Source organism: Oryzihumus sp. (assembly GCF_054325275.1).
Genome location: NZ_JBTCWL010000031.1, coordinates 1 through 41,155, shown reverse-complemented (window position 1 = coordinate 41,155; position 41,155 = coordinate 1). Strand labels below are relative to the sequence as shown.

Below are 41,155 nucleotides of genomic sequence, written 5' to 3'. Positions count from 1 at the left end.
CCCGGTGGCGGGGCGCGCGCCCGCCCACCGGTCACCGAGCGGCCCACCACTGCGGGAGAGCCCCACCGTGTTCACGTACCTCACCCGGCGCGTCGTCAGCGCGATCTCGGTCGTCATCGCGACCGTCATCGCCTCCTTCGCGCTGTTCTTCATCGCGCCGAGCGATCCCGCATCGGCCATCTGTGGCGACACCCGTTGCTCGCAGCAGCGCTACGAGGACATCAGGAAGAGCCTGAACCTCGACCGTCCGGTCACCGAGCAGTTCACGGACTACGCCGGGGGCATCGTCTTCGGCCGTGACTACACCGACGGCGGCGTGACCCAGCACTGCGAGGCCCCGTGCCTGGGCTACTCGTTCAAGACCGGCCAGCCCGTGCTGCAGCAGATTGAGGCCAGGCTGCCGGTCACCCTCACCGTGGTGCTCGGCGCCTCGGTCATCTTCTTCTGCGTCGGTGTGACGGTGGGGTCCATGGCCGCCCGCCGTCGGGGCACCGCCGGTGACCGCGCCCTGGTCGGCGCGACCCTGGTGATGAGCTCGATCCCGTACTACCTCGTGGCCCTGCTCGTCTTCCTCTACCTCGTCATCCTCTTCCCGGTCCTGCCCCGACCCGGGTACTTCCCGATCGGGGAGGACGGCCCGGTGAAGTGGTTCCTGGGCTTCCTCGCCCCGTGGCTGGTGCTCGGCATCTACAACTCGACCTCGTACACGCGGTACTCGCGTGGCTCCATGGTCGAGGCCCTGTCGGAGGACTACGTCCGCACCGCCCGCAGCAAGGGCATCAGCGAGCGCCGGGTGACCTACGTGCACGGGCTGCGTTCGTCGATCACGCCCGTCGTCACCATCTACGGCCTCGACATCGCCGCGCTGATCGTCGGCTCCCTGTTCACCGAACGCATTTTCGACCTTCCCGGCATCGGGAACCTCGTGCTCCAGAGCTTCGCCAACTCCGACCTGCCGATGATCATGGGCACGGTGATCGTCGGGGCCGTGGTCCTGGTGGTCATGAACCTCCTGGTCGACATCGTCTACTCGTTCCTCGACCCCCGCGTGAGGTTGTCATGAGCCAGACCTCGGCCACCGAGGCCATCTCCTCCGGCCGTCCGCAGACGGTCACCCGCGCCCGCCGGGTCACCAACCCCTCCGGCCAGGAGCCGTTCCTCGTCGTCGACGACCTGCGGGTCGAGTTCCCGACGGCCGACGGCCCGGTCCAGGCGGTCCAGGGCCTGAGCTACCAGCTGCCCATGGGGCGCACCCTCGCCATCGTCGGCGAGTCCGGCTCCGGCAAGTCCGTGTCGAGCATGGCCGTGATGGGCCTGCACGACATGCGGCGCACCCGGATGAGCGGCTCGATCAAGCTCGGCGGCCAGGAGATCGTCGGCATGTCCAGCCAGGGCATGCGCAAGGTCCGTGGCGACCAGGCGTCGATGATCTTCCAGGACCCGCAGTCCTCGCTGCACCCGTACTTCAAGATCGGCTGGCAGATCTCCGAGGCCTACCGCGCCCACCACAAGGTGTCCAAGAAGGTGGCGCGCAACCGGGCCCTGGAGATGCTGGACCGGGTGGGCATCCCCAACCCCCAGCGCCGGATCGACCAGTACCCCTACGAGTTCTCCGGCGGCATGCGCCAGCGCGCGATGATCGCCATGGCTCTGGTCAACGACCCCAAGCTGCTCATCGCCGACGAGCCGACAACCGCCCTCGACGTCACCGTGCAGGCCCAGATCCTGGACCTGCTCAACGACCTCCAGAAGGAGTTCGGCTCGGCGATCATGCTCATCACGCACGACCTCGGGGTCGTCGCGGAGGTCGCCGACGACGTGCTGGTCATGTATGCCGGCCGCGCCGTCGAGTACGGCACCGCCCAGGAGGTGCTGGCCAGCCCGACCCACCCCTACACGTGGGGCCTGCTCGAGTCGATCCCCTCGGTCTCGACCGAGCACGACATGCTGCGCCCGATCCGGGGCAACCCGCCGAGCCTGGTCAACCTGCCCTCCGGCTGCTCCTTCCACCCTCGCTGCCCGTACGTCGACCGGGTGCCCGGCGACCTGTGCCGCACCGAGCTGCCCGAGCTGGTCCGCCGCGACCAGCTGGGCACCGACGCATCCCGCTGCCACCTCGCCGACCCCCGCGCCATCTTCACGGCCGAGGTCGAGCCGGGCCTGGCCTGAGAAGGAGTACCCCGTGAGCAGCACCCCCGCGTCCGGCACGCCCCTGCTGAGCGTCCGCGACCTGAAGATGCACTTCCCGATCAAGAACACCGACGGCCTGTTCGCCAAGCGGCAGATCGTGCAGGCCGTCGACGGTGTCTCCTTCGACCTCGGCAAGGGCCAGACCCTCGGCCTGGTGGGGGAGTCCGGCTGTGGCAAGTCCACCCTCGGCCGGGCGATCACGCGGCTGTACAAGCCGACCGGCGGCCAGGTGCTGTTCGAGGGCACCGACCTCGCCGGCCTGCCCGAGAAGCGGATGCGCCCGTTCCGCCGCGAGCTGCAGATGGTCTTCCAGGACCCCTACAGCTCGCTGAACCCGCGCCAGACCGTCGGTTCGATCATCAGCACCCCGCTGCAGGTCCACGGGCTGGCCAAGGGCAAGGAGATCCAGCGGGTCCAGGAGCTGCTCGAGCGGGTGGGCCTCAACCCCGAGCACCACAACCGTTACCCCAACGAGTTCTCCGGCGGGCAGCGCCAGCGCATCGGCATCGCCCGGGCGCTGGCGGTCGAGCCGCAGGTGATCGTGGCCGACGAGCCGGTCTCGGCCCTCGACGTCTCGATCCAGGCGCAGGTCATGAACCTCATGGAGGAGCTGCGCCGCGACCTCGGCATCGCGTTCGTCTTCATCGCCCACGACCTCGGCGTCGTGCGCCACTTCTGCGACCGGGTCGCCGTGATGTACCTCGGCAAGATGGTCGAGGTCGGCGACCGCGAGCAGGTCTACACCGCGCCGCAGCACCCCTACACGCAGGCGCTGCTGTCGGCCGTGCCCGACCTCGGCGCGGTGCGCGGCGTGCCGCCGCGGGAGCGGATCCGCCTCGCCGGTGACGTGCCCAGCCCGATCAACCCGCCGAGCGGCTGCCGCTTCCGCACCCGCTGCTGGAAGGCCCAGGACATCTGCGCCAGCCAGGAGCCGCCGCTGGAGGCCAAGGCCGACGCGGGCACCGGGCACTCCATCGCCTGCCACTTCCCGGAGGTCAAGGAGAGCCTCGTCGCGGAGGCGAGCGCCTGAGCTCGGGACCGGGCGGTAGGGTTCCCGACAGACAGTGCGGCCGGCCCGTGGACGGCGCCTCGTCGCAACCGTTCCCAGGCGTGAGGTGAGAGTGTGAGCGTGTCCCTCGGCGACGTCGCCGGAATGATCGCGGCCCTGGCGTTCGCCTACGCGGTGATCCGTCTCGGCTCGGTCATCGGCAAGGCCGGCAAGGTGCTCGACGAGGCCAGACTCGGCGTCCGTGGCGTCTCCGAGCAGACCGTGCCGCTGCTGTCGCAGGTGACCGACACGGTGGCCTCGACCAACGAGCAGATCGTGCGGGTGGACACCATCACCGCCAACGTCGCGGCGATGTCCACCAACGTCAACGCGCTCACCTCGCTGTTCGCCGCCACGCTCGGATCGCCGGTGGTCAAGGTCGCCGCGTTCAGCTACGGCGTGCGCTCGGCGATGAAGGGCAACGCCCAGGGCAAGGCGGCCGGCCGGCGCCGCCGGAAGGGGTGATCGGGGTGCGACGACTGTTCTGGGTCGCCCTCGGCGCGACCGTCGGGGTCCTGGCCGTCCGCAAGGTCACCAAGGTCGCCGAGGCCTACACCCCGGCCGGGGTGGCCAGCGGCCTGGCGGGGATCGGCGAGGGCCTCAAGGAGATGGCCGAGGCCGTTCGCGAGGGCATGGCCGAGCGCGAGGAGGAGCTGCGCTTCGCCCTGGGCATCGACACCGCCACCCTGCCCGACGGCCGGGCGATGGACGCCGAGGCGGCCCGCCGCCTGCTCGACGACCCGACCGGGCCGCGCGCCCGCTAGATCCGGGCGCGTCCCGAGCCCCGCACCCTCGCACCTGCACGGCATACCCTGCGAGGATGGGCGACTGGCCGGGACGTCAGCCCCTTGACACGGTCGCGGCGTGCTGTCGCGGCCGTGAACACCAGTGACAACGCAGTGAGGACTTGAGCATGGAAACCGCCGAGATCAGGCGCCGTTGGCTGGACTTCTTCGAGAAGGCGGGCCATGCCGTGGTCCCCAGCGCCCCGCTGCTCTACGACGACCCCAACCTGCTGTTCGTCAACGCCGGCATGGTGCCGTTCAAGCCCTACTTCCTCGGCCAGGAGAGCGCGCCCTGGAAGCGGGCCACCAGCGTGCAGAAGTGCGTGCGCACCCTCGACATCGACGAGGTCGGCAAGACCAGCCGCCACGGCACGTTCTTCCAGATGAACGGCAACTTCTCCTTCGGCGACTACTTCAAGAAGGACGCCATCGCCTTCGCCTGGGAGCTGCTGACCACCAGCCAGGCCGACGGCGGCTACGGCCTGCACCCCGACCGGCTCTGGGCCACCGTCTACCACGACGACGACGAGGCCGCGCAGATGTGGCTGGACCAGACCGACATCCCTGCCGAGCGCATCGTGCGCCGCGGGATGAAGGACAACTACTGGTCCATGGGCGTGCCCGGCCCGTGCGGCCCGTGCAGCGAGATCTTCGTCGACCGCGGCCCGGAGTACGGCCGCGAGGGCGGCCCGGCGGTCGACGAGGACCGTTACATGGAGATCTGGAACCTCGTCTTCATGCAGAACGTGCGCGGCGAGGGCGGCGGCAAGGAGGACTTCCCGATCGTCGGGGAGCTGCCGGCCAAGAGCATCGACACCGGCATGGGCCTGGAGCGCATCGCCTCGGTGCTGCAGGGCGTGGACAACCTCTACGAGATCGACGAGGTCTACCCGGTGCTGGCCCGGGCCGCGGAGATGAGCGGCAAGAAGTACGGCGCGCAGTCCCAGCACGACGCCGCCCACTCCCACCCCGACGACGTGCGCCTGCGGGTCGTGGCCGACCACGTGCGCAGCGCGCTCATGCTCATCGGCGACGGCGTCACGCCCGGCAACGAGGGTCGCGGCTACGTGCTGCGCCGGATGCTGCGCCGCGCGGTCCGCTCGATGCGCCTGCTCGGCGTCGACGAGCCGTCCCTGCCTCAGCTGCTGCCGGTCAGCATGGAGCGGATGAAGCAGTCCTACCCCGAGCTCGAGCGCGACTTCGGCCGGATCAGCCAGGTCGCGTACGCCGAGGAGGAGGCCTTCCGCCGCACGCTCGTCGCGGGGACCACGATCCTGGACACCGCGGTCAGCAAGGCCAAGTCGACCGGCTCGACCCACCTGTCGGGTGACCAGGCGTTCGCGCTGCACGACACCTACGGGTTCCCGATCGACCTGACCCTGGAGATGGCCGCCGAGCACGGCCTCGAGGTCGACGAGACCGGGTTCCGCCGGCTCATGGCCGAGCAGCGGGACCGCGCCAAGGCCGACGCCCGGGCGAAGAAGAGCGCCCACGGCGACACCACGGCCTACCGCGAGGTGGCCGACCTGCTCGGGCGCGAGGTGGAGTTCACCGGCTACGACGAGATCGTCTCCGAGGCCAGGGTCGCCGGCGTCCTGCTCGACGGCGCGACCGTCCCCTCGGCGCGCGCGGGCGAGGAGATCGAGCTGGTGCTCGACCGCACCCCGTTCTACGCCGAGGGCGGTGGCCAGCTCGCCGACGGTGGCCGGATCGAGCTCGCGAACGGCGCGGTCATCGAGGTCCGCGACGTGCAGAAGCCGATCGGCGGGCTCATCGTCCACCGCGCCACCGTGGTCTCGGGCGAGGTCAACGCCGGCGAGGCTGCGCACGCGCTCGTCGACATCGACCGGCGCCGGGCCATCTCCCGTGCGCACACCGCGACGCACATGGTGCACAAGGCGATCCGCGAGGCGCTCGGCGACACCGCGACCCAGGCCGGCTCCGAGAACGCCCCGGGGCGCTTCCGGTTCGACTTCAACGCGCAGTCCGCGGTCCCGGCCTCGGTGCTCACCGACGTCGAGGCCCGCGTCAACGCGCTGCTGGCCGAGGACCTGCCGGTCCACGCCGAGATCATGACCCAGCAGCAGGCGGTCGACTCCGGTGCCATGGCCCTGTTCGGGGAGAAGTACGGCGACCGGGTGCGGGTCATCTCCGTCGGCGACTGGGCCCGCGAGCTCTGCGGTGGAACCCACGCCCAGCGCTCCGGCCAGCTCGGCCTGGTCAAGCTGCTCGGCGAGGCCTCCATCGGCTCCGGCGTCCGGCGCGTCGAGGCCCTCGTCGGCACCGACGCCTACGACTTCCTCGCCCGCGAGCACGCCGTGGTCGGCCAGCTGACCGAGGCGCTGAAGGTGCGCTCGGAGGAGCTGCCCGAGCGGATCAACAGCATCCTCACCCGGCTCAAGGACGCCGAGCGCGAGATCGGCACCATGCGCCAGCAGCAGGTGCTGGCCGCGGCGGCCTCGCTGGCCGCCGGCGCGCGCGACGTCTACGGCGTCTCCTTCGTGGGCCACGACGCCGGTGCCGGGGTCGGTGCCGACGACCTGCGCACCCTCGCGCTCGACCTGCGCAGCCGCCTCGGCAACGAGCGGCCGGCCGTGGTCGCCGTCGCGGGCGTGGCCAAGGACCGGCCGGTCGTCATCGTCGCGACCAACGAGGCGGCCCGGCAGTGGGGCGTCAAGGCCGGCGAGCTGGTCAAGGTCGCCGCGACCACCTTGGGTGGTGGTGGGGGTGGCAAGGACGACGTCGCCCAGGGTGGGGGCACCGACGCGGGGAAGGTGGGCGAGGCGCTGGCCCGCGTCGAGCACACTGTCGGCGAGCGCGTCACCGCGAGCCGGTAAGCGTGCGCGAGGGCATCCGCCTCGGCGTCGACGTCGGGAGCGTGCGTGTCGGGCTGGCGGTGAGCGACCCCACGGGGCTGCTCGCCACCCCCGAGCGCACGCTCGCGCGTGACGTCGAGGGCGGCCGGGACCGCGAGGAGGTCGCGGCCGAGGTCACCGCGCGCGCGGCCCTCGAGGTCGTGGTCGGCCTGCCGCGGTCGCTGTCCGGCCAGGAGGGCCCGGCCGCAGAGACGGCCCGCGCCTGGGCCCGTGAGCTCGCCGCGCTGGTGCGCCCGGTCCCGGTGCGCCTGGTCGACGAACGGCTGACCACGGTGGACGCCCACCGCCGGCTGCGCGACAGTGGTGTCGCCGGCCGCCAGCAGCGCGCCGTGGTCGACCAGGCGGCGGCGGTGCTCATCCTGCAGGCAGCGCTCGACGCCGAGCGCTCGTCCGGTCGGCCGCCCGGGGAGCTGGTCACGCTCCGCAAGCCCCGGGCCAAGGCAAAGGGTCAGACGCGATGAAGGAAGACCACCTGGTCGACTCGATCTTCGGCGACGCCGGGGGCGAGGCCCCGAGCCCACCGATGAGGCGCACCGCACCACCCACCGGGCCGACCCGGGCCCAGCACCGCCAGGCCATCGCCCGGCAGCAGCGCGAGCAGCGCAGGCGGGCCCGGCGGCGGCGCAGCCGGCGCTTCCTCGTCCTCACCCTTTCCGTGGTCCTCGTCGGCGGTGCGGCCTTCGGCGCCACGCAGTACCTGCGCCCGCTGGTCGCGAGCCTGACCGCGAGCAAGGACTGGAGCGGGTCGGGCACCGGCGCGGTGACCATCGAGGTCCACGACGGCGACTCCGGCCGGGCCATCGGTGCCACCCTGGAGAAGGCGGGCGTGGTCAAGACCGCCTCGGCCTTCTCCGACCTCGCCGAGGGCAACCCCCAGGCGGCCTCGATCCAGCCCGGCAGCTACCGGCTCCGGCTGCACATGAGCGCGTCGGCGGCACTCGCCCTGCTGCTGGACCCCAGGAACCGCACGGTGCCCCGGGTGACGTTGCGCGAGGGCCTGTGGAAGAGCGAGGTCTTCGCGACCCTGAGCAAGGCCACCGGGGTCAAGGTCGCCGACTACGAGGCGGCCGCGAAGCAGCCGGAGCTGCTGGGCCTGCCGGCGGCGGCCAGGGGCAACGTCGAGGGCTACCTGTTCCCGGCGACCTACGAGTTCCCGCTCAAGGCCACCGCCGCCGAGCAGCTGCGGATCATGGTGAGCAAGTCGGTGGCCGAGCTGCAGCAGCTCGGGGTCAGCCCGGCGTCGATGGAGCGCACCGTCATCATCGCGAGCATCGTCGAGGCTGAGGGCATGCGTGACGCCGACCGGCCGAAGATCGCCCGGGTCATCGAGAACCGCCTGGCGCGCAAGATGAAGCTGCAGATGGACTCCACGGTCAGCTACGGCGTGCAGCACCGGGCGATCACGACCACCAACGCCGAGCGGGCCGCCAACAACGGCTACAACACCTACCGCGTGGCGGGGCTGCCGGTCGGCCCGATCAGCAACCCCGGCGCGGCCTCGATCCAGGCGGCCGCCCACCCGGCGGCAGGTCCCTGGCTCTACTTCGTCGCAGTCAACCCCCAGACCGGGGAGACGCGCTTCGCGACGGACGCGTCCAGCCACGCGGCCAACGTCAAGCTCTTCCAGCAGTGGTGCAGCGCGCACCCGGGCAAGTGCTGAGCCGGTCCGGACACCTCGCGGCCGTCCTCGGGTCGCCGGTGGTGCACTCGCTCTCGCCCGCCCTGCACAACGCGGCCTACCGTGCGCTGCGGCTGGAGTCCTGGCGCTACTGCGCCCACGAGGTCCGCGAGTCCGCGCTGGTGGACTTCGTCAGCGGCCTCGGGCCGGAATGGGCGGGGCTGTCGCTGACGATGCCGCTCAAGGAGGTGGCCTTCCGGGTCGCCGACGAGGTGTCGCCGCTGGCCCGGGAGGTTGGGGCGGTCAACACCCTGGTGCGCCTGCCCGGTGACGGCTGGGCAGCCCACAACACCGACGTCCACGGCGTCGAGCAGGCCCTGGCCGGGGCGGGGCTCACCACGATCGGGGAGGCCGTGGTCCTGGGCTCCGGGGCCACCGCCCGCTCGGTGCTGGCCGCGCTGGCCCGGCTGGGCGCCCGCCGGGTGACCTTCGCCGTGCGGGACCTGGCCAGGCCCGAGACCCTGGCCCACGCGGAGCAGGCCGGGGTCGAGGCACTGGTCCGCCCTCTGTCCGAGGTCGCCCGCCTGGCCGCGGCGACGCCGCTGGTGGTGAGCACCCTGCCCGGCGGAGCGGGGGAGCGGGTCGCCGACGACCTCGCCGCCGCGGTCCCCCCGGGCAGCTGGCCCGGAACCGCTGCGGGGGGCGGCCCGGTCCTGTTGGATGTGGTCTACGCGGGCTGGCCCACGCCGCTCGCGCGGACGTTCTCGGACAGGGGGTCGGTCGTCGTGTCTGGCTTCGAGATGCTGCTGCACCAGGCGGGCGCGCAGGTCGAGCTGATGACCGGCCTGGAGCCGCCGCTGGAGGTCATGCGCGCGGCCGGCCTGGCCGAGCTGGCCCGGCGATGACCGTCGCCGGCACGGCACCCTGGTGGCTCGTCGCCGTCGTGGCCGTGGCGGGCGCCGCCGTCGGTGAGGTCGCCGCCCGCCGGCTCGCGACCGGCGGCTACCGCCGCGAGGACGAGCAGCACCTGCCCGTGCCGCCGCACCGCTGGTGGGTGCCGGTTCTGCTGGCGCTGGTGTGGGGGAGCCTGGCCTGGCGATTCGGTGCCGTCGGGCACCTGACCGTGCTGCCGGCATACCTGTATCTCGGGGTGCTCGGGGTGCTGCTGGCCGCGATCGACGCCGACGTGCACCGGCTGCCCGACGCGCTGGTGCTGCCCTCCTACCCCGTGGCGCTGGTGCTCCTCGCCGCGGCGTCGTGGGGGACCGGTGACTGGTGGGTGCTGGTGCGCGCCGCGATGGCCGGGGCGGCGCTGTGGCTGGCCTACCTCGTCCTCGCCCTCATCTCACCCGGCGGCCTCGGCTTCGGCGACGTCAAGCTCGCCGGGGTCCTCGGGCTGTTCCTCGGCTGGCTCGGCTGGGGGCCGGTGGTCCTGGCGACCCTGGCCGCGTTCCTGCTCGGCGGCCTCGCCGGCGTGGTGCTGCTGGTCGCGCGCCGGGTGACCCGCCACTCCCACATCGCCTTCGGCCCGGCCATGCTCGCCGGCGCATGGCTCGTCGTGTGCGCGCCGGTCCAGCTCCTGACCGGGTCGCCGACGGGCTGAGCCTGCATGGGAGGATCACCGGCATGCTGCGTTGGTTGACTGCCGGTGAGTCCCACGGCCCTGCCCTCGTCGCGGTCCTGGAGGGGCTGCCGGCAGGGGTGGAGGTGACCACGGGGGACGTCGCGGCAGCCCTGGCCCGACGCCGCCTCGGCTACGGCCGCGGCGCCCGGATGAAGTTCGAGCAGGACGCGGTGGAGTTCCTCGGCGGCCTGCGCCACGGCATCACCCTCGGCTCGCCCATCGCGATCCGGGTCGGCAACTCCGAGTGGCCCAAGTGGCAGACCGTGATGAGCCCGGACCCGGTCGACGCCGAGGCCTATGCCGCGTCGGACGACGTGGGCGCTCCGCAGGAGGTCGGTCGCAACAAGCCGCTGACCCGCCCGCGCCCCGGCCACGCTGACCTGGTCGGCATGCAGAAGTACGGCTTCGACGACGCCCGGCCGGTGCTGGAGCGCGCGTCCGCCCGGGAGACCGCGGCCCGGGTCGCCCTCGGCGCCGTGGCCGCGCGGTTCCTCCAGCAGGCCTACGGCATCCTCCTGGTCGCGCACACGGTGGCCATCGGTGCTGCCGCGGTCGCCGACGACGCAGCGGTGCCGACCCCCGACGACGTGGCCGCGCTCGACGCCAGCCCGGTGCGCAGCCTCGACCTGCCCGGCACGACCGCGATGGTCGCCGAGATCGAGGCCGCCAAGAAGGACGGCGACACCCTCGGCGGCGTCGTGGAGGTCCTCGCCTACGGGCTGCCCCCGGGCCTGGGTTCGCACGTGCACTGGGACCGGCGGCTCGACGCCCAGCTCGCCGGCGCGCTCATGGGCATCCAGGCGATCAAGGGAGTCGAGGTGGGTGACGGGTTCCGCACCGCGGCCCGCCGCGGCTCGGCCGCCCACGACGAGATGGAGCGCGACGACACCGGCGCCATCCGCCGGCGCACCGGCCGGGCCGGCGGCACCGAGGGCGGCATGTCCACCGGCGAGGTCCTGCGCGTGCGCGCGGCGATGAAGCCGATCAGCACCGTCCCGCGCGCCCTCGACACCGTCGACGTGGCCAGCGACGAGCCGGCGAGCGCAATCCACCAGCGCTCCGACGTGTGCGCCGTGCCCGCGGCCGGGGTGGTCGCCGAGGCCATGGTCGCGCTCGTGCTCGCCCAGGCCTGCGTCGAGAAGTTCGGCGGCGACAGCGTCGCCGAGACCGCCCGCAACCACGCCGGCTACCTGGCCTCGATCCCCGAGGGGATGCGCTCGTGGTGACCTCCGGTATGCCGTCCGCCTCCGCTGCGGACGGGGCCGCCACGCGCCCGGTCGCCGTGCTCATCGGCCCGCCCGGGTCCGGCAAGACCGTCGTCGGCCGCGCGCTCGCGGAACTGCTCGGCGTCGCCCTGCGCGACACCGACGAGGCGGTCGAGCAGGCGCAGCAGCGCAGCATCTCCGACATCTTCGTCGAGGACGGCGAGGCACGGTTCCGCGAGCTCGAGCGCCAGGAGGTGGCGGCCTCCCTCGCCAGCCACAGCGGCGTGCTGTCCCTGGGCGGGGGAGCGGTCATGGACCCGGCCCCCGCGGAGGCGCTGGCCGGGCACACGGTGGTGTTCCTCCAGGTCGGCATCGCCGATGCCGCCAAGCGGGTCGGCTTCGACCGCAGCAGGCCGCTGTTGATGATGAACCCGCGCGCGCAGTGGGTGCGGCTCATGGACGCCCGCCGCCCGACCTACGAACGGCTGGCCACCCTGCGCGTCGACACCGCCGGTCGCACGCCGCAGGACATCGCCGCCGAGATCGCCGAAGCCCTGGGGGAGCAGCCGTGACCGAGCCGACCCGGATCAGCGTGGGCGGGGACTACGACGTCGTCATCGGCACCGGCCTGCTGGCTGAGCTGCCCGGCCTGCTCGGTGAGGGCGTGGAGCGGGTGCTGGTCATCCACCCCCGCGCGCTGCGCGCCACCGGTGAAGCCGTGCGCGACGACCTTGCCGCAGAAGGGTTCTCGGCGTTCGTGGCCGAGGTGCCCGACGCCGAGGAGGCCAAGTCCGCCGAGGTGGCGGCGTTCCTCTGGGGCGTGCTGGGGCAGGCCGGCTTCACCCGGTCCGACGCGGTCGTGGCCGTCGGTGGCGGCACGGTCACCGACCTGGCCGGCTTCATCGCGGCCACCTGGCTGCGCGGGGTCAAGGTCGTGCACGTGCCGACGACACTGCTCGGGATGGTCGACGCCGCGGTCGGTGGCAAGACCGGCATCAACACCGCCGAGGGCAAGAACCTCGTCGGGGCGTTCCACCCGCCGGCGGGGGTGCTGTGCGACCTGGCCACCCTGGCCACGCTGCCGAAGCACGACTTCGTGGCCGGCATGGCCGAGGTGGTCAAGTGCGGCTTCATCGCCGACCCCCGCATCCTCGAGCTGGTCGAGGCCGACCCGCAGGCGGCGACCCACGCCGAGGGTGCGCCGGTGCGTGAGCTCATCGAACGGGCGGTGTCGGTCAAGGCCGACGTCGTCGCGCAGGACCTGCGCGAGTCCTCACTGCGGGAGATCCTCAACTACGGGCACACCTTCGGCCACGCCATCGAGCAGGTGGAGCGCTACTCCTGGCGCCACGGCGCGGCGGTCAGCGTGGGCATGGTCTACGTCGCCGAGCTGGCCCGGCTGGCGGGCCGTCTCGACGACGCCGTGGTCGACCGGCACCGCGCGGTGCTGCGCAGCCTCGGGCTGCCGACGGCCTACCGCGGTGACCGCTGGCCGCGCCTGCTCGAGGCGATGAAGCGGGACAAGAAGAGCCGAGGCTCGATGCTGCGGTTCGTCATCCTGGACGACGTGGGCCGGCCGACCCGGCTGGAGGGGCCCGACCCCGCGCTGCTGCAGGCGGCCTACGCCGAGGTCAGCGAGGACACCGCACCCCGGGGCATCTCCCTCGGCTGACCGCGAGTCCCGGGCTCGGTCCATGCAGACCCAAAGTCAGCGTGGCGCCGGCGCGGCAGCGCAGACCGGACCGGCCACGTGGGTGGTCTGCGGCAGGACCAGGGGCTGCACCAGCGTGGTGACCGGACCGGCGGCCGACGCGGGCTCGAGCACGTGGAGCACCAGGGTCCGGGTCTGGCCGGGGCTGATCTCCAGCTCGGAGGTGAACACCGGGCGCCCGGCCTGGGCATCCACGGTGAGCAGCGCCTGCCGGCCGTCGAGCGTGGCGCCGTCGAACCCGGCGCCTCGGGTGGCGTAGTAGCTGACCAGCAGCCGGTTGGTCCCGGGCGGGACGCTGCCCCTGGGCAGGTCCGCGCGCCCGGCGACGTAGTCGGTCAGACCGGAGCGGGGCGCGCCGTTGGTGAGCCGGATCGTCACGGTCGCCGGACGCTGGCCGCCCTGGCAGGAGCCGCTGCGGTAGGTCACGTCCCGGGCGAGGTAGTAGTCGAGCTTGTTGCCACCGCCGTTGTTGATGACCACGGCGGAGAACAGCCCGCTGGTGTCGCTGAGCGTGCCGCCGACCGGCTGCCGCGCCAGGACCTGCTGCTCGGCCGGGCGGGTGCTGTAGAGCATGAGCCGGCGCTGGCCGACAGCCTGGCCGAGCGCGTCGGCGAGCGCGACGGCCCTGGCTGGGCCACGCTGCAGCACGTCGTCGGCGACCGCCTTGGCGACCACGACGAGGAACGCCTTGCGCTGGACCGGGTCGGTGAACCGGGCGTAGGCGTCGCGCTCGGTGAGCGACACGACGTTGGCGGCGTTGAGCACGGTCCCGTCGGCCAGGCGGGTCGGCCCCGTGACGGCGAGCAGCATGGCCAGCGCCGAGGGGTCGGTGGCGATCGCCCCGTCGAGGTGCTGCCCGCTCCGGGCCTGCCAGAACCGCATGAGCAGCTTCGCCGCGTCGGGGAAGTGGGGGCCGGAGGTGGTGTTGCCGAAGAAGCGGTCGGGGGCGGCGCCCTGGAAGTGCTGGGCGTAGCCGGCGCTGAGGCCGCCGAGGCCAACCCGGAGCCCGCCGAAGTCGCTGTCGACACCGAAGTGCTCGAAGGTCAACCGGCCCCGGTCGGCGCGCAGGATCGCGTAGGCGCCGGGCAGGCCACCCAGGCCACGCGCCTCGGTGCTGTTCTCGAACGCGACGAGGTAGCGGCGGGTCCCGTCGGCGCCCATCATCGGCGGCACCAGCGTGACCACGTCGTGGGTGGTGGACAGCTGTGTGCAGAGGTCGCCCACCTGCCCGACCAGCTGGGTCCGGGCGCGGTCGACGGCGCCGATGCCGGTCGTCGCGGGCAGGGCGCGCACCCGGGCGAGGATCTCCTGCGCCTTGGTGTGGGCGCGCGCGAGCGGCTCGCGGGCTGCGGTGATCGGGGCCAGATCGACCCCGCCGAGGCGGTGCAGGTCGCGGGTGAGCAGCTCGTGCTGCACGGCCCGCAGCTCGGGAAGCACCTGGTGCGAGAGGTCCGCGACGGCGCCCGAGGCGCCGGCCACGGTGGTGAACGGCCGGCCCACGATGGGGACGGCGGAGGCCAGCTGCCAGACCGGCCCGGAGGTCAGGGCGCGGGCCGCATCCGCCTCACGCTGGACCTGCCGCAGGCGGGCCTCCACCTCGGTGGCGGGAGCGTCGCGGCGGACCAGGTCCGCGCGCAGCAGACCGACCGCCACCTGCGCATCACGCAGGTGGCGGTCGGTCTGGACAGCGGACCACGCCAGGGCCACTCCGTAGAGGGCCGCGGCCGCGGCAACGGCAAACGCCCCACGGCGCAGGCGTCGCCGACGGCCGGGCAACTCCCCGGAGGTCAGGCGGCGGAGCCGGTGCTCTTGCGGCGCTGCGAGGCGACCACGAGGGCGCCACCGCCGACGAGGAGCACCAGGCCCGCGCCGACCGTCCTGGCCACGTCAGCGCCGGTGAAGGCCAGCGAGCCGGTGCCGGAGGTGGCGGAGGTGCCGGTGCCGGACGTGGTGCCCGCGCCGGCCGAGCTCACGACCGTGAAGGAGGTGCTCTTGGAGACACCCGAGGTGGACCCGGTCAGCGTGAACGTGTGGGTGCCCGGGTCGAGGTTGGCCGGCACCCGGAAGGAGCCGGAGACGACGCCACCGGCGCTCGAGCGCCAGGAGCCCACGACCTGCGGCGTGGACCGGACGACGCCGGTGACGAGCTCCTTGCTGCCGAAGCCCTTGGCCTGGAAGGAGACCTTCTCGCCGGGCGTGACGGTGGTGTCGCTGACGGCCACGGTGCACTGGCTGGCCGGGTAGCCCCCCTGGCAGGTCGCAGCGTCGGCCGCACCCGCGATGGCGACGGAGGCGCCGGTGAGTGCAGCGGAAAGACTCACGGCAGCAAAGGCTGCCTTGAGAGCGCGCATGTGTTTCTCCCCTGTATTCGGAATCCGCGATGGTGATCCATTGCGAAAGATAGCGGAGAATGTCTGGCTGTGGGCCCTTTCACATGAATTCATCGCCTCGATCTGCTTTTCCCTGAATGCGCATTCTTGGGCTTCTCCTAGAATTCCCGCATGACCTCTCGCGTGCTCGTGCTGAATGGCCCCAACCTCAACCGCCTGGGCACCCGCGAGCCCGAGGTCTACGGCAGCGAGTCCCTCGCCGACGTCGAGCACGCGGTGCGCAACCTGGGGACCGAGCTCGGCCTCGAGGTCGACTTCCGCCAGACCAACGACGAGTCGCAGCTCATCGGCTGGGTGCATGAGGCCGTCGACGCGGGGGTGGACGTGGTGCTCAACCCGGCGGCGTTCACGCACTACTCCTATGCGCTGCGTGACGCCTGCGCCCTCATCACCTCCGCCGGTCGGCGCCTCGTCGAGGTCCACCTGTCCAACCCCGCGGCCCGCGAGGAGTTCCGGCACACCTCGGTCGTGGCCGGCGTGGCCACGGGGACGGTCGCCGGGTTCGGCACCGGGTCCTACCTGCTTGCGCTCCACGCCCTGGCCCGATGAGCGTCCCGACGCTGCGCACCGCGCGGCTGCGGCTGGAGCCGCTCGACCCGGGCCGGCACGCCGCAGCCCTGCACGAGCTGTATGCCGCGCCGGAGTTCGCTGCCCACCTCGCCTCGGGGGCGCACGCCACGGTGCAGGACAAGGCCGACTACCTGCGCGTGTTCGAGGACCTGCCCCCGGGGCTCGGCGGCTGGGTCGCGCAGCTGGTCGACGGCTCCGCCGACCCCGGCCGGGTGGTCGGCCGGTTCTCCCTGCGCCCGTGGAAGCACGCCGCCCCGGCCGACCCGCCCGAGGTCGGCTGGTTCCTGGCCGTCGACCAGTGGGGCCGCGGGCTCGCCGCCGAGGGCATGCGCGCGGTGCTGCGGTATGCCGCGTGGCAGCTGCGCCTGCCGACGGTCCTGGCACTGGTCCGCCACGACAACGACCGCAGCCGCGTCCTGGCGCAGCGCCTCGGGGGCGTGGTGACCGGGCAGGGCAGCTGGTACGGCTCCGAGCCGTCGCTGCGCTACGACATCGCCCTGCCGGTGGTGCGTGAGGGCCGGCCGGCGGACCGCGACGCGGTCATCGACCTGTGGCAGCGCGCGGCCCGCCGTCCAGACGGGACCCCGGCGCCGTTCATCGACGAGGAGATCGCCGAGGGCAAGCTGGCGCACGGCATCCGCCGACTCGCCCACGTCGGCGACACCCTGGTCGGCATGGCCATCGGCCAGCAGGCGGTGCAGGGCGTCGGCGTCGGCGACGAGCCGCCGGTGCCCGGCCTGCTGCACGTCTCCCTCGTCGCCACCGAGCCCGCCCGCGAGGGCTGGGGCATCGGCTCGGCACTCCTCACGGACGTCCTCGACCGTGGCCGGGCTCAGGGCTTCGACCGCGCGCAGCTGTGGGTGCTCGAGGACAACCCGCGGGCCCGCGGGATCTACGAGCGGTTCGGCTTCACCGTCACGCCGGCGCACACCCGCGTCGACGAGGCGGGGGAGCGGGTGCTGCGCTACGAGCTCCGGCTCTGAGGCCGCGGACCGCCGGTCGTCCCGGAGGAGGGGGGTCCTGACAGGGTCTCCTCAGATCCACGCCGGATGTCTACGGTCGCTGACATGGACACGCTGACCCTGAACAACGACGTCGCCATGCCCGCCCTCGGGCTGGGGGTCTTCCAGACACCGCCCGACGAGACCCGGGCAGCCGTGGAGGCGGCGCTGCGCACCGGCTACCGGCACGTCGACACCGCCGCGGCGTACGGCAACGAGCGCGAGGTCGGCGAGGCCATCCACGCCAGTGGGCTGGCCCGCGACGACGTCTTCATCGAGACGAAGATCTGGATCAGCGACTACGGCTACGACGAGACGCTGCACGGCTTCGAGAAGAGCGCCGCCAAGCTCGGCGTCGAGAAGGTCGACCTGCTGATCCTGCACCAGGCACTGCCCTCGGCCTTCGACAGGACGGTGGAGGCGTACCGCGCGCTCGAGAGGCTGCTGGACGAGGGCAGGGTGCGCGCTATCGGGGTCAGCAACTTCATGGTCGACCACCTCACCACGCTGCTCGAGAAGTCGACGGTCGTGCCGGCGGTCAACCAGATCGAGGTCCATCCCTACTTCCAGCAGCGGGGGGTCCAGGCGTTCGGCGTCGAGCACGGCATCCTGACCCAGGCGTGGTCGCCCATCGGTGGCATCACCTTCTACCGCGACGGCAGCCACGGCAGCACGCTCGACGACCCGGTGATCGGCGAGATCGCTGGCGCGCATGGCAAGTCGGCCGCGCAGGTGATGTTGCGCTGGCACCTGCAGCGGGGCCGCTCGGTCATCCCGAAGTCGACCAGGCCGCACCGCATCGCGGAGAACATCGACGTCTTCGACTTCGTGCTGAGCGAGGACGAGCTGGCCGCCGTGGACGGTCTCGACACCGGCCGGCGCGGCGGACCGGAGCCGACCGACATCACCCTGGAAAGGTTCGGCCGTCCGATCCCCGAAGCCTGACGCGCCTCCGCCCGCTCCGTATCCCCTGCCGGCATGGTGGCCGGAGCGAGGTCACCGGCCGCCGCCGCGTGCGGGCCGGTGCCGGGGTGCCCGCTAGACTGACCGGGATCCCGACCTGACCTCACGGGCGCCCGCCTGCGCTGACTGACCCGCGCACCCGGCGGCCCGTCATACGAAAGAGAACCGCGCGTGGCTTCGACCAACGACCTCAAGAACGGCATGGTGCTCAACATCGACGGACAGCTGTGGTCCGTCGTGGAGTTCCAGCACGTCAAGCCGGGCAAGGGCCCGGCCTTCGTGCGCACCAAGCTCAAGGCCGTGCTCTCCGGCAAGGTCGTCGACAAGACGTTCAACGCCGGCACCAAGGTCGAGACCGCCAACGTCGACAAGCGCGACATGCAGTACCTGTACAAGGACGGCAGCGACTTCGTCTTCATGGACGGCTCGACCTACGACCAGATCCACGTCTCCGAGGACATCGTGGGCAAGTCGGCCGACTTCATGCTGGAGAACCAGGAGGCGATCGTCGCCACCCACGACGGCGTGCCGCTCTACGTCGAGCTGCCGGCCTCCGTGGTCCTGGAGATCACCTACACCGAGCCGGGCCTGCAGGGCGACCGTTCCACCGGTGGCACCAAGCCGGCCACGCTGGAGACCGGCGCGCAGATCGCCGTCCCGCTCTTCCTCGAGACCGGCACCAAGGTCAAGGTGGACACCCGCGACGGGTCCTACCTCGGCCGCGTCAACTGACGCCAGCACCCGACCGGCCCTGACCGCACCACCGAAAGCAGCCCCCTGATGTCCGCCCGCAGCAAGGCCCGCAAGCGCGCCCTCGACATCCTCTTCGAGGCCGAGCAGCGCGGGATCAACGTCGAGTCCCTGCTCGCCGAGCGCCTCGCCCACCCCGGCACCGAGGCGCCGCTGAACGAGTACACCGTCGAGCTGGTGCAGGGCGTGGTGCGCAAGTGGGTGGCGATCAACGAGCTGCTCGCGACCTACAGCCAGGGCTGGACGATCGAGCGGATGCCCGCGGTCGACCGGGCCATCCTGCGGATCGGCGCGTTCGAGGTGCTCTACGCCGACGACGTGCCCGACGCGGTGGCGATCTCCGAGGCGGTCGCGCTGGCGAAGAGCCTGTCCACCGACGACTCGCCGACGTTCGTCAACGGGCTGCTCGCGCGGATCGCGGAGGTCAAGCCGACGCTGGTCTGAGCGCTCAGCTGCTCACGCGGGAGGCTGGGGTGTCCACCAGGACGCCCCAGCCTCTCAGCATCTCCAGCATCCGTGCGGTGCCGACCTGGTGGATCGAGGCCAGCGCGCGCAGGTCCTCCTCGGTCAGCGGCAGATCGGGGGAGTCCTCCCCGCGCTGGGTGCGCAGCGTCGCGGCATACCGCTCCAGCGCCTGCGTCGGCTCGCCCTGCAGGCGGGCCAGGGCGCGCAGGTCCAGCCCGTATGCCGTGTCCGGCACCGCGCCCGGCACCCCGCCGCCGTCGGGCAGCAGCGCGGCGAGGGCCACCCCGTAGAAGCGGGCGAGCTCGGCCAGCCGCTCGACCGTCACCGCCCGGTCTCCGCGCTCCCAGGAGCCCACGACGACGGCCTTGAACCGCCCCTCGGACCGGTCCTGCACAGCCTGCAGCGACAGTCCCTGCTGGGTGCGCACCGACCGCAGCCGTGCCCCCAGCACCCGCGCGAAGTCCGACGCCACGTCGCCGACCCTACCGCCGGGACGCGCCGGTCCCGCGGTGCCGGTGGCCCGGGTCGGTCCGCGTCCGGGCGGACGGGTACGCTGTGCGGCGACCGACATCCTTTAACGACCCGTCCCGTGAGGCGGGGAAGGAGGTCCTGACGCTGATGCGTCCTGACTTTGGCGTACCCCCGCAGGCCGCGTCCGCCGACGCCGCCGCCCCCCGAGTGGTGATGAGCGAGGCCGACGTCTCGCGGGCCCTGCGCCGCATCGCCCACGAGATCCTCGAGCGGAACAAGGGCGCGCAGTCCCTGGTCGTGCTCGGCATCCCCACGCGTGGCGTGGCCCTGGCCCGCCGCCTCGTGAAGGTCATGGCCGAGGTCGAGGGGCGTGAGGTCCCCGTCGGCGCGCTCGATGTGACGATGTACCGCGACGACCTGCGCCGCAACCCCACCCGCGCGGTGGAGCACACCGACATCCCGGCGCCCGGCATCGACGGGCGGACGGTGGTGCTCGTCGACGACGTGCTCTTCTCCGGCCGCACCGTCCGGGCCGCCCTGGACGCCCTGTCCGACCTGGGCCGGCCGCAGGCCGTGCGCCTCGCGGTGCTGGTCGACCGCGGGCACCGCGACCTGCCGATCCGCGCCGACTTCGTGGGCAAGAACCTGCCGACCTCCAGCAGCGAGCGGGTCAGCGTGCGCCTGGCCGAGCACGACGGCACCGACGAGGTCCTGATCAGTGGGGGTGAGCGCCGATGAGGCACCTGCTGTCCATGCGCGACCTCGACCGCGACGGCGTGCTGTCCATCCTGGACACCGCCGCCTCGATGCACGACGTGCAGCGGCGCGAGGTCAAGAAGCTGCCCACCCTGCGCGGACGCACGGTGGTCAACCTGTTCTTCGAGGACTCCACCCGGACCCGCTCCTCGTTCGAGATCGCGGGCAAGTGGCTCTCGGCCGACGTCATCAACATCTCCGGCAAGGGCTCCTCCACCAGCAAGGGCGAGTCGCTGCGCGACACCGTGCTCACCGTGGCCGCGATGGGGGTCGACGGCCTGGTCATCCGCCACGGTGCCAGCGGCGCCGCCGCGCAGGTCTCGCAGTGGGTCGACGCGGCGGTGGTCAACGCCGGCGACGGCACCCACGAGCACCCCACGCAGGCCCTGCTCGACGCCTACACGATGCGCGCGCGCCTCGGCGACCTCGACGGCCGCCACGTCGCGATCGTCGGCGACCTGACCCACTCGCGGGTCCTGCGCAGCAACCTCATCTGCCTGCGCACCCTCGGCGCGCGGGTCACCGTCGTCGCCCCGCCGACCCTCATGCCCAGCGGCATCGCCACGTGGGCCGCCACGGACGGCTTCGAGACGGCCTACGACCTCGACGAGGTCCTGCCGCACGTCGACGCGGTGATGATGCTGCGGGTGCAGCGCGAGCGGATGAGCGGCGGCTACTTCCCGACGGCGCGGGAGTACACCGTCGGCTACGGCCTGACCCGGGAGCGCCTGGCCCGCCTGCCCGAGCACGCGGTCATCTGCCACCCCGGGCCGATGAACCGTGGCCTGGAGATCGCCGCCGACGCCGCCGACGCGGCCCAGTCCCTGATCCTCGACCAGGTCTCCGCCGGCGTGGCCGTGCGGATGTCGGTCCTCTACCACTTGCTGGCCTCCTCGGGTGCCGGCACCGCCGAAGGGAGCGTGGCGTGAGCCTGCTGATCAAGGGCGCCGACCTGGCGGGCGCCGGCGCTGGTGACCTGCTCGTCCGTGACGGGGTCATCGTCGAGGCCGGCACGGTCAGCGCGCCGGCCGACGCGGAGGTCATCGACGCAGACGGCCTGGTCGCCCTGCCCGGTCTGGTCGACCTGCACACGCACCTGCGCGAGCCCGGCCGCGAGGACGCCGAGACCATCGCCAGCGGCTCGGCCGCGGCGGCGGTCGGCGGCTACACCGCGGTGCTCGCCATGGCCAACACCTCGCCGGTCACCGACACCGCGGAGGCGGCCGAGCGGGTCGCCGAGCTCGGGCAGCGTGCCGGGCTGGTCGACGTGCAGCCGGTCGGCGCCGTCACCAAGGGCCTGGCCGGCGAGGAGCTCGCCGAGCTCGGCCTCATGGCCCGCAGCCGGGCCCGGGTGCGGGTGTTCTCCGACGACGGCCGCTGCGTCGCCGACGCCCGCGTGATGCGCCGCGCCCTGGAGTACGTCAAGGCCTTCGGCGGGGTCGTGTCCCAGCACTCCCAGGACCCGCGCCTGGCCGGCCCCGACGCCTGCTGCCACGAGGGTGAGCTCTCCGGCCGGCTCGGCCTGCCCGGCTGGCCCGCCGTCGCCGAGGAGAGCATCGTAGCGCGCGACGTGATGCTGGCCCGGCACACCGGCTCGCGCGTCCACGTCGCCCACGCCTCCACCGCCGGCACCGTCGAGGTGCTGCGCTGGGCCAAGGCGCAGGGCATCGCGGTGACCGCCGAGGTCACCCCGCACCACCTGGTGCTGACCACCGACCTGCTCGCCGGCTACGACCCGACGTTCAAGGTCAACCCGCCGCTGCGCCCGGCCGAGGACGTCGAGGCGCTGCGCGAGGCGCTGGCCGACGGCACCATCGACGCGGTCGCCACCGACCACGCCCCGCACGCCCGGCACGACAAGGAGCACGCCTTCGTCGACGCCGCCTTCGGGATGCTCGGCCTGGAGACCGCGCTGTCGGTCGTCAGCGACGTCATGGTGCGCTCCGGCCGGCTGGACTGGGCCGGGGTGGCCCGCGTCATGTCGGTCAGCCCGGCCCGCATCGCCGGCCTGTCCGGCCATGGCCGACCGCTCGCCGTCGGCGAGCCGGCCAACCTCACCCTTGTCGACCCCGACGCCACGGTCACCATCGACCGGCAGGCGTCCCACTCGCTGTCCCGCAACAACCCCTGGCATGGTCGCACCTTCACCGGCGCGGTCCACGGCACGGTGCTGCGGGGCCGCCCCACGGTGCTGAAGGGAGCCCTGGCATGACCCGCCTGCAGGCAGTGGGGGTGCTGCTGATCGTCCTCGGGGTGGTCTACGCCCTGATGTACCTCGGGTGGCTGCGCCGTGCGCGCCGTCACCAGTCCGCGGCGGTCGCCGCCGCGACGGGGACGCCGCTGGCCACCTACCGCGCCCCCGATCCGGTCCAGCGCGACGCCACGGGCGAGATCCCCGTGATCCCCGCGCCGCCGGAGGAGGACGCGCCGACGTTGATGTCGCTGGAGGAGACCGGCCAGTTCGAGCTGCCGATGGCGATCGACGACTGGGCCCGCGCCGAGGGCACCTACGTCAGCACCACCATCGCCGTCTCCCGCCTCGAGCGGGTCAACGCGGCCGGGCTCGGCGCGAAGTCCGAGGCGACGATGATCGTCGACGGCGCCGGCGTGCGCTGGGAGCGCCAGGGCGCGGTGCCGGTCCACGTCGAGCGGCACACCGTCACCGCGGTGCGCCTCGACCGGGGCATGGCCGGCAAGTTCGTCGGGCAGAACCGCCTGGTCGTCGTCTCCTGGCGCGCCCCGGACGGGCAGATCTACGACACCGGGTTCCTGCCCCGCTACAAGACCGACACCGACGCGCTGATCGAGGCCGTGAACCGGCTGATCGAGGACGGAGACCTGTGAACCCCCATCCCGACCTGCTCGAGCGCGAGCCCGCGATCCTCGTCCTGGAGGACGGACGCGCCTTCCGTGGCGACGCCTACGGCGCGGTGGGCGAGACCGTCGGCGAGGCGGTCTTCTCCACCGGCATGACCGGCTACCAGGAGACGCTCACGGACCCGAGCTACCACCGGCAGGTGGTCGTCATGACCGCCCCGCACGTCGGCAACACCGGCGTCAATGACGAGGACCCCGAGTCCCGGCGCATCTGGGTCGCCGGCTACGTGGTGCGCGACCCCGCGGTGCGCCCGTCGAGCTGGCGCTCGCAGCGCACCCTCGAGGACGAGCTCACGGCGCAGGGCGTCGTCGGCATCAGCGGCATCGACACCCGGGCGCTGACCCGCCACCTGCGCGAGCGGGGCGCGATGCGGGTCGGGGTCTTCTCCGGCGCCGCCGCCCGCGAGCCGCACGAGCAGCTGCTGGAGCGCGTCCGCACCGCCCCGCAGATGAGCGGCGCGGCCCTCGCCGGCGAGGTCACGACCACCGAGCCCTACGTCGTCCCGGCGGTGGGGGAGAAGCGGTTCACCGTCGCGGCCCTCGACCTCGGGATCAAGGCGATGACCCCGGCGCTCATGGCGCAGCAGGGGATCGAGGTGCACGTGCTGCCGGCCACGGCGACCTTCGAGCAGGTGCAGGCGCTGTCCCCGGACGGCGTCTTCTTCTCCAACGGGCCCGGTGACCCCGCCAGCGCCGAGCACGAGGTCACCCTGCTGCGGCAGGTCCTCGACGCGCGGATCCCGTTCTTCGGCATCTGCTTCGGCAACCAGCTGCTCGGCCGCGCCCTCGGCTTCGGCACCTACAAGCTCAAGTACGGCCACCGCGGGATCAACCAGCCGGTCATCGACCGCACCACCGGCAAGGTGGAGATCACCGCCCACAACCACGGCTTCGCCGTGGACGCACCGCTGGACGGCGCGGTCGCCGCCCCCGGCAACCCGGCATACGGGCGGGTGCAGGTCTCCCACGTCTGCCTCAACGACGACGTCGTCGAGGGCCTGGAGTGCCTGGACCTGCCGGCTTACTCGGTGCAGTACCACCCCGAGGCGGCGGCCGGCCCGCACGACGCCGGCTACCTGTTCGACCGCTTCGTCCAGCTCATGACTGCCAGCAAGGAAGGTCGCGCCTGATGCCCCGCCGCACTGACATCAACAGCGTCCTGGTCATCGGGTCCGGCCCGATCGTCATCGGCCAGGCCTGCGAGTTCGACTACTCCGGCACCCAGGCCTGCCGCGTCCTGCGCGAGGAGGGGATCCGGGTCATCCTGGTCAACTCCAACCCGGCGACGATCATGACCGACCCGGAGTTCGCCGACGCGACCTACGTCGAGCCGATCACCCCCGAGGTCATCGAGACGATCATCGCCAAGGAGCGCCCGGACGCGGTGCTGGCCACCCTCGGCGGGCAGACGGCGCTCAACGCCGCGATCGCGTTGCACGAGAACGGTGTCCTGGAGAAGTACAACTGCCCGCTCATCGGAGCCAACGTCGAGGCGATCCAGCTCGGCGAGGACCGCCAGGCGTTCAAGGGCGTCGTCGAGCGCTGCGGCGCCGAGGTGGCCAGGTCGGTGATCGCGCACACGATGGAGGAGTGCCTCGCGGCCGCCGAGGAGCTCGGCTACCCCATGGTCGTGCGCCCGTCCTTCACCATGGGCGGTCTCGGCTCCGGCTTCGCCCACGACGAGGAGGACCTGCGCCGTATCGCGGGTGCCGGCCTGCACGACAGCCCCACCACCGAGGTGCTCCTGGAGGAGTCCATCCTCGGCTGGAAGGAGTACGAGCTCGAGGTCATGCGCGACCACGCCGACAACGTCGTGGTCGTCTGCTCGATCGAGAACCTCGACCCGATGGGCGTGCACACCGGCGACTCGATCACCGTCGCCCCCGCGCTGACGCTGACCGACCGCGAGTACCAGCGGCTGCGCGACATCGGCATCAAGGTCATCCGCGAGGTCGGCGTCGACACCGGCGGCTGCAACATCCAGTTCGCGGTCAACCCGGCCGACGGCCGCATCATCGTCATCGAGATGAACCCGCGGGTGTCGCGCTCCTCGGCGCTGGCGTCCAAGGCGACCGGCTTCCCGATCGCCAAGATCGCCGCGAAGATGGCCGTCGGCTACACCCTCGACGAGGTGCCCAACGACATCACCCGCGAGACGCCGGCGAGCTTCGAGCCGACCCTGGACTACGTCGTGGTCAAGGTGCCGCGGTTCGCGTTCGAGAAGTTCCCCGCCGCCGACCCGACGCTGACCACGACGATGAAGTCGGTCGGTGAGGCGATGGCCATCGGGCGCAACTTCACCGAGGCGCTGCAGAAGGCGCTGCGGTCGATGGAGCGCAAGGGCTCCACCTTCCACTGGCGCGCGGACGAGGCGCCGAGCAAGGAGCAGGCCCGCGCGCTGCTGGACCAGGCCCGCACCCCCACCGACGGCCGGATCGTCCTGGTGCAGCAGGCGCTGCGCGGCGGGCTGAGCGTCGAGCAGGTGCACGAGGCGACCGGCATCGACCCGTGGTTCCTGGACCAGATGCAGCTCATCAACCAGGTCGCCGGGACCATCGCGGCGGCCGACCAGCTGACCCCGCGGCTGCTGCGCCTCGCCAAGCGGCACGGCTTCTCCGACGCCCAGCTGGCCGAGCTCACCGGCATGCCCGAGGCCGTGGTCCGCGGCGTGCGGCACGCCCTCGGGGTGCGTCCGGTCTACAAGACCGTCGACACCTGCGCGGCGGAGTTCGCGGCGCAGACGCCCTACCACTACAGCTCCTACGACGAGGAGACCGAGGTGCAGCCGCGCGAGCGGCCCGCGGTGATCATCCTCGGCTCGGGGCCCAACCGGATCGGCCAGGGCGTGGAGTTCGACTACTCCTGCGTCCACGCCAGCTTCGCGCTGCGCGACCACGGCTTCGACACGGTCATGGTCAACTGCAACCCCGAGACGGTCTCCACGGACTACGACACCTCCAGCCGGCTGTACTTCGAGCCGCTCACCCTGGAGGACGTGCTCGAGGTGGTCCACGCCGAACGGCAGGCCGGCCCGGTCGCCGGCGTGGTGGTGCAGCTCGGCGGGCAGACCCCGCTCGGCCTGGCCCAGGCGCTCAAGGACGAGGGCGTGCCGGTGGTCGGCACCTCCCCGGAGGCGATCCACCTCGCCGAGGACCGCGGTGCCTTCGGCCGGGTGCTGCACGAGGCGCAGCTGCCCGCTCCCCGCCACGGCACGGCATACAGCGCCGAGGAGGCCATCGAGGTGGCCCGGGAGATCGGCTACCCGGTCCTGGTCCGGCCCTCCTACGTCCTCGGCGGCCGCGGCATGGAGATCGTGTACGACGACGAGACGCTCGCGGGCTACGTCACCCGCGCGACGCACGCCTCCCCGGAGCACCCGGTGCTGGTCGACCGGTTCCTCGACGAGGCCATCGAGATCGACGTCGACGCGCTCTACGACGGCCACGAGATGTACCTCGGCGGGATCATGGAGCACATCGAGGAGGCCGGCATCCACTCCGGTGACTCGGCGTGCGTGCTGCCGCCGGTGACCCTCGGGCCCGAGGAGCTCAACCGGGTGCGCGAGTCCACGCTCAAGCTGGCGCAGGGCATCGGGGTCAAGGGCCTGATGAACGTGCAGTTCGCGCTGGCCCAGGACGTCCTCTACGTGCTCGAGGCCAACCCGCGAGCCAGCCGCACGGTGCCATTCGTGGCCAAGGCCACCGGCGTCCCGCTGGCGCGCGCCGCGGCCCGGGTCATGCTCGGTGCCTCGATCGCCGAGCTGCGCGCGGAGGGGATGCTTCCGCCCGAGGGCGACGGCGGCCGGATGCCGGCCCACGCGCCGATGGCCGTCAAGGAGGCGGTGCTGCCGTTCAAGCGGTTCCGCACCCGTGAGGGCCAGGTGGTCGACAGCCTGCTCGGGCCGGAGATGCGCTCCACCGGTGAGGTCATGGGCATCGACGCCGACTTCGGTGCGGCGTTCGCCAAGAGCCAGCTCGGCTCGATCAGCGGCCTGCCGCGCAAGGGCACGATCTTCGTCTCCGTGGCCAACCGCGACAAGCGGGGCATGATCTTCCCGGTCAAGCGCCTGGCCGACCTCGGGTTCGACCTCATCGCCACCGCGGGCACCGCAGATGTGTTGCGTCGCAACGGGATCCACGCCGAGGTCGTGCGCAAGCACAGCCAGGGGCAGGGCACCGACGGTGAGCCGACCATCGTCGACCGGATCCTGGCCGGCGAGGTGGGCATGGTGGTCAACACTCCTTCGGGCCGGGACGCCCGGGCCGACGGCTACGCGATCCGTGCGGCGACGACGAGCATGGACCGCCCGATCATCACCACCGTGCAGCAGCTGGCCGCGGCGGTGCAGGGCATCGAGGCCCAGATGGCCGGGCCGGTGCGGGTCAAGTCGCTTCAGGACCACGCCCGTGACCTGGACCTCTACGGCCGCGGGACGCGCGCATGATCTCCGGCGGGGGAGCGGAGGCGGCCGCCGAGGTGGCCGCCGACCTCGCCGCGTCCCGGCTGGTGCCGGACGCTCCTCGCAACGCCCCGGCGCCGACGGCGTTCGGTGCGCGGCTGCGTGCCGCGATGGACGACCGCGGGCCGCTGTGCGTGGGGATCGACCCGCACGACGCCTTGCTCGCCGCGTGGGGCCTGCCCTCCACCGTCGCCGGGCTGGAGCGCTTCGCGGCCACGTGCGTCGAGGCGTTCGCCGGTCGGGTCGCCTGCGTCAAGCCGCAGTCGGCGTTCTTCGAGCGGTTCGGCTCGGCGGGCGTCGCGGTGCTCGAGCGCACCCTCGCCGACCTGCGCGAGGCCGGGACGCTGTCGCTGCTCGACGCCAAGCGCGGTGACATCGGCTCGACCATGGCCGCCTACGCCCAGGCCTACCTCGGCGAGGGCAGTCCGCTGCGGGCCGACGCCGTGACGCTGAGCCCGTTCCTGGGCTACGAGTCGCTGCGCCCGGCCCTTGACCAGGCGGCCGCCACGGGCCGGGGCGTGTTCGTCCTGGCGCTGACCTCCAACCCCGAGGGCGCGAGCGTCCAGCACGCCATGCTGGACCGGCGCAGCGTCGCCGGCCGGGTCGTCGACGGGGTCACCGCGGACAACGCCGGGGCCCACCCGCTGGGCAGCGTCGGCATGGTCGTCGGCGCCACCGTCGGCGCGGCCGTGCAGGAGCTGGCCCTCGACCTGGCGTCGGCCAACGCCCCGCTCCTGGCGCCCGGCGTGGGCGCCCAGGGGGGCACCGCCGAGAACCTGCGGGCCGTCTTCGGCAAGGCGCTGGGCAACGTCCTGGCCAGCAGCAGCCGCGAGGTCCTCGGGGCCGGTCCGGACGTCGCGGCACTGGCCGCGGCGGCGCGCGATACGGCCGAGAGGCTGGCAGGCGACCTGCGCGGCTGAGCCGCTCCGACGTGAGGTGTCTCGCACCGCCCGCGGGTCCATTACCTGATGGCCCCGCGGGCGGGGCACACACCCCCTCGTTGCAGGTCACGGGCCGCTTCGCTAGGTTCCTGACCACCCGTTGCCGCCCGGCCAGAGCCAGTTGCGGCAGCTGTCATGGACATCCGAGACCACCCCCCCGAGGAGACTGACGTGGCCCTTCCCCCGCTCACGCCGGAACAACGCGCCGAGGCCCTCGAGAAGGCCGCCAAGGCACGCCGGGAGCGTGCGGCCGTCAAGAACCGCCTCAAGTACGCCCAGGGCTCCCTGTCCGAGGTCATCGCCGACGGCAAGAAGGACGACATCGTCGGCAAGATGAAGGTCTCGGCCCTGCTGGAGTCGATGCCCGGCGTCGGCCGCGTGCGCGCCCGCCAGATCATGGAGGAGGTCGGCATCTCCGAGAGCCGCCGCGTCCGTGGCCTGGGCGCCAACCAGATCGCGGCGCTGCTCGAGCGCTTCGAGCAGTCCTGAGCCTGACGGCTCGACCCGACACCGCACCGATGACGGAGCACAGCAGCCGGCTGGTCGTCCTGGCCGGACCCACCGCGGTGGGCAAGGGGACAGTGGCCGCCTACGTGCGCGAGCACTTCCCCGAGGTGTGGCTGTCGGTGTCGATGACGACCCGCGCCCCGCGGCCCGGTGAGGTCGACGGCGTGCACTACCACTTCGTCGACGACGCCGAGTTCGAGCGGCTGCGCGAGGCCGGTGAGTTCCTCGAGTGGGCCATCGTCCACGGCCGGGCCAAGTACGGCACGCCGCGGCGCCCCGTGGAGGAGGCGATCGCGGCGGGTCGGCCGGCGATGCTGGAGATCGACCTGCAGGGCGCGCGCCAGGTGCGCCAGACGATGCCCGAGGCGCTGTTCGTCTTCCTCGAGCCGCCGAGCTGGGACGAGCTGGTGCGCCGGCTCGTCGGCCGCGGCACCGAGTCCGAGGAGGAGCGCGAGGTCCGGCTGACCACGGCGCGGCACGAGCTGGCCGCCGCCCGCGAGTTCGACGTCATCATCACCAACGACGAGGTTCGGCACGCGAGCGAGGAACTCGTATCATTGATGCGATCCACCGCTTCGACCGGATCCCCCGCACCTCACCCCCGACGAAACGAGAACTGACCGTGTCCGGAACCGTTGCTGCCCCCGAGGGCATCACCAACCCGCCGATCGACGACCTGCTCGAGGCTGCTGACTCCAAGTACGCCCTGGTCATCTACTCGGCCAAGCGCGCCCGGCAGATCAACGCCTACTACTCCCAGCTCTCCGAGGGCCTGCTGGAGTACGTCGGCCCGCTCGTCGAGACGCAGGTCCACGAGAAGCCGCTGTCGATCGCGCTGCGCGAGATCAACGACGGCCTGCTCACCTCCCAGCCCACCGAGGGCTGAGCACCCCCGTCCCCGGTCGGCAGGAGCGCCGCGTGCGAGTAGTCCTGGGCGTCAGCGGCGGGATCGCCGCCTACAAGGCGTGCCTGCTGCTGCGCCTGCTGACCGAGAGCGGCCACGACGTCACCGTCGTGCCGACCGCGGCCGCGCTGGAGTTCGTCGGTGCCCCCACCTGGGCGGCGCTGTCGGGCAAGCCGGTCGCGACCGACGTGTGGAGCAACGTCCACGAGGTGCCGCACGTGCGGCTCGGCCAGCAGGCCGACCTCGTGGTCGTCGCGCCGGCCACCGCCGACCTGCTCGCGCGGGCGGCGCACGGCCTGGCCGACGACCTGCTGACCAACACGCTGCTTACCGCGCGCTGCCCGGTGGTGCTCGCCCCGGCGATGCACACGGAGATGTGGGAGCACGCGGCCACCCGCGCCAACGTCGCGACGCTGCGCTCGCGTGGGGTCCACGTCATCGAGCCCGCCTCCGGGCGGCTCACCGGCGCCGACACCGGCCCGGGCCGGCTGCCCGAGCCGGAGGACATCTTCGCCGTATGCCGTGAGCTGCTGTCCGCGGGCCGCGGCGCCACGGCAGCCGTCCCCGACGCGGGGGACCTGCCCGCGACCGGCGCGGCGGCGTCGGACCGCCCGCTGGCGGGTCGGCGGGTCGTGGTCAGCGCCGGGGGCACGCGGGAGCCGATCGACCCGGTGCGCTTCCTGGGCAACCGGTCCTCGGGCAAGCAGGGCTTCGCCATCGCCGCCGTCGCCGCGGCCCGGGGGGCGGAGGTCACCCTGGTCGCCGCCAACGCCGACCTGCCGGTGCCCGCCGGCGTGTCCGTCGTACCCGTCGGGACGGTCCTGGAGCTGCGCGAGGCGGTGACCACCGCGGCCAAGGAGGCCGACGTGGTCATCATGGCCGCCGCGCCCGCCGACTTCCGCCCGGCGCACTACTCGGGGTCCAAGATCAAGAAGTCGCACGACCCCGACGTGCCCGGCGGCGACGAGTCGGCGCCGGTGATCGAGCTGGTCCGCAACCCCGACGTCCTCGCCGACCTGGTGCAGGCCCGCGGGTCGGCGCCCTCGCCGCTCATCGTCGGCTTCGCCGCCGAGACCGGAGACGAGTCCGGCACCGTGATGGACCACGCCCGGGCCAAGCTCGAGCGCAAGGGCTGCGACCTGCTCGTCGTCAACGAGGTCGGCCCCGGCAAGGTGTTCGGCCAGGACGACAACACCGTGCACATCCTCCAGCGCGACGGCTCCGCACCCGTGGTGGCCGGCCCCGCGCCCAAGGAGGCCGTGGCGGCCACGCTCTGGGACGTCATCCAGTCCCGTCTGTAGTGCGGGTTAGACTCCGCCAACCGTCAGCCAGCAGCCGCTGCACCAAGGAGAGAAATTACGTGTCACGCCTCTTCACCTCCGAGTCCGTCACCGAGGGTCACCCCGACAAGATCTGCGACCAGATCAGTGACGGGATCCTCGACGCGATGCTCGCGCAGGACAAGAACGCCCGCGTCGCCGTCGAGACCATGGTGACCACGGGCCTGGTGCACGTCGCCGGGGAGGTCAGCACCACCGGCTGGGTCGACATCCCCAGCATCGTGCGCGACACCATCGTCGGCATCGGCTACGACTCCTCGCTCAAGGGCTTCGACGGCCGCTCCTGCGGGGTGTCCATCTCCATCGGGCAGCAGTCGCCCGACATCGCCCAGGGCGTCGACACCGCCCACGAGAACCGCACTGGCGGCGTCGACCCGCTCGACAAGCAGGGCGCGGGTGACCAGGGCTTGATGTTCGGCTACGCCTGCGAGGACACCCCCGAGCTCATGCCGCTGCCGATCTTCCTCGCGCACCGGCTCTCCGAGCGCCTCAGCACCGTGCGCAAGTCCGGTGAGCTGGCCTACCTGCGCCCCGACGGCAAGACCCAGGTGACGATCGGCTACGACGGCGACCGGGCGGTCAGGCTCGACACCGTGGTCCTCTCGACCCAGCACGCCGGCGACGTGTCCCTCGAGGGCATGCTCGAGCCCGACATCGCAGCCCACGTCATCAAGCCGGTCCTTGACGAGCTCGTCGCCGCCGGCACCGACCTGGACGTGTCCGACTACCGCATGCTCATCAACCCCACCGGCCGGTTCGAGATCGGCGGCCCGATGGGCGACGCGGGCCTGACCGGCCGCAAGATCATCGTCGACACCTACGGCGGCATGGCCCGCCACGGCGGTGGCGCCTTCTCCGGCAAGGACCCGAGCAAGGTGGACCGCTCCGCGGCCTACGCCATGCGCTGGGTGGCCAAGAACGTCGTCGCGGCCGGCCTGGCCAAGCGCTGCGAGGTCCAGGTCGCCTACGCCATCGGCAAGGCCCAGCCGGTCGGCCTCTACGTCGAGACCTTCGGCACCGAGACCGTGCCGCTCGACAAGATCCAGCGCGCGATCGACTCGACCTTCGACCTGCGCCCCGCCGCGATCATCGACGAGCTCGACCTGCTGCGCCCGATCTACCAGCCCACCGCGGCCTACGGCCACTTCGGCCGCACCTCGGCCCCGGGCCTGGAGGGCGGCTTCACCTGGGAGCGCACCGACCGCGTCGAGAAGCTCCGCGCCGCGGTCTGACCCGCACCGGGCACCCGCTGCCCCCGTCCCGCCACCGCGGGCCGGGGGCAGCGCCGTTCCCGGGGTCGGGCCGGCACGGGCATGGCGCGTCCGGGGGCGTCGGCACCGTGCGGTAGAAGTGCCGTATGACGAGTGAGGGCGCCGCGGGTCCGCCGGCTGCGGGGGAGCAGCTGGAGCTCGTGCGCGCCGGCGCGCGCCGCAAGCCCGCGGCGCGCGCGGCTGAGGGCCTGGCCGAGGTCGACCCGGTCGCGCTGGTCGCCGTGGAGGTGGGCCTGCCCCACCTCGACCGCCCGTTCGAATACTCCGTGCCCGCCTCCCTGGCCGAGACCGCCCTGGCAGGGGTGCGGGTCAAGGTGCGCTTCGCCGGGCAGGACGTCGACGGCTTCGTGCTGGAGCGCCGGGCGCAGGCCGAGCACGCCGGCCGGCTCGCCCCGCTGCGCAAGGTGGTCAGCCCCGAGCCCGTGCTGACCCCGGCGACGCTCGCGCTGTGCCGGGCCGTGGCCGACCGCTACGCCGGCACCCTCGAGGACGTCCTGCGCCTGGCGGTGCCGCCCCGGCACGCCACCGCGGAGAAGGCCCTGGCCGCCGAGCCCCCGGCGACCGACCCCCTGCCCGCTCCCGACCCCGTGCCGTGGGAGGCCTACCCGGCCGGGCCGTCCCTGCTGCGGCGCATCGCCGAGGGCCAGGCGCCCGCGGCCTCGTGGCTGGCGACCCCCACCAGCGACCCCGCACGGGACTGGCCGGCAGCCCTCGCGGTCGCCGCGGCCACGGCGCTGTCGGCCGGTCGTGGGGCGCTGCTCGTCGTGCCCGACCACCGCGACGTCGACCGGGTCGACGCTGCCCTGAAGACGGTGCTCGGCCCGGGCCGGCACGTGCGGCTCACCGCCGACCAGGGCCCGCAGGCGCGATACACCGCGTGGCTGAAGGTGCTGCGCGGGCACGTGCGCGTCGTCGTCGGCACGCGGGCCGCGACGTTCGCCCCGGTGCGCGACCTTGGCCTGGTGGCCTGGTGGGACGACGGCGACGACCTGCACGACGAGCCGCGGGCGCCCTACCCGCACGTGCGCGAGGTGCTGCTGGCCCGCGCCCGGCTCGAGGGCACGGCGGTGCTCTCCGGCGGGTTCACCCGCTCCGTGGCGGTGCAGCAGCTCGTCGAGGCGGGCAGCCTGCGACCGGTCGTGGGGGCTCCTGCCGACCTGCGGCGTGCGGCACCCCGGGTGCAGGTCGCCGGGGAGGGCTCCGACCTCGAGCGCGACCCCGCGGCGGCCGCGGCACATCTGCCCTCAGCCGCCTGGCGGGCCGCCAAGGCCGCGCTCGAGCGCGGCCCGGTGCTCATCCAGGTGCCCCGCCGCGGATACGTCCCCTCACTGTCCTGCCAGACCTGCCGGATGCCCGCCCGCTGCAGTCACTGCCACGGGCCGCTGGCGCTCGTGGCCGCGGATGCGCCTCCGGTGTGCCGGTGGTGCGGCAAGGGTGTGCAGGCTTTCGACTGCCCCCACTGCCACGGCCGCACGGTCCGGGCCGGGGTCGTCGGCGCCCGGCGCACAGCCGAGGAGCTCGGGCGCGCGTTCGCCGGCGTGCCCGTGCACACCTCCGGCGCCGGCGACGTGCTCGCGTCCGTGGCCGGCCGGCCGAGCCTGGTCATCGCCACGCCCGGCGCCGAGCCGGTGGCCGAGGGCGGCTACGCCGCCACCCTGCTGCTGGACGCGTGGGCGCTGCTCGACCGCCCCTCCCTGGACGCCGCCCAGGAGGCCGAGCGCCGCTGGCTGGCCGCCGCGGCGCTGACCCGCGGCGCGGCCGACGGAGGCCTGGTCGTGCTCTGCGGGGCGCCGCTGCACACCACGCTCCCGGCGATCGAGGCGCTGGTGCGCTGGGACCCGGCGTGGTTCGCCGCCCGCGAGCTGGCCGAGCGTCGCGAGCTGCGGCTGCCGCCGACCGTGGCCATGGCCCAGCTCGTCGCGAGCCGCCGTGCGCTGGCCGACGCGCTCGAGCACACCAGCCTGCCCGAGGGGGTCGAACGACTCGGACCGCTGCCGGCCTCGGTGGGTGGCCCTGCCGCCGGGGCCGCCCGGCGCGGTCGCGGTCCGGCGCCCGCCCGGCCCGGCGGCTCGGCGCGGGCCGGCGAGACGGACGCCGTGGCACGGGAGCGGATGCAGCTGCTCGTGCGCGGCCCGCTGGCCGACGGTCCCGCGCTGGCGTCGGCGATGGCTGCGCTCAAGGCGGTGCGCAGCGCGCGCAAGGAGAAGGAGTCCGTGACCGTGCGGATGGACCCGAGCGAAGGGATCGGCTGACATGGGTGGGGCAGCCGGCAGGACGAGCCGTCCGGTGGGCGTCCACGCGGCGTCGGCGGTGCACCGGCGACGGCTGGCCGCCCAGCAGCTCAGCGGGCCGGCCGCCAGTTCGGCCGAGGCCGTCGTGGAGCGGCTGCTGGCGGTGCAGGGGCAGGACCCCCGGGGCGCCCGGCTGGCGGTGCGGGCCCGCGCCGCCGGGGTGAGCGCGGCCGACGTCGACGCGGGGCTGACCGACCGGCGTTCCCTGGTCGTCACCTGGCTCAACCGCGGCACGCTCCACCTGGTCCAGGCGCAGGACTACTGGTGGCTGCACCCGCTGACGACGCCGCAGCTGGCCACGGGCAACCGCACCCGGCTGCGCCAGGAGGGTGTGTCCGCGGCCCAGGCCGAGCGGGGCGTCGAGGTCGTGGCCGAGCAGGTCGCGATGCACGGCCCCCGCACCCGCGCCGAGCTGCGCGACGCCCTCGACGCCGCCGGCGTGCCCACCGCGGGGCAGGCGCTCATCCACGTCCTGGTCGCCGCGACGCTGGCCGGCCACGTGGTGCGGGGGCCGGTCCGCGGGGCCGAGCAGTGCTTCGTGTCCGTCGAGCAGTGGCTGGGCCCGGCGCCGGCCCCGCTGGAGCGCGGTGAGGCGCTGGCGCTGCTGGCCCGGCGCTACCTCGTCGGGCACGCCCCGGCGGATGCCCGCGACCTGGCCAAGTGGGCCGGCATCACGCTGGGCGACGCCCGGCGCGGGCTGGCAGCGATCGCCGACGAGGTGGTCGAGGACACGGAGGGCCTGGTCGACCTCTCCAGGCGGCAGGTCGGCAGCGAGCCGGAGCCGCCGCCCGGCCCGCGGCTGCTCGGGTCCTTCGACCCGGTCCTGCACGGCTGGGTGTCGCGCGCCGACGTCGTGGGGGAGCACCGCGGCATCGTCACCACCAACGGGCTGTTCCGGCCGTTCGCGATGGTGGGCGGGCGCGCCGTGGCGCTGTGGAGCCTGAGCGCCGGCACGGTGACGATCCGCCCGCTGGAGCCGGTGCGCCGGGCCGACCTGGCCGAGCTGGGGACCGACGCGGCGCGGGTGCTGGGCTACCTCGGCCTGCCCGAGCGGCCGCCGGTCATCGACGCCGGTTGAGCCTCGCCTTCCCGGACGCGGGGCGAAGGGCCCGGGCCCGGGTCTGGCTCCGGCGTAGCCTCGTGGGCGGAGTCATGGGCGCCGGCGCCGGAGGGGTCGGGTCACCTGGGACGGGGAGGGCATGCCATGAAGCACCGCCACCTGACGATCGGCGCGGGGGCGGTGGCCCTTGCCGTGGCTGCCGGGTCCGCCGTCGCCGCGGCACCGGCGGGCGCCGCGGCGAGCGGCGGGACCGTCGCGATGCGCGGGACCACGTTCACCCCCGGGGCCGCCGGGCTGGGCGACCCCTACTTCCCGCTGGCCGGCAACGGCGGCTACGACGCCCGGCACTACGACCTGCGCCTGGCCTACGACCCGTCGAGCGCCCGGCTGTCCGGCAGCAGCGTGATGCGGGCTCGCGCCACGCAGAACCTCTCCCGGTTTGACCTCGACCTCACCGGCCTGGCCGTGTCCGGGGTGACGGTGGACGGGCGCACGGCGCAGGCCCGCCGGGATGGTCAGGAGCTGGTCATCACCCCGGCCGCGGGGATCCGCTCCGGGCACACGTTCTCCGTCGAGGTGCAGTACGCCGGGGTGCCCCGGGTCATCACCGACGCCGACGGGTCGATCGAGGGATGGGTCCGCACGGCCGACGGCGCGTTCGTCGTGGGGGAGCCGGTCGGCTCCATGTCCTGGTTCCCGTCCAGCAACGCACCGTCGGACAAGGCGTCCTTCGACCTGCGCATGAGCGTGCCCACGGGCATCTCGGTGTGGGGCAACGGCGTCCTGCGGTCGCACGACACCAGCGCCGGGAGGACGACGTACTGGTGGCACCAGCCCCAGCCGATCCCGACCTACCTGGTCACGGCCACCCTCGGTCGCTTCGACCAGCGCACCGGCCGGACCGCGCACGGCCTGCCGGTCTACCTGGCGGTGGACCCGTCGGTGACGGGCTCGCCGTGGACCACGCTCCAGCGCAGCGCGGAGATCACCGACTGGGAGACCACGCAGTTCGGGCGCTACCCGTTCTCGGCCAGCGGCGGGGTCGTCGACAACGCGCGGTCGGTGGGCTACGCCCTCGAGACCGCCACCAAGCCGATGTATGACCGGGCACCGGACCTCCTGACGGTCGTGCACGAGCTGGGACACCAGTGGTTCGGCGACTCGGTGACGCCCCGCCTGTGGAAGGACATCTGGCTCAACGAGGGCTTCGCGACGTACGTCGAGTGGCTCTGGACCGAGCGCCACGGGGGCCTCACGGCGGACGTGCAGCTCAAGACGCTGCTCGCGAAGTACCCCGCCTCCGACCCCTTCTGGAAGATCCCCCCGGCCAACCCCGGCGGCCCGGCGGACCTGTTCTCCACCCCGGTCTACGAGCGCGGCGCGATGGCCTTGGTGGCCCTGCGCCAGCGCATCGGCGACGCGGCCTTCGCCCGGCTGCTGCGGACGTGGGCGGCCCAGCACCGCTACGGGGGGGCGTCCACCGCCGACCTGCTCCAGACCGCCGAGCGGGTCAGCGGCCAGCAGCTCGACGGGCTCTTCGACGCCTGGCTCTACCAGCCGCGCCGGCCCGCGGGCACCTGACCGGGCCATCGCCTAGGGTCGGGAGCGTGGCAGGTCCCGACAAGACGCAGACGGCAGTCGAGGCGGTGGTCTTCGACCTGGGCAACGTGCTGATCCGCTGGCACCCGCACCCGGCGATCGCCCGCGAGGTCGGTCCCGAGCAGGCCAGCGCGTTCCTCGCGGCCGAGGACTTCGACTTCCAGGCGTGGAACTCCCGGCAGGACGCCGGGCGCGGCTGGGTCGAGGCCGAGGCGCTCGCCGTGGCCAGCCACCCGCACTGGGAGCGGGCGATCCGCGCCTACCGGAGGCACTACGAGCACTCGCTGCTGGGGCCGATCGAGGACACCGTGACCGTGCTCGAGGAGCTGCACGGGCACGGCATACCGCTGTTCGCGCTGACCAACTGGTCGGCCGAGCTCTTCCCGCACGCCCGCGAGCGCTTCGGCTTCCTCGACCTGTTCGAGGACATCGTCGTCTCGGGGGACGAGGGGGTGGCCAAGCCCGACCCGAGGATCTTCGCGACCCTGGCCCGACGGGCCGGGCACGAGCTCGCTGCCTGCGTGTTCATCGACGACAGCCCGCGCAACGTCGCCGCCGCCCGGGAGGCCGGGATGGACGCCATCCACTTCACCGACACCGGCCACCTGCGGGGCGACCTGCGCCGGCGTGGCCTCCCGCTCGCGCCCGCATAGACTGGCCCGGCCAGCGTCGCCCCACACCCCCTCAAGGACGTACCCGTGTCGATCAAGGACATCCGCCTGTTCGGTGACCCCGTGCTGCGCACTCCCGCTGCCGAGGTCGTCGACTTCGACAAGGAGCTGCGCCAGCTCGTCAAGGACCTCACGGACACGATGATCGACGCCCCCGGCGCCGGTCTGGCCGCGCCGCAGATCGGCGTCGGGCTGCGGGTGTTCACCTACTACGTCGACGACCAGCTCGGGCACCTGATCAACCCCGACCTGTCGCTGTCGGAGGAGCTGCAGGACGGCGAGGAGGGGTGCCTGTCCTTCCCCGGCATCTACTTCGACACCCCGCGTGCCCTGCGGGTGGTCGCCAAAGGCTTCAACGAGTATGGCGACCCGGTCACCCTCGAGGGCAGCGAGCTCATGGCGCGCTGCATCCAGCACGAGACCGACCACCTCAACGGCATCCTGTTCATCGACCGGATGGACCGCCAGCAACGCAAGCTGGCGATGAAGGCCATCCGCGACGCCGAGTGGGCCGGCCAGGAGGCTCCCACCATCAAGGTCAGCCCGCACGCCACCTTCGGCAAGGGCCTCTGACCGCGTGCGCCTGGTCTTCGCCGGGACCCCCGAGGTCGCCCTGCCCAGCCTCGACGCGCTGGTCGGCTCCTCCCACGAGGTCGTCGCCGTCGTCACCCGCCCCGACGCCCGCGCCGGGCGCGGCCGCACCCTCGTGCCGTCGCCGGTCAAGGAGCGCGCGCTCGAGCTGGGCCTGGAGGTCCTGACCCCGCGCCGGCCGAGCGAGCCGGAGTTCCTCGACCGGCTGCGGGAGATCGCCCCGGACGCGTGCCCGATCGTGGCCTACGGCGGCCTGATCCCGAAGGCTGCGCTGGAGATCCCGGCCCACGGCTGGGTCAACCTGCACTTCTCGCTGCTGCCGGCCTGGCGCGGCGCCGCCCCGGTGCAGCACGCCGTGATGGCCGGCGACGAGGTCACCGGCGCCACGACCTTCCTCCTCGAGGAGGGGCTGGACACCGGCCCCACGTTCGGGGTGATGACCGAGGCCGTCCACCCGGGCGACACCTCCGGCGACCTGCTCGAGCGGCTCGCCCACGCCGGTGCCGGCCTGCTCGTCGCGACGCTCGACGGGCTGGAGGCCGGCGACCTCGAGGCCGTGCCGCAGCCCAGCGAGGGCGTCTCGCTGGCCCCGAAGATCAGCGTGGAGGACGCCCGGGTGCGCTGGGCCACCCCCGCGCTCGCGGTCGACCGGCAGGTGCGCGGCTGCACGCCGGCGCCCGGCGCGTGGACCACCTTCCGCGGCGAGCGGCTCAAGGTGCACCCCGTGACCGTCGCCGCCGACGCGGAGCCGGTGGCCCCCGGGGAGCTGGTGGTCACCAAGCACGAGGTGCTCGTGGGCACCGCCTCCACCCCGGTGCGGCTCGGCACCGTTCAGCCGCACGGCAAGAAGGCCATGGCCGCGGCCGACTGGGCCCGCGGTGTGCGCATCACCTCCGGCGAGACGCTGACCGATGGCTGACCAGGGTCGCTCCGACCAGCCCCGCCGTCCCGACCGTCCGCGCAACCCGCAGCGCCCCCACCGGCCGCAGCAGCGCTCGGTCCAGCGGCCCTCGGAGCGTTCGCGCAGCACCGACCCGGCGCGGCTCGCGGCCTACACCGTGATGCGTGCCGTCGCCGATGGCGCCTACGCCAACCTCGAGCTGCCCAGGGTGCTGCGCGCCAAGGGGGTCCGCGGCCGCGACGCCGGCTTCGCCACCGAGCTGACCTACGGCGCCACGCGGATGCGGGGGCTCTACGACCCCATCATCGCCAGCGCCGCGGGACGCTCCCTGGACAAGGTCGACGACGCCGTCCTCGACACGCTGCGCCTGGGCGCGCACCAGCTGCTCGGCATGCGGGTGCCGGTGCACGCGGCCGTCGACGAGACCGTGGGCCTGGCCCGCAAGGTCAACGGCGCCGGCGCGTCGGGCTTCGTCAACGCCGTCATGCGCCGGATCAGTGAGCGGTCGCTGGAGGAGTGGCTCGCCGTGGTCGCCCCCGAGGGCGGTGACGAGATGGCCCGGCTGGCGGTCGTGCACTCCCACCCCGAGTGGGTCGTGCGCGCGCTGCGGGCCGCACTTCTCGGGCACGGTGCCTCGACCGCCGACACGGTCGACGCCGACCTGGAGGACCTGCTCGTCGCGGACAACGCGCCGCCGAAGGTGTCGCTCGTCGCGCGCCCCGGCCTGGCGACGGTATTCGAGCTCGTCGAGGAGGGCGCCACCGCCTCGACGCTCTCACCGGTCGGGGCCACCCTCGACGCCGGTGACCCCGGCGCCATACCCGCCGTCCGGGAGGGGCGCGCCGCGGTGCAGGACGAGGGCTCCCAGCTGCTCGCCCTGGCCCTGGCCGCCGTGCCCGTGGAGACCGGCTCGGAGCGCCAGCGCTGGCTCGACCTGTGCGCCGGCCCCGGCGGCAAGGCCGCGCTGCTGGCGACGCTCGGGGCGCAGCAGGGCGCGGTGCTGTTCGCCAACGAGGCCAGCGAGCACCGCACCGACCTGGTCCGCCAGACGCTGGCCGCCGCCGTCGACGCCGGCATCGAGGTCATGGTCGGCACCGGTGACGGCCGCGACCTCGGCGAGGAGGAGCCGGAGTCCTTCGACCGGGTGCTCGTCGACGCCCCGTGCACCGGCCTGGGCGCGCTGCGCCGCCGGCCCGAGGCCCGCTGGCGCCGCTCGCCGGCCGACCTGGCCGACCTCGGCGGGCTGCAGCGCGAGCTGCTCGAGTCGGCGATCGCCGCGACCAAGCCCGGCGGGGTCGTCGGCTACGCCACGTGCAGCCC

General features: G+C 73.4%; 40 protein-coding genes. 37 read left to right on the top strand and 3 right to left on the bottom strand.

Annotated features, from left to right (window positions below; translation table 11 throughout):
- From ACXVGS_RS10045 to aroB, 13 genes are all read left to right on the top strand, one after another.
- Positions 1 to 1,063, top strand: a 1,063-nt coding sequence (locus ACXVGS_RS10045) for an ABC transporter permease (RefSeq protein ID WP_458536908.1), incomplete at its 5' end; no start/stop codon positions are given.
- Complete coding sequence (locus ACXVGS_RS10040; RefSeq protein ID WP_458528968.1) at positions 1,060 to 2,169, top strand: ABC transporter ATP-binding protein; 1,110 nt, start codon at positions 1,060 to 1,062, stop codon at positions 2,167 to 2,169. The genes ACXVGS_RS10045 and ACXVGS_RS10040, both read left to right, overlap by 4 nt.
- 67 nt (positions 2,170 to 2,236) lie before the next feature.
- Positions 2,237 to 3,220 (top strand): ABC transporter ATP-binding protein, encoded by a 984-nt coding sequence (locus ACXVGS_RS10035; RefSeq protein WP_458528982.1) that lies wholly within the window; start codon positions 2,237 to 2,239, stop codon positions 3,218 to 3,220.
- A gap of 99 nt (positions 3,221 to 3,319) precedes the next feature.
- On the top strand, positions 3,320 to 3,703 hold the full coding sequence (locus ACXVGS_RS10030) for a DUF948 domain-containing protein (protein ID WP_458532579.1): 384 nt from the start codon (positions 3,320 to 3,322) through the stop codon (positions 3,701 to 3,703).
- 5 nt (positions 3,704 to 3,708) lie between these two features.
- Positions 3,709 to 4,002 carry a DUF6167 family protein gene (locus ACXVGS_RS10025; RefSeq protein WP_458528969.1) on the top strand — a complete coding sequence of 98 codons (294 nt, stop codon included), beginning with the start codon at positions 3,709 to 3,711 and terminating at the stop codon, positions 4,000 to 4,002.
- A 149-nt stretch (positions 4,003 to 4,151) separates the two neighbouring features.
- Positions 4,152 to 6,860: an alanine--tRNA ligase gene (gene alaS, locus ACXVGS_RS10020; protein WP_458532572.1), complete on the top strand. Its 2,709-nt coding sequence runs from the start codon at positions 4,152 to 4,154 to the stop codon at positions 6,858 to 6,860.
- Between the two features lie 2 nt (positions 6,861 to 6,862).
- The gene (gene ruvX / locus ACXVGS_RS10015) at positions 6,863 to 7,360 is read left to right on the top strand and encodes a Holliday junction resolvase RuvX (RefSeq protein WP_458528971.1); all 498 of its coding nucleotides are present in this window, start codon (positions 6,863 to 6,865) and stop codon (positions 7,358 to 7,360) included.
- Entirely contained in the window at positions 7,357 to 8,559 is a 1,203-nt protein-coding gene (gene mltG, locus ACXVGS_RS10010; RefSeq protein ID WP_458532573.1) for an endolytic transglycosylase MltG, read from the top strand. The genes ruvX and mltG overlap by 4 nt, the downstream gene beginning before the upstream one ends.
- Positions 8,529 to 9,422: a shikimate dehydrogenase gene (locus ACXVGS_RS10005; protein WP_458533753.1), complete on the top strand. Its 894-nt coding sequence runs from the start codon at positions 8,529 to 8,531 to the stop codon at positions 9,420 to 9,422. Before mltG ends, ACXVGS_RS10005 begins: the two co-directional genes overlap by 31 nt.
- Complete coding sequence (locus tag ACXVGS_RS10000) at positions 9,419 to 10,120, top strand: prepilin peptidase (RefSeq protein WP_458528974.1); 702 nt, start codon at positions 9,419 to 9,421, stop codon at positions 10,118 to 10,120. Before ACXVGS_RS10005 ends, ACXVGS_RS10000 begins: the two co-directional genes overlap by 4 nt.
- Positions 10,121 to 10,143: 23 nt before the next feature.
- The gene (aroC, locus tag ACXVGS_RS09995) at positions 10,144 to 11,367 is read left to right on the top strand and encodes a chorismate synthase (RefSeq protein WP_458528975.1); all 1,224 of its coding nucleotides are present in this window, start codon (positions 10,144 to 10,146) and stop codon (positions 11,365 to 11,367) included.
- Positions 11,368 to 11,375: 8 nt separating this feature from the next.
- Positions 11,376 to 11,918: a shikimate kinase gene (locus tag ACXVGS_RS09990; protein WP_458536909.1), complete on the top strand. Its 543-nt coding sequence runs from the start codon at positions 11,376 to 11,378 to the stop codon at positions 11,916 to 11,918.
- Positions 11,915 to 13,018 (top strand): 3-dehydroquinate synthase, encoded by a 1,104-nt coding sequence (gene aroB / locus ACXVGS_RS09985; RefSeq protein WP_458536907.1) that lies wholly within the window; start codon positions 11,915 to 11,917, stop codon positions 13,016 to 13,018. The genes ACXVGS_RS09990 and aroB overlap by 4 nt, the downstream gene beginning before the upstream one ends.
- A 36-nt stretch (positions 13,019 to 13,054) precedes the next feature.
- Here aroB and ACXVGS_RS09980 read toward each other — a convergent pair whose 3' ends face one another.
- Together ACXVGS_RS09980 and ACXVGS_RS09975 are read right to left on the bottom strand one after the other, a co-directional pair.
- Positions 13,055 to 14,710: a DUF4012 domain-containing protein gene (locus ACXVGS_RS09980; protein ID WP_458532576.1), complete on the bottom strand. Its 1,656-nt coding sequence runs from the start codon at positions 14,708 to 14,710 to the stop codon at positions 13,055 to 13,057.
- A gap of 134 nt (positions 14,711 to 14,844) precedes the next feature.
- Positions 14,845 to 15,378, bottom strand: a complete 534-nt coding sequence (locus ACXVGS_RS09975) for a hypothetical protein (protein ID WP_458528978.1) — start codon at positions 15,376 to 15,378, stop codon at positions 14,845 to 14,847.
- Positions 15,379 to 15,558: 180 nt separating this feature from the next.
- Here ACXVGS_RS09975 and aroQ point away from each other — a divergent pair, with 180 nt between their 5' ends.
- The 5 genes from aroQ to nusB all read left to right on the top strand — a co-directional run bounded on the left by aroQ (position 15,559) and on the right by nusB (position 19,175).
- The gene (gene aroQ, locus ACXVGS_RS09970; protein WP_458528979.1) at positions 15,559 to 15,996 is read left to right on the top strand and encodes a type II 3-dehydroquinate dehydratase; all 438 of its coding nucleotides are present in this window, start codon (positions 15,559 to 15,561) and stop codon (positions 15,994 to 15,996) included.
- Complete coding sequence (locus tag ACXVGS_RS09965; protein ID WP_458536906.1) at positions 15,993 to 17,000, top strand: GNAT family N-acetyltransferase; 1,008 nt, start codon at positions 15,993 to 15,995, stop codon at positions 16,998 to 17,000. The genes aroQ and ACXVGS_RS09965 overlap by 4 nt, the downstream gene beginning before the upstream one ends.
- Before the next feature lie 84 nt (positions 17,001 to 17,084).
- Complete coding sequence (locus ACXVGS_RS09960) at positions 17,085 to 17,963, top strand: aldo/keto reductase (protein ID WP_458536905.1); 879 nt, start codon at positions 17,085 to 17,087, stop codon at positions 17,961 to 17,963.
- A gap of 189 nt (positions 17,964 to 18,152) precedes the next feature.
- Positions 18,153 to 18,713, top strand: coding sequence for an elongation factor P (gene efp, locus ACXVGS_RS09955; protein WP_141788621.1), 561 nt, complete (start codon positions 18,153 to 18,155; stop codon positions 18,711 to 18,713).
- A gap of 48 nt (positions 18,714 to 18,761) precedes the next feature.
- Complete coding sequence (nusB, locus tag ACXVGS_RS09950; protein ID WP_458536904.1) at positions 18,762 to 19,175, top strand: transcription antitermination factor NusB; 414 nt, start codon at positions 18,762 to 18,764, stop codon at positions 19,173 to 19,175.
- Positions 19,176 to 19,179: 4 nt separating this feature from the next.
- Here nusB and ACXVGS_RS09945 read toward each other — a convergent pair whose 3' ends face one another.
- Positions 19,180 to 19,668: a helix-turn-helix domain-containing protein gene (locus tag ACXVGS_RS09945; RefSeq protein ID WP_458532301.1), complete on the bottom strand. Its 489-nt coding sequence runs from the start codon at positions 19,666 to 19,668 to the stop codon at positions 19,180 to 19,182.
- A gap of 146 nt (positions 19,669 to 19,814) precedes the next feature.
- Between ACXVGS_RS09945 and pyrR the strand changes: the two genes are divergently transcribed.
- The 19 genes from pyrR to ACXVGS_RS09850 form a co-directional block, all read left to right on the top strand.
- Positions 19,815 to 20,405 (top strand): bifunctional pyr operon transcriptional regulator/uracil phosphoribosyltransferase PyrR, encoded by a 591-nt coding sequence (gene pyrR / locus ACXVGS_RS09940; RefSeq protein ID WP_458532300.1) that lies wholly within the window; start codon positions 19,815 to 19,817, stop codon positions 20,403 to 20,405.
- Positions 20,402 to 21,352, top strand: a complete 951-nt coding sequence (locus tag ACXVGS_RS09935) for an aspartate carbamoyltransferase catalytic subunit (RefSeq protein WP_458530205.1) — start codon at positions 20,402 to 20,404, stop codon at positions 21,350 to 21,352. The genes pyrR and ACXVGS_RS09935 overlap by 4 nt, the downstream gene beginning before the upstream one ends.
- The gene (locus ACXVGS_RS09930; protein ID WP_458532299.1) at positions 21,349 to 22,635 is read left to right on the top strand and encodes a dihydroorotase; all 1,287 of its coding nucleotides are present in this window, start codon (positions 21,349 to 21,351) and stop codon (positions 22,633 to 22,635) included. The genes ACXVGS_RS09935 and ACXVGS_RS09930 overlap by 4 nt, the downstream gene beginning before the upstream one ends.
- Positions 22,632 to 23,267, top strand: coding sequence for a PH-like domain-containing protein (locus ACXVGS_RS09925; RefSeq protein WP_458530207.1), 636 nt, complete (start codon positions 22,632 to 22,634; stop codon positions 23,265 to 23,267). The genes ACXVGS_RS09930 and ACXVGS_RS09925 overlap by 4 nt, the downstream gene beginning before the upstream one ends.
- Complete coding sequence (gene carA, locus ACXVGS_RS09920) at positions 23,264 to 24,430, top strand: glutamine-hydrolyzing carbamoyl-phosphate synthase small subunit (protein WP_458530208.1); 1,167 nt, start codon at positions 23,264 to 23,266, stop codon at positions 24,428 to 24,430. The genes ACXVGS_RS09925 and carA overlap by 4 nt, the downstream gene beginning before the upstream one ends.
- Positions 24,430 to 27,744: a carbamoyl-phosphate synthase large subunit gene (gene carB / locus ACXVGS_RS09915; protein WP_458536903.1), complete on the top strand. Its 3,315-nt coding sequence runs from the start codon at positions 24,430 to 24,432 to the stop codon at positions 27,742 to 27,744. Before carA ends, carB begins: the two co-directional genes overlap by 1 nt.
- The gene (pyrF, locus tag ACXVGS_RS09910; protein WP_458532297.1) at positions 27,741 to 28,679 is read left to right on the top strand and encodes an orotidine-5'-phosphate decarboxylase; all 939 of its coding nucleotides are present in this window, start codon (positions 27,741 to 27,743) and stop codon (positions 28,677 to 28,679) included. Before carB ends, pyrF begins: the two co-directional genes overlap by 4 nt.
- A gap of 192 nt (positions 28,680 to 28,871) precedes the next feature.
- Positions 28,872 to 29,189, top strand: a complete 318-nt coding sequence (gene mihF, locus ACXVGS_RS09905; RefSeq protein ID WP_141788611.1) for an integration host factor, actinobacterial type — start codon at positions 28,872 to 28,874, stop codon at positions 29,187 to 29,189.
- Between the two features lie 29 nt (positions 29,190 to 29,218).
- Positions 29,219 to 29,827 (top strand): guanylate kinase, encoded by a 609-nt coding sequence (gene gmk / locus ACXVGS_RS09900; protein ID WP_458530211.1) that lies wholly within the window; start codon positions 29,219 to 29,221, stop codon positions 29,825 to 29,827.
- Between the two features lie 2 nt (positions 29,828 to 29,829).
- Positions 29,830 to 30,093, top strand: a complete 264-nt coding sequence (rpoZ, locus tag ACXVGS_RS09895; protein WP_141788609.1) for a DNA-directed RNA polymerase subunit omega — start codon at positions 29,830 to 29,832, stop codon at positions 30,091 to 30,093.
- 32 nt (positions 30,094 to 30,125) lie between these two features.
- The gene (locus tag ACXVGS_RS09890) at positions 30,126 to 31,412 is read left to right on the top strand and encodes a bifunctional phosphopantothenoylcysteine decarboxylase/phosphopantothenate synthase (RefSeq protein WP_458530212.1); all 1,287 of its coding nucleotides are present in this window, start codon (positions 30,126 to 30,128) and stop codon (positions 31,410 to 31,412) included.
- 59 nt (positions 31,413 to 31,471) lie between these two features.
- Positions 31,472 to 32,683, top strand: coding sequence for a methionine adenosyltransferase (gene metK / locus ACXVGS_RS09885; protein ID WP_458530213.1), 1,212 nt, complete (start codon positions 31,472 to 31,474; stop codon positions 32,681 to 32,683).
- A 125-nt stretch (positions 32,684 to 32,808) separates the two neighbouring features.
- Complete coding sequence (locus ACXVGS_RS09880) at positions 32,809 to 34,974, top strand: primosomal protein N' (RefSeq protein ID WP_458532295.1); 2,166 nt, start codon at positions 32,809 to 32,811, stop codon at positions 34,972 to 34,974.
- 1 nt (position 34,975) lies between these two features.
- Complete coding sequence (locus ACXVGS_RS09875; protein ID WP_458533745.1) at positions 34,976 to 36,091, top strand: winged helix DNA-binding domain-containing protein; 1,116 nt, start codon at positions 34,976 to 34,978, stop codon at positions 36,089 to 36,091.
- A gap of 126 nt (positions 36,092 to 36,217) precedes the next feature.
- Positions 36,218 to 37,654 (top strand): M1 family metallopeptidase, encoded by a 1,437-nt coding sequence (locus ACXVGS_RS09870; RefSeq protein ID WP_458536902.1) that lies wholly within the window; start codon positions 36,218 to 36,220, stop codon positions 37,652 to 37,654.
- Between the two features lie 26 nt (positions 37,655 to 37,680).
- Positions 37,681 to 38,325 carry an HAD family hydrolase gene (locus ACXVGS_RS09865; RefSeq protein ID WP_458532293.1) on the top strand — a complete coding sequence of 215 codons (645 nt, stop codon included), beginning with the start codon at positions 37,681 to 37,683 and terminating at the stop codon, positions 38,323 to 38,325.
- Positions 38,326 to 38,370: 45 nt separating this feature from the next.
- The gene (gene def / locus ACXVGS_RS09860; protein WP_141788602.1) at positions 38,371 to 38,916 is read left to right on the top strand and encodes a peptide deformylase; all 546 of its coding nucleotides are present in this window, start codon (positions 38,371 to 38,373) and stop codon (positions 38,914 to 38,916) included.
- A 4-nt stretch (positions 38,917 to 38,920) separates the two neighbouring features.
- Positions 38,921 to 39,853, top strand: a complete 933-nt coding sequence (gene fmt, locus ACXVGS_RS09855; protein ID WP_458536901.1) for a methionyl-tRNA formyltransferase — start codon at positions 38,921 to 38,923, stop codon at positions 39,851 to 39,853.
- On the top strand, positions 39,846 to 41,155 hold a 1,310-nt coding region (locus ACXVGS_RS09850), incomplete at its 3' end, for an RsmB/NOP family class I SAM-dependent RNA methyltransferase (protein WP_458536900.1). The genes fmt and ACXVGS_RS09850, both read left to right, overlap by 8 nt.

What these genes read in the sequence shown, in the direction of transcription:
- ACXVGS_RS10040 (WP_458528968.1), top strand. Translation starts at nt 1,060, where the DNA reads ATGAGCCAGACCTCGGCCACCGAGGCCATCTCCTCCGGCCGTCCGCAG.
- ACXVGS_RS10035 (WP_458528982.1), top strand. Translation starts at nt 2,237, where the DNA reads ATGCACTTCCCGATCAAGAACACCGACGGCCTGTTCGCCAAGCGGCAG.
- alaS (WP_458532572.1), top strand. Translation starts at nt 4,152, where the DNA reads ATGGAAACCGCCGAGATCAGGCGCCGTTGGCTGGACTTCTTCGAGAAG.
- mltG (WP_458532573.1), top strand. Translation starts at nt 7,357, where the DNA reads ATGAAGGAAGACCACCTGGTCGACTCGATCTTCGGCGACGCCGGGGGC.
- ACXVGS_RS10000 (WP_458528974.1), top strand. Translation starts at nt 9,419, where the DNA reads ATGACCGTCGCCGGCACGGCACCCTGGTGGCTCGTCGCCGTCGTGGCC.
- aroC (WP_458528975.1), top strand. Translation starts at nt 10,144, where the DNA reads ATGCTGCGTTGGTTGACTGCCGGTGAGTCCCACGGCCCTGCCCTCGTC.
- ACXVGS_RS09990 (WP_458536909.1), top strand. Translation starts at nt 11,376, where the DNA reads ATGCCGTCCGCCTCCGCTGCGGACGGGGCCGCCACGCGCCCGGTCGCC.
- aroQ (WP_458528979.1), top strand. Translation starts at nt 15,559, where the DNA reads ATGACCTCTCGCGTGCTCGTGCTGAATGGCCCCAACCTCAACCGCCTG.
- ACXVGS_RS09965 (WP_458536906.1), top strand. Translation starts at nt 15,993, where the DNA reads ATGAGCGTCCCGACGCTGCGCACCGCGCGGCTGCGGCTGGAGCCGCTC.
- ACXVGS_RS09960 (WP_458536905.1), top strand. Translation starts at nt 17,085, where the DNA reads ATGGACACGCTGACCCTGAACAACGACGTCGCCATGCCCGCCCTCGGG.
- nusB (WP_458536904.1), top strand. Translation starts at nt 18,762, where the DNA reads ATGTCCGCCCGCAGCAAGGCCCGCAAGCGCGCCCTCGACATCCTCTTC.
- pyrR (WP_458532300.1), top strand. Translation starts at nt 19,815, where the DNA reads ATGCGTCCTGACTTTGGCGTACCCCCGCAGGCCGCGTCCGCCGACGCC.
- ACXVGS_RS09935 (WP_458530205.1), top strand. Translation starts at nt 20,402, where the DNA reads ATGAGGCACCTGCTGTCCATGCGCGACCTCGACCGCGACGGCGTGCTG.
- ACXVGS_RS09925 (WP_458530207.1), top strand. Translation starts at nt 22,632, where the DNA reads ATGACCCGCCTGCAGGCAGTGGGGGTGCTGCTGATCGTCCTCGGGGTG.
- carB (WP_458536903.1), top strand. Translation starts at nt 24,430, where the DNA reads ATGCCCCGCCGCACTGACATCAACAGCGTCCTGGTCATCGGGTCCGGC.
- pyrF (WP_458532297.1), top strand. Translation starts at nt 27,741, where the DNA reads ATGATCTCCGGCGGGGGAGCGGAGGCGGCCGCCGAGGTGGCCGCCGAC.
- gmk (WP_458530211.1), top strand. Translation starts at nt 29,219, where the DNA reads ATGACGGAGCACAGCAGCCGGCTGGTCGTCCTGGCCGGACCCACCGCG.
- ACXVGS_RS09880 (WP_458532295.1), top strand. Translation starts at nt 32,809, where the DNA reads ATGACGAGTGAGGGCGCCGCGGGTCCGCCGGCTGCGGGGGAGCAGCTG.
- ACXVGS_RS09875 (WP_458533745.1), top strand. Translation starts at nt 34,976, where the DNA reads ATGGGTGGGGCAGCCGGCAGGACGAGCCGTCCGGTGGGCGTCCACGCG.
- ACXVGS_RS09870 (WP_458536902.1), top strand. Translation starts at nt 36,218, where the DNA reads ATGAAGCACCGCCACCTGACGATCGGCGCGGGGGCGGTGGCCCTTGCC.